This window comes from Streptomyces malachitofuscus, assembly GCF_055571035.1.
This window is the reverse complement of sequence record NZ_JBVIGA010000034.1, coordinates 1-56,255: the sequence shown is the minus strand read 5'-3', so window position 1 is coordinate 56,255 and position 56,255 is coordinate 1. Positions and strand designations below refer to the sequence as shown.

The following is a 56,255-nucleotide window of genomic DNA, read 5'->3' as shown; positions in this document are numbered from 1 at the left end:
GCGCACCGAGGCGGTCGCTGATCATGTCGACACAGCGGTGGAACTCGGCACCGGTACGGTCGAGCTTGTTGACGAAGCAGATACGCGGAACGCCGTAGCGGTCCGCCTGACGCCACACCGTCTCGGACTGGGGCTCGACGCCGGCGACGCCGTCGAACACCGTCACGGCACCGTCGAGTACGCGCAGGGAACGCTCCACCTCGACGGTGAAGTCGACGTGGCCCGGCGTGTCGATGATGTTGATGGTGTGGTCGACGTCTTCCAGCGGCCAGTGGCAGGTGGTGGCAGCAGAGGTGATCGTGATGCCACGCTCCTGCTCCTGCTCCATCCAGTCCATGGTGGCAGCGCCGTCGTGGACCTCACCGATCTTGTACGAGACGCCGGTGTAGAACAGGATCCGCTCGGTGGTGGTCGTCTTGCCCGCGTCGATGTGGGCCATGATCCCGATGTTGCGGACCCTGGCCAGGTCAAGCGAAGTGGTAGCCATAAGGCTTCAGTCTTCTCTCGGTCTCGATGTGGACTGCGACTACCAGCGGTAGTGCGCGAAGGCCTTGTTGGACTCGGCCATCTTGTGCGTGTCCTCGCGCTTCTTCACAGCGGCACCGAGGCCGTTGCTGGCGTCGAGGAGCTCGTTGAGCAGACGCTCGGTCATGGTCTTCTCGCGACGGGCGCGGGAGTAACCGACCAGCCAGCGCAGCGCCAGGGTGTTGGCGCGGCCGGGCTTGACCTCGACCGGCACCTGGTAGGTGGCGCCACCGACACGGCGGGACTTGACCTCGAGGGTCGGCTTGATGTTCTCGAGAGCGCGCTTCAGCGTGATGACCGGGTCGTTGCCGGTCTTCTCGCGCAGGCCCTCCATGGCGCCGTAGACGATGCGCTCGGCGGTGGAGCGCTTGCCGTTCAGCAGCACCTTGTTGATCAGGGAGGTCACCAGAGGAGAACCGTAGACCGGGTCGATGATGACCGGGCGCTTCGGGGCGGGGCCCTTACGAGGCATTCTTACTTCTCCTTCTTGGCGCCGTAACGGCTGCGAGCCTGCTTGCGGTTCTTGACACCCTGGGTGTCGAGCGAGCCACGGATGATCTTGTAACGAACACCCGGCAGGTCCTTCACACGGCCGCCGCGCACGAGCACGATGGAGTGCTCCTGCAGGTTGTGTCCCTCACCCGGAATGTAGGCGGTGACCTCGATCCCGCTGGTCAGACGCACACGCGCGACCTTACGCAGGGCCGAGTTCGGCTTCTTCGGGGTGGTCGTGAACACACGCGTGCAGACGCCACGGCGCTGAGGGGAACCCTCGAGTGCGGGCGTCTTGTTCTTCTCGACCTTGTCCTGCCGGCCCTTGCGGACCAGCTGCTGGATCGTAGGCACTACTTCTCCGGTTTCTGTGTGCCGATGGGTACAGCTAACCTGGAACATCTCCGACCCACGCGGTCGGGTGTGTCGCATCCGGCGGACTCCCACCGCGAGGCAGAAGAGGGCGCTGAATGGCGGTGGCCGTTTCTCAGCCCCCGGTGCGGTGTGATGGCACGCACGAAGGCCAGGGCACACCCCAGGCACAAGGTCTGAGCGTACCTAGCTCACGGACTCCGGTCAAAACAAATGGAGCGCGGCCCGACACGCCGGACTTCTCCCGCTTCGCCCCACCACCCTCACGATCCCCTCCGTACGGGCCCCCTCGCCGTGCGTAGCCGCTCCCCGGCCGGTCCGTGGCCGATCCGTGGCCGATATCCCATGTTGGCCGGATCGCGCCCTTTACACGGTCGGCGGTCAGTACTTTGATCCGTCCGCCGCAGACGAACGGGGGGTTCAGCCTGATGACATCGGCGTCGCACGGACCGGAGGACGTCGGTCTGGAGGACCGGGTGCCGTTCCTGGCCCGCCTGGAGAGCCAGGAACGGACCGCGCTGCTCGCGCTCGGCCGCGAATTGCGCTTCGCTCCCCGGGTCGTCCTGCTGCACCAGCGCGAGCCCTCCTCGCACGTCCTGTTCCTGGTGCAGGGCTGGACGAAGGTCACGGCCGCGGCGGCCAACGGCTACGAGGCGCTGCTCGCCCTACGCGGTGCCGGGGACGTCGTCGGCGAGTCGGCGGCGCTGACCGGGCGTCCCCGGTCGGCGACGGTGACCGCGCTGGAGCCGGTGCGGGCGGTGGCCGTGGAGCACGGGCGCTTCAAGGACTTCCTGGGCCACTCCCCCGCGGTGTCCTTCGCCCTCCTCGGCCTCACGGCCGACCGCACCCGGGCGGCCGACCGGCGGCGCCTGGAGTTCGCGTCGATGAGCGTCCGCCAGCGCTTCGCGGTGCTCCTGCTGGATCTGGCCCGCAGCCACGGCCGCCGTACCGCCGAGGGCATCGAGCTCGCCGTTCCGCTCAGCAAGCAGGAACTCGCGGGCTCGGTCGGCGCGTCGCGGGAGATGGTCCAGCGTCTGCTGCGCGAACTGCGCGAGAAGGAGGCCGTCTCGACCGGCCGCCGCACCCTGCTGATCCTCCGCCCCGGCATCCTCCGCCGCATCGCCGCCGACCAGCCGACCCCCGGCATCCCGTCCCCACGCACGCGATAACCACGGGCAGTCGCGCCTCCCCCAGTGCCCTAAAGGCCTGGGAGGCACCCCCAGGGCGGCGCGGGTGGGCGATGGGGGTCCCCCCGCTCATGGGGGCACCTCCCGCTCGAGCGGAGCCGAGAGTGGGGGAGAAGCCGAGAGTGGGGGAGGCACCCCGCAATCGCCGGGCTGCGCGCCCACCCCCGCCCAGCACCGGCACCCGCACCAGCACCCCCGTTCTGTGCACACGTTCACACTTCCAATGGGTCATACGCCCTCACGCCCCACGCCCCGCTCCCGCCACTCTGCTGCCCTGCACGGCCACCCCACCGTCTCGAAGGGCGACCATGACCGACCCCGTGAGCCGCACGATCCTGTTGCTGGACATCGAGAGGTTCAGCGACCGGGACGACGTCGAACAGGCGTACCTGCGGCGCATGCTCTACGACGTCACCGACCGCGCACTGGAGACCGCCGGCATCGACGAGACCCTGCGCATGCGGGCCGACCGCGGGGACTCCGTGATGGAGCTGATCGACGCCAACGCCCCGGTCACGGCGCTGCTGCGGGCCCTGCTCACCGGCGTGCCCGAGCAGTTGCGGGCCGTCAACCGCATGGCGTCCCGCTCCGCGCAGATCCGGCTCCGCGGTGTCGTCGCCGGCGGATACGTGGCCGTCGACCGCCACGACGGCTGGGTCGGCACCGACCTGAACCACGCCTGCCGGCTGCTGGACGCCGCCCTGCTGCGCGCGGCCCTGCGCGAGCGCGCCGACGACTTCGCCCTGTGCGTCTCGGACTCCGTCTACACCGGTGTCGTACGGCACGACCACCCGGGCGTCCCGGCCGCCGAGTTCCACCGCGTGACGGTGGACAGCAAGAACGGCCCGCTGACGGCGTGGCTGCACGGCCCCGTACCGGCGGGCTCCGCCGACCGGAGCGGGGATTCCCAGGACCGCGGTGACCGGGGGGCGGGGGAGGCGCCGGGCGGGTCGGGGGACCGCCCGGCGCCGGCCGCGTCCGCCCCGGAGGACGGTCCTCACCCAAGCCGCCCGGCGCCGGCCGGACATCGGGGAGCCCCGGCGCCGGGCCCAGTTCTCGACATCAGTGGCGGCACGGTGAGCTTCGGCGGCGGTTACGTCGCCGGCGACCAGCACGGCGTCTCCGGAGGCCAGGTCACCGGCGACGTCGTCATGGGCACCAAGACGGAGCGGGGCGAGCGGCCGTGAGCGGACAGGAACCCCCGGCCGCCGGCGGCGGCGACGCCGCTCCCCCACCGGGCGGGACCGCCCCCGACGAGGCTTCCGGAGACGGCTCCGCCGAGGAGTCGCAGGAACGCGACCAGCCGCAGACCGCGTGGTCGGCCCGGCGCGACCTGGTGGACCACAGCCCGCGCACCATGAAGGTCGGCACGCACTCCCGGTTCGGGGGCGGCTACACCGAAGGCGACCAGCACGGCGTCTCCGGCGGCCGGGTCACCGGCGACGTCGTCATGGGCACCAAGACGGTCCACCACTGGTCGTTCCCCGGGCTGTCCACGGCCGCCTCCGCCTCGGGCGAGATACCACGCGGCACCCTGGAACGGCTCGCCGCCTCCTTCGTCACCGCCGGCGACACCTTCGACGACCTCGTGGACCGGCTGCGGCGCGACCGCGTCCTGGTGCTGTCCGGCGCCCGCTTCACCGGCCGCCGCACGGCCGCCCTGATGCTGCTGCACCGGCTCGGCGCCGACCCCGTGGTCGCCCTCGACCGCGAGACCGGCCCCGGCTCCCTCGCCGACCGCTTCACCGCACGCGACGACACGGCCGGCGGCACGGACACCGTCACCGCCCGCGGCTATGTGCTGTGCGACCTGGAGACCCGCCGCGGCAACGCCCTGCGCGAGACCCATCTGCTCGGCGCCGCGGACCGGCTCGCCGAGAAGAACGCGTACGCGGTGATCACCGTCGGACCCACCGCCGTCCTGGAGGACGACGTGTCCGCGGCCGACTGGCGGCCGCCCGCCAACGGGGACGTGCTCGCCGCTCACCTGCGCGTCCGCGCCGGTGAGGACGTCGTGGCACGCCTGCTGGACATGCCGGCGGTCAAGGAGTTCCTCGGCCACGGCCACCAGCTGCGCGAGGTCGCCGCGTTCGCCCAGCTCCTCGGCCGGTACGCCGCGGGCGAGGCCACCGAGCGGGAGATCGCCGACTTCTCGCTCGTATCGCTGGAGAACCAGGTCCAGGAGTGGTTCGAGGAGGACGAGAACACCGTCCACCTGCGCGACAAGGCGTTCCTCATCGCGCTCGCCGCCTTCGACGACGGCCCGTACGCGCTCACCGCCGAACTCGGCGACCTGCTCTACGGCTTCCTCCAGCAGACCCAGAACCGGTCACTGGCCGCCGAGATCCCCGTCTTCGGCACCCACATCGGCAAGCGCCTCCAGCTCGCCCGCGCCCGCCGCTACGAGGACGAGGAGCACACCGAGTGGGGCCCGGTGACCCAGACGAAGGCAGCGTTCCACGACGAGCGGGCCTCGCTGGTGCTGCTGCGGGAGGTGTGGACGGGCCACCCGTCGGCCCGGCCGGCTCTGATCGCCTGGCTGCGCCACCTCGCCGACGACGGCCGGCCCCTCGTACGCACCCGCGCCGCGTCCACCGTCGCCGTCCTCGCCCGTACCGACCTGCCGTCCGCGATGGCGCTGGTCATCGAGCCGTGGGCGATGTCCAACCGGTTCCGCCACCGGCTCGTCGCGGTCAACTCGCTCACCCTGGCCCACCACATCGGCACCCCCAACGTCCCGCGCATCCTCGACGCCTGGTCCTCGGCCGAGGACCGCCGGCTGCGCTGGGTGGCGGTCCGGGCATACGCGCTGATCGGGCCGGAACGGCCGGCGCAGGCGCTCGCCGCGCTGCGCGACGCCACCCGCGAGCTGTACAAGCGATTCGGCGACCCGGACGACTTCGACGTGGAGATGGCGCGGGAACTCGCCGAGGCCGTGGAACTGCTGCTGCTCTCCCCCGCCTCCTCGGAGGTCCTCGCCGACCTGCTCTCCCGCCTCGACGACGAACGGGCCGTGCGCGACCTCTCCCTCGGCGGCTTCGTCAACGCCTGCCGCCGGACCGAGGGCGACGAGCGGTACGGCACCCCGCTGGTCCTGCAGTGGTACGCCGGCTCCGCCACCGACGACGACCGGACCGTGGCCGAGGGCATCGCGCGCCTGTGGCGGGAAGCCCTCGGGGACCCCGGGTACACCCGCCTCGCCCTCGACTCACTGCGTGACTGGGTGCTCGCGGCGAGCCGCTCCACGACCACCGAGTGGGCCCTCGCCTCGCTGCTGCCGAGGCTCGTCACCACCCAAACCGAGTACCAGCGGCTGAGCCATCTGCTGCGCACCATGCCCGGCGAGGACGGCAACCCTCCACCGGAGGTGGCAGCCCGTCTGCTGAGCACGCTCCCACCCCGCTGACGAAAGACGTCCCATGCCTTCCTTCCACCGCCCGCCCGAGTGGCAGCAGCCCGCCGACCGGCACACGCGGCTGATCGACCCGGTGCTCACCGTGCGGCAGCTCTCCCGCTTCGAGCTGTCCCTGAAGCACGTGGTCCGCATCGACCACGCGCTGGTCTTCTCCACCCCGAAGGGCGGGTACGAGGCCTATCCCCCGCCGACCCGGCCGAGCCGCAGCGAGATCGCGGCCCGCCGGTACACCGCGGTGTACGAGGTGGACATGGGTGTCCATCCCTTCACCGACACCCTCGCCCTGCCGAGTGACAACGACGCGTTCGAGTTCACGGCGGAGGTGGACGTCTCCTGGCAGGTGCTGGACGCGGCGCGGTTCGTGGCGAGCGGCATCAGGGACGTGCCGGCGCTGCTGATCGGCGAGCTGCAGCAGGCGGCCCGGCCGGTCACCCGCGGCTTCGCCGTCGCCGACAGCGGGGCGGCCGAGCGGGAGCTGCTGCGCGCGGTCATGCTCGTCGGACCGCTCGGCGCCACGGCGGGGCTCCAGGTCACCTGGACGCTGCGACTGCGCCGTGACCAGGCGAACATCGACCACCAGCAACGGCTCCAGGCCATCGACCACTCGGCGGCCGAGCAGATCCGCACGGCACAGCAGGGCATGCAGGTCGACGTCGAGATGGACCAGCGCCACCGGCAGCAGGACGAACTGCAGCTCGAACGGGCCATGGAGTACGGGCGACGGCAGCAGGAACTGGCGCTGCAGCAGCAGCGCTGGCAGCACGAGCAGGCGATGCTGCAGGGGCAGCAGATGCTGGAGCTGCAGCAGATCGAGGCCCAGAAGATCGAGTTCTACCAGTGGCACCTGTCGCAGGGCGGTGTGCAGTCCTGGGCGCTCCACCTGGCACAGCACCCGGAGGACTCGCACCTGGTGATGAGCAGCATGCGCGAGGACCAACTCCGCATGATCCAGGCGCAGATGGATCTGGTGAAGGAACTGCTGAGCGGGGAGGGCGCGGAGAAGTTCGAGCTGGAGGGCCCCAAACAGCTGGCGTTGCGCACCGTCAGCGACATCCTCAACCAGCGCCTCCCGGGCGTTCCCCAGAACCCGCCCCTGCTCCCTCCGGCCGGCCACCCCGGCCCCGCCCCGGCACCCGGCGCGGGCCCGAGCGCCCCGCCTCCACCGGAAACACCGCCGACGGCCCCGCCGTACACGCCCCCGGTCCCCACGACGCCGTACCCGCCGGAAGCGTCACCCGCCACGCCCGCGGGCCGTCCACCGGCACCGCCCCACGCCCCTCCGGCCCCACCGCCCGCCATGCCGTACGCCCCTCCTGCGGCGCCCCCGCCCCCCGCGCCCGCCTGGCAGCCGCCGCCCGGGTACGGCACGACACCCACCGCGCCCGTGGATGCCGCACCGCCCGCCCCGCCCACCGGCCGCCCCGGAACCGCCGACGGCCCCGCAGGGCCGGCGGAGGACGACACCGGCCAGGGGGAGGGCCGATGACGGCCGACCCGGTGCCCGCCCCGGCGACGGCGGCCGCGGACACCCCCGACCCCGCTCCGGCTCCCCCGCGCCTCCCCTCACCGCCCGCCGCGTCCCGTACGCAGCTGTGCGAACGGCTGTTGGCGGACCTGCGTACCGAGATCGCCCGCGCCGACAGCAAGGCGGCCGTCCTGGTCGCCGCCCTCGGCATCACCGCGGGCGTGTTCAGCGGCCTGCTCGCCGGACGGGACTGGTCGCCGGACGCCCTGTCGGGGGCCGGGGCGGCGGTGTGGTGGACCGGGGCCTCCTCCCTCGCCCTCTCCCTGTTCGCGCTGCTCCTGGCCGTACTGCCCCGCTATCGCAGCGGGGCGTGGGTCCTCGGGCAGCCGCTGTCGTACTTCGGGGACATCCAGCGGGCCGTGCAGGCGGGCCGGCTGGATGCCGCGCTCGCCGACACGGAGGCCGACCCGGTGGCCGGGCTGACGGCGGCACTCACGGAGACGAGCCGGATCGCCTGGCGCAAGCACCAGTGGATCCGCACCGGCCTGATCGCCTTCTGCACCGGGACGCTTCTGCTGCCCGCCTCCCTGCTGATCGGCTGACCCACGGGCCGGCCACCGCTCACGTCACGCGAAGGAACCACCATGACCCAGCCCCCGCCGACCCCACCGGAGTACCCCGAGCCGACCGGCCGGCCCCACCAGCCGGGGGCCGCGCAGGTCCCGCCGCAGTATCCGCCGCCGTATCCCCAGCAGCCCGCGCCGCAGACCCCGCCCGGGCCCCTGTCCGCCGTCCCCCCGCAGTATGCGCAGCCACCCCAGTACCCGCAGGCGCCGCAGTACCCGGAGACTCCCCAGTACCCCCAGGCACCCCAGCACCCGGAGACTCCCCAGTACCCGCAGGCACCCCAGCACCCGACCCCGGGATTCCAGCAGTACCCGTCACAGCCCCCGCCCGCGCCGGCGCCCCCGCCCCACATCCCTCCGCAGGCCGCTCCCCCTCCGGCGCCCGACTCCCCGCTGCACCCGCACCACATCAGCACCGACCGGGGCCGGGTCCACATCTCCGGCCAGCAGCGCCACACCGATGCCACCGCCTTCGGCAACCTGCTCCTCCACCTGCCGAACTTCCTGTGCAGCCTGGTCGTCGTCGGCCTGGTCTCGCTCCTCTTCGGAGGTCTCGGCATCCTGGTCGTCCTCGCCTGGCTCGCCAGCGGCGCACTCGTGTTCCACCGCCCGACCGAAAGCGCCCTCGCGCGCCATCTGCTCCGTCTGCGCTACCCCACGCCGCAGGAAAGAGCCAAAATCGAGCCGGTCTGGCGCGAGGTGACCGCCCGTGCGGGCGTGGAGGGCCGGAACTACGAGCTGTGGGTCGAGGACAGCGACAGCCTGAACGCGGTCGCCGCGGCCGGACACATCGTCGGCGTCACCCGGTTCGCCATGAACCAGCTGCCCAACGGGGAGCTGGCCGCCGTCATGGCCCACGAGCTGGGCCACCACGTCGGCGGCCACGCCTGGTCCGGGCTGCTCGGCTACTGGTACGCGCTGCCCGGCCGGATCGCCTGGCGGGTACTGCGCGCCGTCACCGGATTCATGTTCCGGGTGTCGCGGGTGTTCTCCTGCTTCGGCGTCCTGTTCTTCGGGCTGTTCGTCGGCGCCGTCGCGCTCGCCACGATCAGCACCCTGTACGGCCTGCCGCTGCTGATCCTCGCCATGCCGTACGCGCTCGCCGCCGTCGGGCGCCGCTCCGAGCTGCGCGCGGACCAGCATGCCGCCGCGCTCGGCTTCGCCCCGATGCTGGCCGCCGTCCTGGAGAAGCTGCACCACCAGGAGCAGCAGCAGGTCGCGGCCCTGACCGCCGCCAACGGCGGTGCGCCGGTCGCCGAGACCCCGGTGAGCAAGCTGCTGTCCTCGCACCCGGACTACTACACCCGGCTGCACCACCTGCAGCCGTACCTCCAGCCGAGCCGCTGAGCCCCGGCCCGTCGGTCAGGAGGAACCCGCCAGCACGGCCAGCAGGGCGAACAGGCTCAGGAACACCGCCCAGCCGGCGACCGACAGCCAGCCGAGCACCAGCCCCGTCAGGGCGAAGCCGTCACCGCCCTCGCCGGTGCGGCGTATCTCCGACTGCGCCATGTGGCCGAGGATCACGGCCGGTAGGCCGGTGAGCCCACCGGTGGCCACGCACAGGACGCCGCAGATCATCGAGGCGATCGCCTTGCCGTTGGTCCTCGGCTGCGGCCGGGGCAGGAAGGTCGCCGGGACCGGCCCGGCGGCCGCCACCGGCTGCGGCAGCGGGCCCTGCGGCAGATCGGCGACCAGCAGCGACAGCTCCGCCACGGTGCGGGCCGCGTAGGCCCGGGAGACGCGCTTCTCGAACTCGGGGTGGTCCAGCCTGCCCTCGCCGTATCCGGCCCGCAGGACGTCCACCGCGCGCTCACGGTCGGCGTGCGAAGCCAGCATCGGTGGAGCGCCGGGTCCCTGCAACGGGTTGCCCTGCCACGGAGTCGGGTACGACACGGCTGCCTCCCGGGGGCGGGACAGATGTCCCTGCTTTTCTGTTTCACCCACTTGAACGCACCGTACCGGGAGATTGGTTCCACCGACCCTCCCGTGCCGGGCGGCCACCCCGCCCCGGCATGCCGAAGGGCGGCCACCCCGTACGGGGTGGCCGCCCTTCGTATCAAGCGACCCGCTTACTGGTTGTACGGACCGTAGTCGTAGTCCTCCAGCGGAACGGCCTGGCCGGAGCCGGTACCGAACGGCGAGTAGTCGATGTCGTCGTAGCCGACGGCCGAGTACATCGCGGCCTTGGCCTCCTCGGTCGGCTCGACCCGGATGTTGCGGTAGCGGGAGAGACCCGTACCGGCCGGGATGAGCTTACCGATGATGACGTTCTCCTTGAGGCCGATGAGGCTGTCGGACTTGGCGTTGATCGCCGCGTCCGTCAGGACTCGGGTCGTCTCCTGGAAGGAGGCGGCCGACAGCCAGGACTCCGTCGCCAGCGAGGCCTTGGTGATACCCATCAGCTGCGGACGGCCGGAGGCCGGGTGACCGCCCTCCTGGACCACACGACGGTTCTCGGTCTCGAACTTCGAGCGCTCGACCAGCTCGCCGGGCAGCAGCTCGGCGTCGCCCGACTCGATGATCGTCACACGGCGCAGCATCTGCCGGATGATGATCTCGATGTGCTTGTCGTGGATCGACACACCCTGCGAGTTGTAGACCTTCTGGACCTCGCCGACCAGGTGGACCTGGACGGCACGCTGCCCCAGGATGCGCAGCACGTCGTGCGGGTTGGTGGCACCCATGGTGAGCTGCTGGCCCACCTCGACGTGGTCGCCCTCGCCGACCAGGACCTTGGCACGCTTCGAGATCGGGTACGCCGTCTCGTCGCTGCCGTCGTCCGGGGTGACGACGAGCTTCTTGGTCTTCTCGGTCTCCTCGATCCGCACGCGGCCGGAGGCCTCGGAGATCGGGGCGACACCCTTCGGGGTACGGGCCTCGAAGAGCTCGACGACACGGGGCAGACCCTGGGTGATGTCGTCACCGGCCACACCACCGGTGTGGAAGGTACGCATCGTCAGCTGGGTGCCGGGCTCACCGATGGACTGGGCGGCGATGATGCCGACCGCCTCACCGATGTCGACCAGCTTGCCCGTGGCCAGCGAACGGCCGTAGCACATCGCGCAGGTGCCGACGGCGGACTCGCAGGTCAGGACCGAGCGGGTCTTGACCTCCTCGACGCCGCGCGAGACGAGCTCCTCGATGAGGACGTCGCCCAGGTCGGTGCCGGCCGGGGCCAGCACCTGCCCGTCGACGACGATGTCCTCGGCGAGGCAGCGCGCGTACACGGACGTCTCGACGTCGCCCTCCTTGCGGAGCACGCCCTCCGCGTCCCGGCTCGCGATCTTGAGACGCAGACCGCGGTCGGTGCCGCAGTCCTCCTCGCGGATGATGACGTCCTGGGAGACGTCGACCAGGCGACGGGTGAGGTAACCCGAGTCGGCGGTACGCAGAGCGGTGTCCGCCAGACCCTTACGGGCACCGTGCGTGGAGATGAAGTACTCCAGCACGGACAGACCCTCACGGAACGACGCCTTGATCGGACGCGGGATCGTCTCGTTCTTCGCGTTCGACACCAGACCACGCATACCGGCGATCTGACGCATCTGCATCATGTTGCCTCGTGCGCCCGAGTTCACCATCATGAAGATCGGGTTGGTCTTCGGGAAGTTGTCGTTCATCGCCTCGGCGACCTCGTTGGTCGCCTTGGTCCAGATGTTGATGAGCTCCTGCGTGCGCTCGTCCTTGGTGATCAGACCGCGCTCGTACTGCTTCTGGACCTTCTCGTCCTGCGCCTCGTAGCCGCGGACGATCTCCTTCTTCGCCTCGGGAACGACGACGTCGGAGATGGCGACGGTGACACCGGAACGGGTGGCCCAGTAGAAGCCGGACGCCTTCAGGTTGTCGAGCGTCGCCGCCACGATGACCTTCGGGTAGCGCTCGGCGAGGTCGTTGACGATCTCGGAGAGCTGCTTCTTGCCGACCTCGTAGTCGACGAACGGGTAGTCCTCGGGCAGCAGCTCGTTGAAGAGCGCACGGCCCAGGGTGGTGTTCAGCCGGAAGCTGTCACCCTGCTGCCACTCGGGCTCGCCCTCCTCGCGCGCCGGCGGGGTCCAGCCGCGCGGCGGGATGGTGCCGACCGGGAAGCGGACGTCGATCTTCGACTGGAGCGACAGCTCGCCCGCGTCGAAGGCCATGATCGCCTCGGCGACCGAGGCGAAGGAACGGCCCTCGCCCTTGAGGTCGCGCATCTCGCCGTCGGTGGTGAGGAAGAACAGACCGAGGACCATGTCCTGGGTCGGCATCGTCACCGGACGGCCGTCGGCCGGCTTGAGGATGTTGTTCGAGGACAGCATCAGGATGCGGGCCTCGGCCTGCGCCTCCGCGGACAGCGGCAGGTGCACGGCCATCTGGTCACCGTCGAAGTCCGCGTTGAACGCGGTGCAGACGAGCGGGTGGATCTGAATGGCCTTGCCCTCGACCAGCTGCGGCTCGAAGGCCTGGATGCCGAGGCGGTGCAGCGTGGGCGCACGGTTCAGCAGCACCGGGTGCTCGGCGATGACCTCTTCGAGGACGTCGTACACCACGGTGCGGCCGCGCTCGACCATGCGCTTGGCCGACTTGATGTTCTGCGCGTGGTTCAGGTCGACCAGGCGCTTCATCACGAACGGCTTGAACAGCTCCAGCGCCATGGCCTTCGGCAGACCGCACTGGTGCAGCTTCAGCTGCGGGCCGACGACGATCACGGAACGCGCCGAGTAGTCGACTCGCTTGCCGAGCAGGTTCTGACGGAAGCGACCCTGCTTGCCCTTGAGCATGTCGGACAGCGACTTCAGCGGACGGTTGCCGGGGCCCGTCACCGGGCGGCCGCGGCGGCCGTTGTCGAAGAGCGCGTCCACGGCCTCCTGGAGCATGCGCTTCTCGTTGTTCACGATGATCTCGGGCGCGCCGAGGTCGAGAAGCCGCTTCAGTCGGTTGTTGCGGTTGATGACACGGCGGTACAGGTCGTTCAGGTCGGAGGTCGCGAAGCGGCCACCGTCCAGCTGCACCATCGGACGCAGGTCCGGCGGGATGACCGGCACGCAGTCGAGCACCATGCCCTTGGGGCTGTTGGACGTCTGCAGGAACGCGGAGACGACCTTGAGGCGCTTGAGCGCACGGGTCTTCTTCTGGCCCTTGCCGGTGCGGATGATCTCGCGGAGCTTCTCGGCCTCCTCCTCGAGGTCGAAGGACTCCAGGCGCTTCTGCAGCGCCGCGGCACCCATCGAGCCGTCGAAGTACGTGCCGAAGCGGTCGCGCAGCTCGCGGTAGAGCAGCTCGTCGCCCTCGAGGTCCTGGACCTTGAGGTTCTTGAACCGGTTCCACACCTCGTCGAGACGGTCGATCTCGCGCTGCGCACGGTCGCGCAGCTGCTTCATCTCACGCTCGGCACCCTCGCGCACCTTGCGGCGCACGTCGGCCTTGGCGCCCTCGGCCTCGAGCTCGGCGAGGTCGGTCTCGAGCTTCTTGGCGCGGGCCTCGAGGTCGGCGTCGCGGCGGTTCTCGACCTGCTGGCGCTCGACGGAGACGTGGGCCTCCAGCGAGGGCAGGTCACGGGTGCGGCGCTCCTCGTCGACGTACGTGATCATGTACGCCGCGAAGTAGATGACCTTCTCGAGGTCCTTGGGAGCCAGGTCGAGCAGGTAGCCCAGACGGCTCGGGACACCCTTGAAGTACCAGATGTGCGTGACGGGAGCGGCCAGCTCGATGTGGCCCATCCGCTCACGGCGCACCTTGGCGCGCGTGACCTCGACGCCGCAGCGCTCGCAGATGATGCCCTTGAAGCGGACGCGCTTGTACTTGCCGCAGTAGCACTCCCAGTCCCGGGTCGGACCGAAGATCTTCTCGCAGAAGAGTCCGTCCTTCTCGGGCTTGAGGGTGCGGTAGTTGATGGTCTCGGGCTTCTTGACCTCGCCGTGGCTCCACTGACGGATGTCGTCAGCGGTGGCCAGGCCGATCCGGAGCTCGTCGAAGAAGTTGACGTCGAGCACTATGCGTCAATCCCTCTCAGGGTCGTAAGTCTTGGGGTCTGATACGGGGGTCCTGGGGAGGGCGGCCCGGAGTTCACCGGGCCGCCCCACTCCCGTCAGACCTCTTCGACGCTGCTCGGCTCGCGCCGGGACAGGTCGATGCCGAGCTCCTCCGCAGCGCGGAAGACGTCCTCGTCGGTGTCACGCATCTCGATGGACATACCGTCGCTGGACAGCACCTCCACGTTCAGGCACAGGGACTGCATCTCCTTGATGAGGACCTTGAAGGACTCGGGGATGCCGGGCTCGGGGATGTTCTCGCCCTTGACGATGGCCTCGTAGACCTTCACGCGGCCGGTGACGTCGTCGGACTTGATGGTCAGCAGCTCCTGGAGCGCGTAGGCGGCGCCGTACGCCTCGAGTGCCCACACCTCCATCTCGCCGAACCGCTGGCCACCGAACTGAGCCTTACCGCCCAGCGGCTGCTGGGTGATCATGGAGTACGGGCCGGTCGAACGCGCGTGCAGCTTGTCGTCGACCAGGTGGTGCAGCTTCAGGATGTACATGTAGCCGACCGAGATCGGGTCCGGGAACGGCTCACCGCTACGGCCGTCGAACAGCCGCGCCTTACCGGTCGGGAGCACCATGCGCTCGCCGTCGCGGTTCGGGATGGTGTGCTGGAGCAGACCCGCGAGCTCGTCCTCACGCGCACCGTCGAACACCGGGGTGGCGACGTTGGTGCCGGGCTCCACCTTGTCGGCGCCGATGGCCTGCAGCCGCTCGGCCCACTCCTCGGCGAGACCGGAGACGTCCCAGCCGCGGCTGGCGAGCCAGCCGAGGTGGATCTCCAGGACCTGTCCCGGGTTCATTCGGGACGGCACACCCAGCGGGTTGAGGATGATGTCGACCGGGGTCCCGTCCTCGAGGAACGGCATGTCCTCGATGGGAAGGATCTTGGAGATGACGCCCTTGTTGCCGTGCCGGCCGGCGAGCTTGTCACCGTCGGTGATCTTGCGCTTCTGCGCGACGTAGACGCGCACCAGCTGGTTCACACCGGGGGGAAGCTCGTCGCCCTCCTCGCGGTCGAAGACGCGCACACCGATGACCTTGCCGGTCTCGCCGTGCGGCACCTTCAGCGAGGTGTCACGGACCTCACGGGCCTTCTCACCGAAGATCGCGCGCAGCAGGCGCTCCTCGGGGGTCAGCTCGGTCTCGCCCTTCGGGGTCACCTTGCCGACGAGGATGTCACCGGCGATGACCTCGGCACCGATACGGATGATGCCGCGCTCGTCGAGGTCGGCGAGGACCTCCTCGGAGACGTTCGGAATGTCCCGGGTGATCTCCTCGGGGCCGAGCTTGGTGTCACGGGCGTCGACCTCGTGCTCCTCGATGTGGATCGAGGAGAGGACGTCGTCCTGCACGAGGCGCTGCGACAGGATGATCGCGTCCTCGTAGTTGTGACCCTCCCACGGCATGAACGCGACCAGCAGGTTCTTGCCGAGCGCCATCTCACCGTTCTCGGTGGCCGGACCGTCGGCGAGGACCTGGCCCTCGATGATCCGGTCGCCCTCGGCGACGATGACCTTCTGGTTGACCGAGGTGCCCTGGTTGGACCGGGAGAACTTGGCGAGGCGGTACGTGATGTACGTGCCGTCGTCGTTGGCGGTGGTGATGTAGTCCGCGGAGACCTCCTGGACCACACCCGCCTTCTCGGCCTTGACCACGTCGCCGGCGTCGACGGCGGAGCGGTACTCCATGCCGGTGCCGACGAGCGGGGCCTCGCTCTTGATCAGCGGCACGGCCTGACGCATCATGTTCGCGCCCATGAGGGCACGGTTGGCGTCGTCGTGCTCGAGGAACGGGATCATGGCGGTCGCGACCGACACCATCTGGCGCGGCGAGACGTCCATGTAGTCGACCTCGTCACCGGGGACGTAGTCGACCTCGCCGCCGCGGCGGCGGACCAGGATGCGGTTCTCGACGAAGCGCATGTCGTCGTTGAGCGGCGCGTTGGCCTGCGCGATGACGAAGCGGTCCTCCTCGTCGGCGGTCAGGTAGTCCACCTCGTCGGTGACCTGGCCGTCGACGACCTTGCGGTACGGCGTCTCGATGAAGCCGAACGGGTTGATCCGCCCGTAGGAGGCGAGCGAACCGATCAGACCGATGTTCGGGCCTTCCGGCGTCTCGATCGGGCACATGCGGCCGTAGTGCGACGGGTGGACGTCACGGACCTCGAAGCCGGCCCGCTCACGGGAGAGACCACCCGGGCCGAGGGCGTTCAGACGACGCTTGTGCGTCAGCCCCGACAGCGGGTTGTTCTGGTCCATGAACTGCGACAGCTGGCTGGTGCCGAAGAACTCCTTGATGGAGGCGACGACCGGCCGGATGTTGATCAGGGTCTGGGGCGTGATCGCCTCGACGTCCTGGGTGGTCATGCGCTCGCGCACGACGCGCTCCATACGGGCGAGACCCGTACGGACCTGGTTCTGGATCAGCTCGCCGACGTTGCGGATACGGCGGTTGCCGAAGTGGTCGATGTCGTCGGTCTCGACGATGATCGAGCGGCCCGACTCGCCGACCGTCTCGGTCTCACCGGCGTGCAGCTTCACCAGGTACTTGATGGTGGCGATGATGTCGTCGGTGGTGAGCACGCCGGCGTCCAGCGGCTCGTCCCCGCCGAGCTTCTTGTTCACCTTGTAGCGGCCGACCTTGGCGAGGTCGTAGCGCTTGGGGTTGAAGTACAGGTTCTCGAGCAGCGTCTGCGCGGCCTCACGCGTGGGGGGCTCACCCGGACGCAGCTTGCGGTAGATGTCGAGCAGCGCGTCGTCCTGGCCCTGGGTGTGGTCCTTCTCCAGGGTGGCGCGCATGGACTCGTACTCGCCGAACTCCTCGAGGATCTGCTCGGTGGTCCAGCCGAGCGCCTTCAGCAGGACGGTGACGGACTGCTTGCGCTTGCGGTCGATGCGCACACCGACCATGTCGCGCTTGTCGATCTCCATCTCCAGCCAGGCACCCCGGGAGGGGATGATCTTGGCGGAGAAGATGTCCTTGTCGGACGTCTTGTCGATGGAGGAGTCGAAGTAGACGCCGGGCGAGCGGACCAGCTGGGACACCACGACACGCTCGGTGCCGTTGATGACGAAGGTGCCCTTGTTCGTCATGAGCGGGAAGTCGCCCATGAAGACCGTCTGGGACTTGATCTCGCCGGTCTCGTTGTTGGTGAATTCGGCGGTGACGAAGAGCGGGGCGGCGTACGTGAAGTCGCGCTCCTTGCACTCGTCGATGGAGTTCTTCGGCGGCTCGAAGCGGTGGTCGCGGAAGGTCAGCGACATCGACCCGGAGAAGTCCTCGATCGGGGAGATCTCTTCGAAGATCTCCTCCAGACCGGACTTGGTGGGGACGTCCTGCCCGTTCTCGAGAGCCTCCTCGACGCGAGCCTTCCAGGCGTCGTTCCCGAGCAGCCAGTCAAAGCTCTCGGTCTGCAGCGCGAGAAGGTTCGGAACCTCGAGGGGCTCCTTGATCTTTGCAAAGGAGATGCGCAGCGGGGCGGTGCTGGCGCCGTTGTTCGTATTCGCGGTCGAGGCGTTGCGCGAGGCGGCCAAGAGGGGGTCCTTCCGAGGGCTCGGACTCACTACGCGCGTACCGGCCCCCCACCGTGCACAGGGACAGAATCCTCCGATGGGGAGAAAACCCCAGGTCAGAGATCATTTGTCGTCGGTGCTCGAGCGAGGGCATGCCCCTGGTGACGGGCAGGGGACAGCTAACAGGCAGCGCAAAGGGTCAGTGTAGCCACTTGGCACACTGATGTCCAGTGCGGTGTACGAGACCGGGTAGAGGCCCTCGTTGTTCTCAACTCCTGCGACAAGGCGCTGCCCTCAACGCACCGTGATACTGCCCTCTTTGCCGTCGATCCATGCCTCGGATTCGGATCCTTGTGACGACGCGTCCTGAGAATTGCGCGCTGCGTGCGGTTCGTCAAGGCCCCCTTGCCCCGACCGCCTGCCTCGAGGCGATTCTCCGCGGGCCCCTGGAGGCACAACGAAGATCACCATACCCCCCGCCGTCCCGGGTGCAAGGCAGCCGCCGCCGGACCCCCGGTACGCCGAAGAGCGACCACCCGGATGGATGATCGCTCCTCAGCGCTTGAGCGTTACACGTCCCGTGGAACGTGCCTACGGATCCTGCCGGACCCGCGGGGTCTTACTTGACCTCGACGGAGGCGCCGGCGCCCTTGAGGGACTCGGCGGCCTTCTCGGCCTGCTCCTTGTTGACCTTCTCGAGGACCGGCTTCGGGGTGCCGTCGACGAGGTCCTTGGCCTCCTTCAGACCCAGGGAGGTCAGCTCACGCACGACCTTGATGACCTGGATCTTCTTGTCGCCGGCGCCGGTGAGGATGACGTCGAACTCGTCCTTCTCCTCGGCGGCCTCGACCGGGGCGGCCGGGCCGGCCGTGCCGGCGACGGCGACCGCGGCGGCGGCGGTGACGTCGAACTTCTCCTCGAACGCCTTCACGAACTCGGAGAGCTCGATGAGGGTCATCTCCTCGAACTGCGCGAGCAGGTCTTCCTGGCTGAGCTTCGCCATGATGGCGGTCCTTCCACTAAATCGGCAGGTGCCGGATGTACGGGGTGAGGCGGGCGTACGTCGGGCCCGCGTCGACCCTCACCTCATGCGGTTCATGCGGCGAGGATCGGAAAGCGAGCCGAATTACTCGGCACCGCCCTGCTCGTCCTGCTTGGCACGGAGCGCGTCCACGGTGCGGACGAGCTTCGAGGGGAGCGCCTGGAAGAGCTGAGCAGTCTGCGTCTGCTTGCCCTTGAAGGCACCCGCCAGCTTGGCGAGCAGAACCTCGCGGGACTCGAGGTCCGCAAGCTTCTTGATCTCGTCGGCGGACATCGCCTTGCCGTCAAGGACACCGCCCTTGATGACGAGATTCGGGTTCTCCTTGGCGAAATCGCGCAGACCCTTCGCCGCCTCGACCGGGTCACCGGTCACGAAGGCGACCGCCGACGAACCCGCGAACAGGTCGTCGAGCGTGGTGATCCCGGCCTCCTGGGCCGCAATCTTGGTCAGCGTGTTCTTCACCACACGGTACTGAGCGTTCTCACCGAGTGAACGACGCAGCTGCTTGAGCTGCGCCACGGTGAGACCGGTGTACGCGGTAACGACAGCAGCGTTGGAGTTGCGGAACTTGTCCCGCATCTCCTCGACGGCATCGACCTTGTCAGGCCTCGCCATGAGCCTCGGCCTCCTTCCGGGTGATTCGGACCGCGCGGACCCGAAGGAGGACTGGGGAAAACGAAACGCCCCGGGCGCAGGCGCACGGGGCGTAGCTCAACCGGTCACTCGCGGCCTCGCGGCGGCGAACTCCGGGAACTCTTCCACTGACACCTGCGCGGGTCGTCCGCAGTTCAGCGGATCCTTCGGCCACCGCGCCCTCTGACGAGCGCACGGCAACGACCAGCGGTCTTTGGCTTCAGTAGGAGAGTACGGGAACGGATTACCGGGAAGCAAATCCGCCCCCGACCGATCAGCTCTCCTCGAGCCCCTGGAGCATCTCGGCGAAGTCGACGGTCTCCAGGGCCGGCGGGGCCTCGACCGTCACCGGCTTGTTCACGTCGAGGAACTTGATGGTCGTGTCCACCGGGCCCTTGGTGGCGTCGCCTCGCATCCGGAACTGCTTGGTGCGGTCATCGCCGTCGATCCAGGCGTCCATCTTGAGCGTCTCGACGCCCATCTTCTCGTACTGCTGGATGCTCTTCTCGCCGCGCTCGGCGGACTTGGCGTCCTTCTTCTTGAGCTCGGCACGCAGGTCGTCGAGGGTGATGGTGCCCGAGTAGTGGGTGGTCTCGACGCCGTCGATCTTCTCGGTGCCGACCTTCTTGACGTCATCGGCGCCGGTGAGGAACGTGGACTCGGTCGCCGGGTTCTTCTGGGCCTGGTCGGCGGCACCCATCCCGCCGTTCATCTCCTGGTCGGCGCCGAGCGCGCCCAGGTCGAACTTCAGCCAGCGCTTGCCTTCCATCTGCTTGGCCGCCTCGGCGCCGCCACCGATGTACATGGCCTTGTCGACGAGGCGGATCTCGGCGGTTCCCTCATCGCCCTTCTCGAGCGCGGTGACCTTCATGCTCATGGCGACGTCGGGCTCGGTCCGCATCGACGCCTCGGCCTTGATCCGGCCCTGCTCGGGCACCGTGCCGGTCATGACGTACCGGAAGGAGGTGATCTCCTCGGAGTTCTTCGCGGCCTTGGCCACGGCCGCGGCCGGCGTCATGGCGGGCGTCTCGGCTGCCTTGGAGCCCCCGGAGCCCTCCGAGCCCTTGGAGCCCGAGTCGCTCGAACAGCCGACCGCGCCCGCGGCGAGCAGCAGAGCGGCGAGTCCGGCGGCAGGTACGGACGTTCGCATGGAATCCCCCCAAGTCATTGGTTCCCCCCAAGGAACACAGCTGATGCACAGTGAATCGGAAGACTATCCCACTGGTATGACAGAGGCGTTCGAATACTCCTGGGGCAGTGGTGACACCGGAGACGCGGGAAAGGGACGGGCCCCGCACCTGAGCAGGTGCGGGGCCCGTGACCGGTGAGGTGAGCCGTGGGCTCAGACCGCGGCCGGGTCCTCCTCGACGAGGAGGTTGCGGGTGCGGTTCGGGTCGAGCGGGATGCCGGGGCCCATCGTGGTGCTGATGGCGGCCTTCTTGATGTAGCGACCCTTGGCGGCGGACGGCTTCAGACGGAGGATCTCCTCCAGCGCGGCGCCGTAGTTCTCCACCAGCTTGGTGTCGTCGAAGGACGACTTGCCGATGATGAAGTGCAGGTTCGCGTGCTTGTCGACACGGAACTCGATCTTGCCGCCCTTGATGTCGTTGACAGCCTTGGTGACGTCGGGGGTCACGGTGCCGGTCTTGGGGTTCGGCATCAGACCACGGGGACCGAGCACACGGCCGAGGCGGCCGACCTTGCCCATGAGGTCCGGGGTGGCGACGACGGCGTCGAAGTCCAGACGGCCCTTCGACACCTCGTCGATCAGCTCGTCGGCGCCGACGATGTCGGCGCCCGCGGCACGCGCGGCCTCGGCACGGTCACCGGTCGCGAAGACCAGGACCCGGGCGGTCTTACCGGTGCCGTGCGGGAGGTTCACGGTGCCACGGACCATCTGGTCGGCCTTGCGCGGGTCGACACCCAGACGGAAGGCGACCTCGACGGTGCCGTCGAACTTGGTCGTGGACGTCTCCTTGGCGAGACGGACGGCCTCGAGCGGGGCGTACAGCTTCTCCCGGTCGATCTTGGCGTCCGCAGCGCGGAGAGACTTGCTGCGCTTGCTCACTGAAAGCTCCTGTGGAATCTGAGGAGTCGTGGTCCGGGCCGAGCAGGCCCTGCCACTACTGCTTGGCTTACGGGGGTGGAGGTCAGCCCTCGACCGTGACGCCCATGGAACGGGCGGTGCCGGCGATGATCTTCTCGGCGGCGTCCAGGTCGTTGGCGTTGAGGTCGGGCATCTTGGTGGTGGCGATCTCACGGACCTGGTCACGCGTGATCTTCGCGACCTTGGTCTTGTGCGGCTCGCCGGAGCCCTTCTCCACGCCCGCGGCCTTGAGGATCATCTTCGCGGCCGGCGGGGTCTTGGTGATGAAGGTGAAGGAACGGTCCTCGTAGACCGTGATCTCCACCGGGATGACCCAGCCGCGCTGCGACTCGGTCGCGGCGTTGTAGGCCTTGCAGAACTCCATGATGTTCACGCCGTGCTGGCCCAGCGCGGGGCCGACCGGCGGGGCCGGGTTGGCGGCACCGGCCTGGATCTGGAGCTTGATGAGCCCCGTGACCTTCTTCTTCTTGGGAGGCATGGCTCTCCGGGTCCTTTCGATTCGGGTCCTGCCCACCTCCGGGGGACAACCCGGACACAGGCATACCGCACAACGATAACGGGTATGGATGCGCGGCCAAAAACCGAGCAGGTCAGACAAACGCGCGAGCGTTCGCCTGACCTGCGCGGAAGCTGTGTATCAGCCGTTCCAGAAGGGCTAGTTCTTCTGGATCTGGTCGAAGGAGAGCTCGACCGGCGTCTCGCGGCCGAAGATCTCCACCAGGCCCTTGACCTTCTTGGAGTCGGGGTTGATCTCGTTGATGGTCGCCTGGAGCGTGGCGAACGGGCCGTCGGTGACGGTGACCGAGTCGCCGACCTCGAAGTCCAGCACCTGGACCTCGACCTTGCGCTGCGGAGCCGGCTTGCCCTCGGCCTCGGCTGCCTCGCGGGCGGCCTTCTCCTCGGCCTCCGGGGCGAGCATCTTGACGATCTCGTCCAGCGTCAGCGGGTACGGGTCGTAGGCGTTGCCCACGAAGCCGGTGACGCCGGGCGTGTTGCGGACGACGCCCCAGGACTCGTTCGTCAGGTCCATGCGGACGAGGACGTAGCCCGGGAGCTTGTTCTGCTTGATCGTCTTGCGGTCGCCGTTCTTGATCTGGACGACCTCTTCCTGCGGCACCTCGGCCTGGAAGATGTAGTCCTCGACGTTCAGCGAGACGGCGCGCTGCTCCAGGTTGGTCTTCACCCGGTTCTCGTAGCCCGCGTAGGTGTGGATGACGTACCACTCGCCGGGGAGCGTCCGCAGTTCCTCGCGGAGCTTCTCGACCGGGTCGCGGTCGTCCTCGGGCTCTTCGGCCTCCTCGGCCGCTTCCACGGCCTCGGTGGTCTCGTCCGCAGCGGTCTCGTCCGCTTCGGCGGCCTCGTCCTCGGTGGTGCCGGCAGCCTCGGCCTCGGCGGAGGCCTCGGTGTCCTCGACGTCCGCGCCCTCGACGGAGGCGAGCGCGTCCTCGGCGGACTCGGCCCCTTCGCCGTAAGGCTCGACGGCGTCGTTCACGTTCGGGTCAGACACGGTGGCTGCTTCTTCCTGGATACATAGGGGTGGAACATGCGAAAGGAGCGCCGGGTACCTCGGCGCTCTTCGCTCGGGGATCAGCCGAAGACGTACTTGGCGGCGTTGCTGAGGCCATAGTCGAACAGGGTGATCAGGCCGATCATCACCACCACGAAGATGATCACTGCGGTCGTGTACGACGTCAGCTGGTTACGGGTCGGCCAGACAACCTTGCGGAGCTCCGCAACGATCTGACGGTAGAAGAGCGCCAGGCGCTTCAGCGGACCCTTCTTGGCCCGCTTACCGCCCTTGCGGGTCTTCTTCTTGGAGTCCGGAGCCTCGTCCTGGGCATCAGGCATGTCGATGGAGCCCACGGCGTCCGTCACTCGTCCTCACCTGATTCCGGGTCGTGGCCGTGCCGCGCCCGGTCTGAGCCCGCACGGCGGTGCATTGCTGTACGTACATGCGCACACATCCTGGCGATGGTGTGTGTAGCAGGGCCGGAGGGACTTGAACCCCCAACCGCTGGTTTTGGAGACCAGTGCTCTACCAATTGAGCTACGACCCTTTGTGCGCTCCCCAACGTACCGCATCCGACCGGATGCTTGGTGTGCACCGGCTGAGCGCGGGCCGCTGAGGGCCAACGAGGTGAGAGTGTACGTGCTCCTGGGCCGGGCGTCGAACAGAAAGTCCCTGGGACGGACCGCTCCGGCGACGGAACGGCGGAAGATCGTCCTGGCCACGCGGCCACGGCACGGTGGATCCGGACTGGTGTCCAGTGGTTTGCCCGGTCATGTTCAGTCCGTGAAACCCTCGTGCCCGGCGGGATCCGGGTCTGGAACGATGGGCCCCATGAGCGCTGCAACCCCTCCCACCGAGCGCCGGGTCTCCGCCCGAGTCGGCGCGATCTCCGAGTCCGCCACCCTCGCCGTGGACGCCAAGGCCAAGGCCCTCAAGGCCGCCGGGCGACCGGTGATCGGCTTCGGCGCCGGTGAGCCCGACTTCCCGACGCCGGACTACATCGTCGAGGCCGCGATCGAAGCCTGCAAGAACCCGAAGTACCACCGCTACACGCCGGCCGGCGGCCTGCCCGAGCTGAAGTCCGCGATCGCCGCCAAGACGCTGCGCGACTCCGGCTACGAGGTGGACCCCTCCCAGATCCTCGTCACCAACGGCGGCAAGCAGGCCATCTACGAGGCCTTCGCCGCGATCCTCGACCCGGGCGACGAGGTCATCGTCCCGGCGCCGTACTGGACGACGTACCCGGAGTCGATCCGGCTCGCGGGCGGTGTCCCGGTCGAGGTCGTCGCCGACGAGACCACCGGCTACCGCGTGAGCGTGGAGCAGCTGGAGGCGGCCCGCACCGAGAAGACGAAGGTCGTCCTGTTCGTCTCCCCGTCCAACCCCACCGGCGCCGTCTACAGCGAGGCCGAGACCGAGGCGATCGGCAAGTGGGCCGTCGAGCACGGCCTGTGGGTGCTCACCGACGAGATCTACGAGCACCTGGTCTACGGCGACGCGGTGTCCGTGTCCCTGCCCGCGCTGCTGCCCGAGCTGCGCGACAAGTGCGTCGTGGTCAACGGTGTGGCGAAGACGTACGCGATGACGGGCTGGCGGGTCGGCTGGATCATCGGCCCGAAGGACGTGGTGAAGGCCGCGACCAACCTCCAGTCGCACGCCACGTCCAACGTCTCCAACGTCGCCCAGGTGGCCGCTCTCGCCGCCGTCTCCGGCGACCTGGACGCGGTCGCGACGATGCGCGAGGCCTTCGACCGGCGGCGCAGGACCATCGTGCGGATGCTCAACGAGATCGACGGCGTGGTCTGCCCCGAGCCCGAGGGCGCGTTCTACGCCTACCCCTCGGTGAAGTCGCTGATCGGCAAGGAGATCCGCGGGAAGCGGCCGCAGAACTCGGTCGAGCTGGCCGCGCTGATCCTGGAGGAGGCCGAGGTCGCGGTGGTGCCCGGTGAGGCGTTCGGCACGCCCGGCTATCTGCGTCTGTCGTACGCGCTGGGCGACGAGGACCTCGTCGAGGGCGTGAGCCGGATCCAGAAGCTGCTGGCGGAGGCGCGGGACTGACCTCCCCTTCGCCGCAGGGGCGCCCGGATGTGACTCCGGGCGCCCCTGTTCGTTTGTGCGAGCAAGACCACGAAAGGGGAAAGCGCTAGTGGGACGGGCGGGACGTGCGGCAGGATCGACCGATGGAGCGTGTACGTGATGTCTCTGAGCTGCCGAAAGCCCATCTGCACCTGCACTTCACCGGGTCCATGCGGCCCACCACCCTGCTGGAGCTGGCCGACAAGTACGGGGTGCGCCTGCCCGAGGCGCTGACCGACGCGCTGACCAGCGGGGAGCCGCCGAGACTGCGGGCCACGGACGAGCGCGGCTGGTTCCGTTTCCAGCGGCTGTACGACGCGGCGCGCTCGTGTCTGCGCGAGCCGGAGGACATCCAGCGGCTGGTGCGGGAGGCGGCGGAGGAGGACGTGCGCGACGGCTCGGGCTGGCTGGAGATCCAGGTCGACCCGACGTCGTACGCGCCCCGGCTGGGCGGGCTGATCCCGGCCCTGGAGATCATCCTGGACGCGGTGGACTCGGCGGTGCGGGACACCGGGGTGGGGATGCGCGTGCTGGTGGCCGCCAACCGGATGAAGCACCCCCTCGACGCGCGCACGCTGGCCCGGCTGGCGGTGCGCTACGCGGACCGGGGGGTGGTCGGGTTCGGCCTCTCCAACGACGAGCGTCGCGGGATGGCCCGTGACTTCGACCGGGCGTTCGCGATCGCCCGGGACGGCGGACTGCTGTCCGCGCCGCACGGCGGCGAGCTGGCGGGACCGGCGTCGGTACGGGACTGCCTGGACGACCTGGAGGCGCACCGGATCGGCCACGGGGTCCGGGCGGCGGACGACCCCCGGCTGATGCAGCGGCTCGCGGACCGCCAGGTGACGTGCGAGGTCTGCCCGGCGTCGAACGTGGCGCTGGGGGTCTACGACAAGCCCGAGGACGTACCGCTGCGGACGCTGTTCGAGGCGGGGGTGCCGCTGGCGCTGGGCGCGGACGACCCGCTGCTGTTCGGCTCCCGGCTGGCGGCGCAGTACGAGTTCGCGCGGCTGCACCACGGCTTCACGGACGCGGAGCTCGCGGAACTGGCCCGCCAGTCGGTACGCGGCTCGGCGGCCCCGGAGGGCGTGAAGGCCAAGCTCCTGGCGGGCGTGGACGACTGGCTCACGGCCCCGGTGTAGTCGCGGCGGCGCCGGTCACCCCGGCGCAGCCGCGGGCGGCGTCACCCCGGCCGCTTGAAGTGGGCGTAGGGCGGATACGGCTTGAAGCAGACGAGGATCTCCTCGGGGTGCCCGCCGCCGGGCCGCTGCACGAGCCCGGGGAGGCTCGACACCATCGCCATGCGCCCCTTGGCCACGCCCTTCTGCCGTGGCCCCCACCTCGCCGCGTGCGCGCAGCTCATGGCTGCCTCGGCGAACACGTCCCGGCTGCCGAAGAGGAACACCGTGCGCGCGTGGTGGGCGTGCCGCAGCTCGTCCCGGCAGTCCGCGCGCGCCGCGCGCCGGCGCCATACGGCGGCGTCCCGGTCCGTGCGGGCCTCGTCCGTACGGACGGTCAGGGGCGTGCCCGGACCGAGCGACCGGCGCAGCCGCGGCCAGGTGCTGGGCCGCAGGCCGTAGGAGTGGTGGACCAGGACGAGGTCCACCGGTTCTCCGGTCCCCTCGGCGGGCGGCACTCCGTCCCGCAGCGGCACGTGGACGATCGTGCGGCGCGAGTACGCGGCGAAGGAGAACAGGCCGGCGAGCCGGTTCAGTCCGTCGTGGTCACCGATGAGCAGCCCGATGGGTTCGGGAGCCCGCAGCGAGGTGTGGCGCAGCGGGTGCAGGGGCTGGACCACCCGATGCTCACGGGGGCCGGTGCGGGGACGGAACCGACGCAGTCTCAGACGCATGCGGTCGGCCTCACGGACCCATGATCGCGGGCGCGTGTGCCGGGCGGCAACGGAGATTGCGGGGCTACAGGCTCACGCCCACCGTGACCGGTTCGTTGACCAGCGTGACGCCGAAGGCCTCGTGCACCCCGGCGACCACCTCGCGGGCGAGCGCCAGGAGGTCCTCGGTGGTCGCGTCACCGCGGTTGGTGAGGGCGAGGGTGTGCTTGGTGGAGATGCGGGCGGGGCCGCTGCCGTATCCCTTGGTGAAACCGGCCTTGTCGATCAGCCAGGCCGCGGAGGTCTTGGTGTGGCCCGGGCCGGCCGGGTAGGCCGGGGCCTCGACGCCCTCACCGAGCCGCTCTCGCACGCGGGTGCGGAATGCGGCGAACGCCACGTCATCGAGGATCGGGTTGGTGAAGAAGGAGCCCGCCGACCAGGTGTCGTGGTCCTCGGGGTCCAGGACCATGCCCTTGCCCGAGCGGAGCTTCAGAACCGTCTCGCGGGCGGTGGCCAGCGGTACCCGCTCCCCCGGCGCGACACCGAGGACGCGGGCCGTCTCGGCGTACCGGACGGGGCCGGAGAGGCCGCCGGCGTCCTCCAGCGCGAAGCGCACGCGCAGGACGACGTAGCGCTCCGGGTCGGACTTGAAGCGGCTGTGGCGGTACGAGAAGGCGCAATCCTCGTTGCTCAGCGTGACGGTCTGCCGTGCCCGGCGGTCGTAGGCGACGACCTCGGTGATGGTGGAGGAGACCTCCTGGCCGTAGGCGCCGACGTTCTGGATCGGGGTGGCGCCCGCCGAGCCGGGGATGCCGGCCAGGCACTCGACACCGGCCAGGTTCGCCTCCACGGTGCGGGCGACGGCGTCGGTCCACACCTCTCCGGCCGCCAGCTCCAGGCGCGTACCGTCCAGGGCGAAGCCGCGGGTGGCGATGACGAGGGCGGTGCCGTCGAAGCCCTTGTCGCCGATGACCAGGTTGGATCCGCCGCCGATGATCAGCAGCGGGGTGCCGCTGTCGTCGGCGTCGCGGACGACGGCGATCACTTCGTCGTCGGTCGTCGCGGTGACCAGCCGGGTCGCGGGGCCGCCCAGCCGGAAGGTGGTCAGCGGGGCGAGGGGGGCGTCATGGAGTTCCTGCACGGGCTCAAGACTACGAGACGGCACCGCGGGCCCCGCTTCCCCGACCGGTCCGGGTCAGCCCAGGCGGACGACCGCGCGCGACATGCCGAGGACCTTCTGTCCGTCGTGCGTCGCGGTGAGGTCCACGCGGACCGTGTTGTCGTCGAGCTTGGCGGCGACCTTGCCGCTGACCTCGATGGTGGCGCCCGCATCGTCGTTGGGGACGACGACCGGACGGGTGAAGCGGACGCCGTACTCGACGACCGCGCCCGGGTCGCCCACCCAGTCGGTCACCACGCGGATCGCCTCGGCCATGGTGAACATGCCGTGCGCGATGACGTCGGGCAGCCCGACCTCCTTGGCGAACTTCTCGTTCCAGTGAATGGGGTTGAAGTCGCCGGAGGCGCCCGCGTACTGGACGAGGGTGGCGCGGGTCACGGGGAACGTCCGGGCGGGCAGCTCGGTGCCGACCTCGACGTCGGCGTAGGAGATCTTCGCCGTCATGATGTGTCTCACGCCTCCTCGGCCGCGCGGGCCACCAGCTTGGTCCAGGCGGTCACGACGTGCTCGCCGGCCTGGTCGTGGACCTCGCCACGGATGTCCAGCACCTCGTTGCCGGCCATCGACCTGATCTTCTCGATGGTCGAGGTCACGGTCAGCCGGTCACCGGCGCGCACCGGGCGGTTGTACGCGAACTTCTGGTCGCCGTGCACGACGCGGTTGTAGTCGAGACCGAGCCGGGGGTCGGCGACGACCTGCCCCGCGGCCTTGAAGGTGATCGCGAACACGAAGGTCGGCGGGGCGATCACATCGGGGTGGCCGAGCGCCTTGGCGGCCTCCGCGTCCGTGTACGCAGGGTTGGCGTCCCCCACGGCCTCGGCGAACTCACGGATCTTCTCGCGGCCCACCTCGTAGGGCTCGGTGGGCGGGTAGCTCCGCCCCACGAAGGACTGGTCGAGCGCCATGCGCGCGGCACCTCCTGTATCTGAAACGAGCCAGTACCGAAACGACACGAGGCCGCCCCCCGAGTGGGGGGACGGCCTCGTGTACGAGCCTGTTTTATCGCGTTTCGCGGTGCGCGGTGTGCGCGTTGCAACGCGGGCAGTGCTTCTTCATCTCAAGACGGTCCGGGTTGTTACGCCGGTTCTTCTTGGTGATGTAGTTCCGCTCCTTGCACTCCACGCAGGCCAGCGTGATCTTCGGGCGGACGTCGGTGGCAGCCACGTGAGTGCTCCTTGACGAACGGATTGACTGTATTTACGCAAGAAGAGTAGCCGATCGAAGGACCGACCCCGCAATCGGCTACTGTCTGTAGCGGTGACCGGACTTGAACCGGTGACACAGCGATTATGAGCCGCTTGCTCTACCGACTGAGCTACACCGCTTTGATGCGATCGGGCCCCGCCTCGCGGCGGGAACCTCACACACCAGAGCCCCAAAACGGAATCGAACCGTTGACCTTCTCCTTACCATGGAGACGCTCTGCCGACTGAGCTATTGGGGCGAGCGATGAAGACATTACACGGTCCGCCGCCGTTCGCCCAAATCCGTTTCGGGCCCCCTGTCCCCTCATGGAGGGACCGCCCGTACTCCCCCCGGGAAGGGGGACCACGCCTGCCCTGCCGGGGGACCACGCCTGCACTCCCGGGGGACCACGTTGGTACGACTATTGCGCTCCTCCCGGCGAGCGGCGGGCGGCCATCCTAGGCTCGACTCACTCTGCGTGATCTTGTCCCGGCGTGATCTTGTCTCAGCGTGACGTGCGTCCTCGTGCGCAGCCCGAGCCCCAGGAGCGCGATGCCCGAAAGCCAGCCGCAGCCACCGTCCGACCCCTGGCCGTCGCTCCCGGGCCCGGGTGCGCCCGACCCGGGCCCGGTCCTTCTGCGCGGTGCACGGCTCACCGACGGACGCACCGTGGACGTACGGCTGGGCGGCGGGCGCATCGAGGCGGTCGGTACGGCCGGCAGCCTGGCGGCGGCGGACGGCACGCGCGCGTGCGTCACCCGCGTCGACCTCACCGGCTATCTCCTCCTGCCGGCCCCCGCCGAACCCCACGCCCACGCGGACACCGCCCTGTCCGCCGGCGGTGAGGGCCCCGTCCCGGACGACCCCCAGGACGTCCAGCGCCGTGCGACGGAGGCGGCCCTGCTCCAGCTCGGGCACGGCGCCACGGCGCTGCGGGCCCATGTACGCGTGGGCGATCTGGCCGGACTCCGGGCACTGACCGCCGTACTGCGGGCGGGGCGCTCGCTGCGCGGGCTGACCGAGCTGACAACGGTGGCGATGCCCCGGGTGCTGACCGGGGTGGCCGGGGCGAACGGGCTCGCGGTGCTGCGGGACGCGCTGAAGATGGGAGCGTCCGTGGTGGGCGGCTGTCCGGACCTCGACCCGGATCCCACGGGCTATGTGGAGGCGGTGCTGGAGGTCGCCTCCGAGCACGGCTGCCCCGTCGACCTGCACACGGACGCCACCGACCCCACCCGGCTGGCCCGGTTCGCGGCCATGGCGGGCGGGCTGCGGCCGGGGGTCGCGCTCGGCCCGTGCGGCGGTCTCGCCGGGCTGCCGGACGAGCTCGCCGCCCGGACCGCGGACCGGCTCGCGGCGGCCGGGGTGACGGTGGTGTGCCTGCCGCAGGGCGGCTGCGCGGCCGCGGACGGCCGGGGCTCGGCGCCGGTACGGCTGTTGCGCTCGGCGGGGGTACGGGTGGCCGCCGGGAGCGGCGCCCTGCGGGACGTGTCGAACCCGGTGGGCCGCGGCGACCCGCTGGAGGCCGCCTATCTGCTGGCCTCGCACCAGGGCCTGCCCGCCGAGGACGCCTATGCCGCGGTGAGCACGGCGGCGCGGGCCGCTCTGGGGCTGCCCGAGGTGCGGGTGGAGGCGGGCTTCCCGGCCGAGCTGCTGGCCGTGCGCGGGGAAGGGCTGCCGGGCGCGCTGTCACTGGCGTACAGCCGCGTCGTGGTGCACGGAGGGCGGGTGGTGGCGCGGACGAGCGCGGTGCGCGAGTACTGCGATTCGACGGGGACGGCGGGGCCCGGACTGCCCCGGCAGGGGCGGGGGTCCGCGTAGGTGCGTCGCGGCGTCGCGCGGCGGACGGGGTCGCCCCGGCGTACGGTCGGAAGCATGCGCATTGTCATCGCTGGTGGTCATGGTCAGATCGCGCTGCGGCTGGAGCGGCTGCTCGCCGCGCGCGGGGACGAGGCGGCGGGCATCATCCGCAAACCCGAACAGGCCGACGAGCTGCGGCAGCTGGGCGCGGAACCGGTGGTCCTGGACCTGGAGTCCGCGTCGGTGGAGGAGGTCGCGGAGTGCCTGGAGGGCGCGGACGCCGCGGTGTTCGCGGCGGGCGCCGGCCCGGGCAGCGGGGTGGACCGCAAGGAGACGGTGGACAGGGCGGCGGCGGTCCTCTTCGCCGATGCGGCCGTCCGCGCGGGCGTACGGCGTTTTGTGATCGTGTCGTCCATGGGCGCGGACCCGGCGCACGAGGGCGACGAGGTCTTCGACGTGTACCTGCGCGCCAAGGGCGAGGCGGACGCGTACATCCGCGGCCTGGACGCCCTGGACTGGACGGTCCTGCGTCCCGGTCAGCTCACCGACGACGCCGGCACCGGCCTGGTCCGTCTGGAGGCGCACACGGGCCGCGGCCCGGTCCCGCGCGACGACGTGGCCGCCGTGCTGGCGGAACTGGTGGACACGCCGGCCACGGCGGGACTGACCCTGGAACTCATCAGCGGGTCCGCTCCGGTGTCGGTGGCCGTCAAGTCGGTGGCGGGCAACTGAGCACCGCCGGGCGCTAGAAGAGCGGCATCTGCCCCGGGAACTGAGGCACCACGTGACCGTCCAGCGACGGCTGCTCCGCACCGAGCGGGGCCCGCCTGCGCGATCCGGGGCACGAGGTCAGCTCCCCGCTCCCCCGGGCGCCGGGCGGGTCGTGCCGCGCATACCGTCCGGCGACCACGGCGATCTCACGACGGCACTCGGGACAGGCACGGCGACGGGGCGACATGCAGCCAGTGTGCCCCGGCGCCTGACCCCACGAACACGAAGAGACCCCCTCCGGACCGCGTTTCCGCAGTCCGGAGGGGGTCTTCCCCAGTGTGGCGGCGCCAGGATTCGAACCTGGGAAGGCTGAGCCGGCAGATTTACAGTCTGCTCCCTTTGGCCGCTCGGGCACACCGCCGGGGTCGCTGCCTTCGTACCGCCTTTCGGCGGTGCTCCGTGGCAACGACGTAAACAATACCCGATGGGAAGGGGTGCTTCGCCACCCGATTGATCGCCACCGGCGGGGCGGCGGGTGACTAGGCTGGTCCGGATGCGGTCCGGGGCCGATGCCGTGCTCGGGGGCCGCCGCATGTACGCCAGTACGCATTCGGTGCACAGCCCGATACGCACCCCGATCCAAGGAGCCACAGGACATGGCCGACTCCAGTTTCGACATCGTCTCGAAGGTCGAGCGGCAGGAGGTCGACAACGCCCTCAACCAGACCGCCAAGGAGATCTCGCAGCGCTACGACTTCAAGGGCGTGGGTGCCTCGATCTCGTGGTCCGGGGAGAAGATCCTCATGGAGGCGAACTCCGAGGACCGGGTGAAGGCTGTCCTCGACGTCTTCCAGTCCAAGCTGATCAAGCGGGGCATCTCGCTGAAGGCCCTGGACGCGGGTGAGCCGCAGCTCTCGGGCAAGGAGTACAAGATCTTCGCGTCGATCGAGGAGGGCATCTCCCAGGACAACGCGAAGAAGGTCGCGAAGATCATCCGGGATGAGGGCCCGAAGGGCGTGAAGGCGCAGGTGCAGGGCGACGAGCTGCGGGTGAGCTCGAAGAGCCGGGACGACCTCCAGGCCGTCATCGCCCTTCTCAAGGGCAAGGACTTCGACTTCGCGCTGCAGTTCGTGAACTACCGGTAGGTCCCCGGACGGGGACGGGAGGGGCGGGCGCCCGCGTGGCGCCCACCCCGTCTCAGTTCCGGGAGTGGCCGAACAGGATGCGGTAGGCGACCAGGAGCACCAGGGAACCGCCGATCGCGGCGAGCCAGGTGGAGCCGTCGTAGAAGTCCTTGGTGATCGGTTGGTCGAGCCAACGGGCCGATATCCAGCCGCCGATGAACGCGCCGGCCACGCCGATCAGTGTCGTGCCGATGAGCCCGCCCGGGTCACGGCCGGGGAGCAGGAACTTCGCTATCGCTCCGGCCAGCAGTCCCAGGATGATCCAACTGATGATCGTCATGCCGTGTACCTGCCCCTTTCCCGCTCTCCTTGCACCCGGAAAGACGCCACTCGTCCATGTGCCGGTTGCGTTCGGTCAGTAGGGTGCGGCCGTGACAGAGACAAAGGGCCCTCAACTCCGCCGCACGCTCGGCCTGGGTGACGCCGTGGTCATCGGTCTCGGCTCGATGGTGGGAGCCGGGATCTTCGCCGCCCTGGCACCCGCCGCGCACGCGGCCGGCACCGGGTTGCTCCTGGGCCTGGCGGTCGCCGCCGTGGTCGCCTACTGCAACGCCACCTCCTCGGCCCGCCTCGCCGCCCTGTACCCGGCCTCGGGCGGCACCTACGTGTACGGACGTGAGCGGCTCGGGGACTTCTGGGGCTACCTCGCGGGCTGGGCCTTCGTGGTCGGGAAGACGGCCTCCTGCGCGGCGATGGCGCTCACCGTGGGCGCGTACGTCTGGCCGGACCAGGCGCACGCCGTGGCGGTCGCCGCCGTGGTGCTGCTGACCGCGGTGAACTACGGCGGTGTCCAGAAGTCCGCGTGGCTGACGCGGGCGATCGTGGGTGTGGTCCTGGCGGTCCTCGCTTCCGTGGTGGTCGGGTGTCTGACATCGGCGCAGGCCGATGCCGGGCGCCTGGACATCGGCATGCCGGGCGGGGCCGGCGGGGTGCTTCAGGCCGGCGGTCTGCTGTTCTTCGCCTTCGCCGGGTACGCCCGTATCGCGACCCTCGGTGAGGAGGTCCGGGATCCGGCACGCACCATCCCCCGCGCGATCCCGCTGGCCCTCGGCATCGCGCTGGTCGTGTACGCGGCTGTCGCCGTGGCCGTCCTGTCGGTGCTGGGGGCGCGGGAGCTCGGTGACGCCGCGGCGCCGCTCACGGACGCGGTGCGGGCCGCAGGGGTTCCGGGGCTCGCCCCGGTGGTGCGGGTCGGTGCGGCGGTGGCGGCGCTGGGTTCGCTGCTCGCTCTGATCCTCGGGGTGTCGCGGACGACGCTGGCCATGGCCCGGGACCGGCATCTTCCGGGTGCCCTGGCCGCCGTGCACCCGCGGTTCCGGGTGCCGCACCGGGCGGAGCTGGCGGTGGGTGCCGTGGTCGCCGTGCTGGCCGCCACGGTGGATGTGCGGGGTGCGATCGGCTTCTCCTCCTTCGGTGTGCTGACGTACTACGCGGTGGCCAACGCGTCGGCCTGGACGCTCGATGCGAAGCCGATGACCCGGGTGGTGCCGGCGGTGGGTCTCGCCGGCTGTCTGGTGCTGGCGTTCTCGCTGCCGTGGGTCTCGGTGGCCGCGGGCGCGGGGGTACTGCTGGCGGGCGTGCTGGTGTACGGCGTGCGGCGGGCGGGCGGCGCGCGGTAGCGGAAGGGCGCGTCGGCCGGGAGGCGGAGGGCCGTACGTCGGGGAGACAAGGCCGATGCGGAGGGCGGGACTTGTGCGCCCTGTCCGCCGCCGGTGTCGGCAACTGCTCGTGCTCGGTCATGGATTCAGCATGCGGGCCGGCGCCGACGACCGTGCGGGCCTGTGGACAACCTCGGGGTTGTGGACAACGCCCGGGTCGTGACGGGGTGAAGGACAGGACCCCGGTCGCTACCAGCGCTCCGTGAACGCCCGGTCCGTCCGCACGATCTCGCGGCCCAGCGGGAACAGTGAGACCGGGATCAACTTGAAGTTGGCGAGGCCGAGCGGGATGCCGATGATCGTCACGCACAGGGCGATGCCGGTGAGGATATGACCGAGCGCCAGCCACCAGCCGGCCAGGATCAGCCACAGCACGTTGACGAGGAAGGAGGGGGCACCCGCGTCCCGGCGTTCGACCGTCGTGTACCCGAAGGGCCACAGGGCGTAGACACCGATGCGGAAGGCGGCGACACCGAACGGGATGCCGATGATCGTGATGCACAGCAGCACGCCCGCGAACAGGTAGCCGAGGAACAGCCACAGCCCGCTGAAGACGAGCCATATGAGATTCAGGATGGTCTTCATTGGTGGTGACCTGCCATCTTCTCGAGCCGGGCGATACGTTCCGCCATCGGCGGGTGGGTGGAGAACATCTTCGACATACCCTGCCCCGGTCGGAACGGGTTGGCGATCATCATGTGACTGGCCGTCTCGATGCGGGGCTCGGGGGGCAGCGGAAGCTGCTTGGTGCCGTGCTCCAGTTTGCGCAGGGCGGAGGCGAGGGCGAGCGGATCGCCGGTGAGCTGGGCGCCGGACGCGTCGGCCTCGTACTCCCGGGAGCGGCTGATGGCCAGTTGGATCAGGGACGCGGCGAGCGGTCCGAGGATCATGATCAGCAGCATGCCGAGCAGACCCGGGCCGTCGTCGTCGTCCGAGCGGCCGATGGGGATGAGCCAGGCGAAGTTGACCAGGAACATGATCACGGAGGCGAGGGCGCCGGCGACGGATGAGATCAGGATGTCGCGGTTGTAGACATGGCTGAGCTCGTGACCGATGACGCCGCGCAGCTCCCGCTCGTCGAGCAGGCGCAGGATGCCTTCGGTGCAGCACACCGCGGCGTTGCGCGGGTTGCGGCCGGTGGCGAAGGCGTTGGGGGCCTCCGTCGGGGAGATGTACAGGCGCGGCATGGGCTGGCGGGCCTGGGTGGAGAGTTCTCGGACCATGCGGTACAGCCCCGGGGCCTCGAACTCGCTCACCGGGCGGGCGCGCATCGCCCGCAGGGCGAGTTTGTCGCTGTTCCAGTACGCGTACGCGTTGGTGCCCAGCGCGATCAGGACGGCGACGACGAGCCCCATGCGGCCGAAGAAGCTGCCGATGACGATGATGAGCGCGGACAGTCCCCCGAGGAGGACTGCGGTCCTGAGCCCGTTGTGCCGGCGGTGCACGGTACGCCCTCCAAGTCGTACGGCAGGGGAACCCTTGCTTGCTGATCTCTCTTCCGACCTGCGCTGCCCACTGGTCCGGTGGTGTCACGTCCAGTGGACCCTCCCGTACCGGTCAACGCCAGGCGAAGGGCACTAGTTCCCTTGTGCGCGCGGTGGCGCGTGTCAACCGTCCGGGTGACGGCCGCGCCGGATTCCGGTCGGCGTGCTCCGGTGTGCTCAGAAGAGTCCGGTGTCGGTGAAGCGGAGGACCAGCTGGGGTGCGCCGGACAGGGCGATGCCGACGACGCCGGTCAGGGCGATCGCGGCGGTGAGGGGCGCGGGCAGGCGGTGACGGACCGGCTCGCCCGCGGGGGCGCGGAACAGCAGGGCCGTCCAGTGGAGGTAGTAGACCAGCGCGATGACGACGTTGACGGCCATGACGACGGCGAGCCAGCCCAGGCCGGCGTCGACGGCGGCGGCGAACACCGTGACCTTGGCGAAGAGGCCGATGATGCCCGGCGGGAGTCCGGCGAGGCAGAGCAGGAAGAAGCCCAGGAGGAGGGCGGTGAGCGGGCTGGAGGCGTACAGGCCGCGGTAGTCGGCGACGCGGTTGAGACGGTGCGTACGGCCGACGAGGGCGGCCACCGCGAATGCGCCCAGGTTCACGGCGCCGTACATGAGGGCGTAGGCGAGCGTGGAGCCGATCGACTTCTCGGCGTCGTCGGAGTACGCGGCGGCGGCGATCGGCACCAGGAGGTAGCCGGCCTGGCCGACGGACGACCAGGCGAGGAGGCGTACCGCGCTGTGCGCGCGCGTGGCCTGCTGCCTGAGGGCGCCGACGTTGCCGACGGTCATGGTGAGGGCGGCCAGTGCGGCGAGGGCGGGTCCCCACACGTCGGCGTAGGACGGCAGGGCGACGACGGTGACGAGGATCAGGCCTGAGAAGCCGACCGCCTTGCCGATGACCGACAGGTAGGCGGCGATCGGCAGGGGGGCGCCCACGTACGTGTCGGGAACCCAGAAGTGGAAGGGGACGGCGGCCGTCTTGAAGGCGAAGCCGACGAGGGTGAGGACGACGCCGGTCTGCGCGAGCGTGTGGAGCTGGCCGTCGACGGTCTGGATCCGCTCGGCGACGAGGGTGAGGTGGAGGGTTCCGGTGGCGGCGTAGACGAAGCTGATGCCGAGCAGGCTGACCGCGGTGGCGGTGACGGAGGACAGGAAGAACTTCAGGGCCGCTTCGGACGACTTCCGGTCGCCGTGCCGGAGGCCGACGAGGGCGAACGCGGGCAGGGAGGCGACCTCGAGGGCGACGACGAGGGTCGCGAGGTCGCGGGAGGCGGGCAGCAGGGCGGCGCCGGCCGCCGAGGAGAGGAAGAGGAACCAGTACTCGCCCTCGGGGAGCCGCTTGTTCTCGTCCTTGAGGGCGGTGACCGACAGGAGGGCGGCGAGGAGGGCGCCGCCGAGCACCAGGAACTGGATGACGAGGGTGAAGCGGTCCGCGGTGTAGCTGCACACGCCGTCGTCGCCGACCAGGCAGAAGGTGCTGCGGTCGGCGTCGAGGAGGGGCAGCAGCATCAGCGTGGCCGCTGCGAGGCCGGCCACCGAGGCCAGGCCGAGCAGGGGCTTCCTCTTCTCGCTCACGAAGAGGTCGGCGACGAGGACGACGAGTCCGACGACCGCCGTGATGGTCGGCGGCGCGATGGCCAGCCAGTCGACGGACTGGACGAGGGAGCTCATCGGGTGCCTCCTGCGAGGAGCTGCTGCACGGCCGGATCGGTCAGTCCGAGGAGGGCCTTCGGCCACAGTCCCGCGGCGACGGTGAGGACGACGAGCGGGGTCCAGGCCGCGAACTCGTAGGAGCGCACGTCGGTGAGGGCCGGGGCGTCCTGGGGGACGGCGCCCATGCAGACCCGGCGGACCACGACCAGCAGGTAGGCGGCGGTCAGCAGGGTGCCGAACGCGCCGATCGTCATGAAGGTGAGGAAGGCGGGGCGGCTGAGTCCTGCGGCGGGGTCGAAGGCGCCGAACAGGGCGAGCATCTCGCCCCAGAACCCGGCGAGGCCCGGCAGGCCGAGGGAGGCGACGGCGGCGAAGGCGAGCAGGCCGCCGAGGCGCGGGGCCTTGCCGTAGAGGGCGGCGCCGGTCTCCTGCGCGAGGGCGTCGAGGTCGGTGCTGCCGGTGCGCTCCTTGAGCCCGCCGACCAGGAAGAACAGCAGGCCGGTGATGAGGCCGTGGGCGACGTTGGCGAAGAGGGCGCCGTTGACGCCGGTCGGGGTCATGGTCGCGATGCCGAGGAGCACGAAGCCCATATGGCCGACGGAGGAGTAGGCGATGAGGCGTTTGAGGTCGCCCTTCGCCCCTCGTCTGGCGAGGGCCAGGCAGGCGAGGGATCCGTAGATGATGCCGACGACGGCGAACGCCGCGAGGTACGGCGCGAAGGTGCGGAAACCGTCGGGCGCGGCGGGCAGCAGGATCCGGACGAAGCCGTACGTGCCCATCTTCAGCAGGACGCCGGCGAGCAGCACCGAGCCGACCGTCGGCGCGGCGGTGTGGGCGTCGGGCAGCCAGCTGTGCAGGGGCCACATCGGTGTCTTGACCGCGAGTCCGACACCGATCGCGAGAACCGCGGTGACCTGCACGGACGCGGTCAGGGTCCGGCTGTTGTCAGTGGCGAGTGCCACCATGTCGAATGTGCCCGCCGTGATGCCGATCAGGAGCAGGCCGAGCAGCATGACCACGGAGCCGAGCAGCGTGTAGAGGATGAACTTCCAGGCGGCCTCGGCCCGGCCCTCGCCGCCCCAGCGGGCGATGAGGAAGTACATCGGGATCAGGACCATTTCGAAGGCGAGGAAGAACAGGATCAGGTCGAGGACGGCGAAGGTGGCGAGGGTGCCGGACTCGAGGACGAGCAGCAGGGCGACGAAGGCCCTGGGGGCCGGGCCCGCGGGTGGTTTGAAGTACGAGTAGAGGGCGCTGAGGAAGGTCAGCAGCGCGGTCAGGACCAGAAGGGGGAGGGAGATGCCGTCGGTGCCGAGGTGGATGCGCACGTCGAGTGCGGGGATCCAGCTGATGTCGGTCGTGGCCTGCATCTTCGACGGCTGGTCGTGGTCGAAGCCGAGCGCGAGGACGATCGCCGCGATGAGGACCGCGCCGGTGACGGTCACGCCGTGGCGGAGCACGGCTTGCTCGGGTGACTTCCCCTTCAGTCCGGGCGGGGCCGGCAGGAGGGCGGCGGCGGCGCCGAGGAGCGGGCCGACGACGAGAAATGCCAGAAGGAACTGCATCACGGACTCGTTGATATCGATCACGCCTGCTCACGCTCCCGTGGCGACGAGTACGGCGGCGACCGCGAGGACCACGGTGCCGGCGAGCAGCGCGCTCACATAGGTCTGCAGATTGCCGGTCTGGGCCCGTCGCACGGCGGCGCCGAGCCAGCGGGGCAGGGTTCCCGCGCCGCGTACGTAGGTGTCGACGACCTCCCGGTCGAGGAACCGTACGAGGCTCGCGCCGGCCCGGACCGGGCGGACGAAGAGGGCCGAGTACACGGCGTCCAGGTGGAAGCCGGCGGCCGCGTGCCGGTGCAGTGGTCCGAGCAGCAGGCGTCCGGGGTCCGACGGGTCGGGTGCGTACGCGATGTCCCCGTAGGCCGGTTCGTGGCTGGCGATGGCCTCCGCCTCGACCCGTCCGGCGTCGCCCCCGGGATGGGCGGCGACGGCGCCGAGGGGGACGCGGGCTGCCGCGTGGGCGGTGGTGTGCCGCCAGGTGGCGTAGGTGATGATGCCGCCGACCAGGGCCACGCCGGTGCCGAGCACGGAGGTGGTGAGCGTCGGGGTCAGGCCGCGGCCGTCGAACCAGTCGGGCAGCACGCGGAAGGCGAGGCCGCCGAGCGCGAGGGACGGTACGGCGAGCACCCACAGCACGACGGTCATGGGCAGCGGCTGCCTGCCGTGGTCGGGGGCCTCGGTGCCGTGTCCGCGGAAGGCCAGCAGCCACAGGCGCATCGCGTACGCCGCGGTGAGCAGGGCGGTGACGAGACCGGCGAGGAGCACGATCCAGCCCGCCGCGGAGGGGGCGTGTTCGGTGTGGCCGGTGACGACGTGCTCGGCGGCCCCGAGGACGGCCTCCTTGGAGAAGAAGCCGCTGAACGGCGGGATCGCGGCGAGCGCGAGGAGTGCCACGGTCATCGTCCAGTAGGCGTCGGGGACGCGGTCGCGCAGGTGGCCCATGCGGGACATGGCGGCCAGCGAGTTGGTGCCGGCGGCGTGGATGATCACGCCGGCGGCGAGGAACAGCAGCGCCTTGAAGGCGCCGTGGGACAGGAGGTGGAAGACGGCGGCGCCGCGGTCGGCGACGGCGAGGGCGCCGGTCATGTAGCCGAGCTGGCCGATCGTCGAGTAGGCGAGAACCCGCTTGATGTCGTCCTGGGCGAGGGCGGCGAGCGCCGAGCCGGCCATGGTGACGGCGGCCATGACGGCGAGGACGGTCATCGCGGCCTGTGAGGCCTCGAAGAGCGGAAGGAGACGGGCGACGAAGTAGACACCGGCGGCCACCATGGTCGCGGCGTGGATCAGCGCGGAGACGGGGGTCGGGCCCGCCATCGCGTCGGGGAGCCAGGTGTGCAGCGGGAACTGCGCCGACTTGCCGGCCACGCCCGCCAGGAGCAGCAGGGCGATCAGGGTGGGGTGTTCGATGCCGCCGTTCGCGACGGCGCCGAGGATCCGGGTGATGCGGAAGGACCCGGCTTCGGTGGCCAGGGCGAACAGGCCGATGAGGAAGGGGACGTCGCCGAGCTTGGTGACCAGGAAGGCCTTGAGGGAGGCGGCGCGGGCCTCGGGGGTCTCCCAGTAGTGGCCGACGAGGAAGTAGGAGCAGATGCCCATCACTTCCCAGCCGACCAGCAGCACCATCAGGTCGCCGGAGTAGACGACCAGGAGCATCGCGGAGGTGAACAGCGAGACCAGGGCGGCGTAGGAGGGGTAGCGCGGGTCGTCGCGCAGATAGCCCGTCGAGTAGATCTGCACACAGCCGGCGACGACGGTCACCAGGACGGCGGTCAGCGCGGCGAAGCCGTCGATGTGCAGAGCGAGTTCGACGGGAACCGAGCCGGTCGGGGTGAGTTCGGTGGCGGCGTCGACCGCCCCGTCGCCACCTTGGCGCGCGGCGACCAGGACGGCCGACGCGAGCGACACGAGGGTCGGCAGGACGGCGAGGGGGCGGACGAAGCCGGGGGCGGCGCGCCCCAGGAGCAGCCCGGCGATCGCGCCGAGGAACGGAAGGAGGGGGACGAGGACGGCGAGGGTGGTCGTGGTCACGCGGTGGCCTCAGCCTTCTCGCCGGCAGCCCGGGGCGCGGGTGCTTCGCGGCCGGTGGCGTCGCTGTCGGGGTCGTCGGGCTCGTGGCCCTCGGCGGTGTCGCGGAGCTTGTCGATGTCCGAGGTGCCGCGGTTGCGGTACACGGCGAGGACGATCGCCAGGCCGATGCCGATCTCGGCGGCGGCGATGGCGATGGTGAACAGGGCCAGCGCCTGGCCGGAATGCAGGGTTTCCTCGGCGGCCCGGCTGAGCCAGACGTCGAAGGCGACCAGGTTGAGGTTGACGGCGTTGAGCATCAGCTCGACCGACATCAGGACCAGGATCGCGTTGCGGCGGGCCAGGACGCCGTAAAGGCCGGTGCAGAAGAGGAGGGCGGACAGCACGGCGGGATAGGCGAGGTGCATCAGCGGTCCCCTTCCGTCCCGGGCCGGGTGGCGTCCGCGCGGGTCGCGGTGTCGGCCTTCGCCCTGCGGGACAGGACGATCGCGCCGACGAGGGCGGCGAGCAGGAGGACGGAGAGGGCCTCGAAGGGGAGGACCCAGTGCTGGAAGAGGCTCGCGCCGGTCACCTCGGTGGAGCCGGCGGGGGCACCGTCCAGGTCGATCCAGGTGGTCCGGAAGGCGTCCACGACCACCCACACCAGGGCGGCCGCGGCGGCGACGGACACGGCGAGGGCGACCCAGCGGTTGCCGGAGTCCGCGTCCGGTGAGCGGCCGATGGGGGCGCGGGTGAGCATCAGCCCGAACAGAAGGAGGACGACGACGGAGCCGACGTAGATGAGGACCTGCACCCAGGCGATGAACTCGGCGGTGAGCAGGAGGTATTCGACGGCGAGGCCGCCGAGGGCCACCACCAGCCAGAGGGCCGCGTGCACCAGCTGCCGGGTGGTGACGGTGATGACGGCGGCCCCGAGGGTGACCAGACCGACGAGGAGGAAGGCGATCTCCACCCCGGTCGGGGAGAGGAAGCCGTGCGTCTCGGCGGCGGTGGTGGTCGTGGCGTGCGCGGCCGTTCCAGCGGCTGCGGCGAGGGTCACGACTCCTCCTCCTGCGGTTCGGCCTGGGCGGCGGCGAGCTTGTCGGCGGTCTTGCGGGCGGCGGCGAGTTCCTTCGGCTCGTCGGCGCCGGGGTCGAGCGCGGGCGGGGCCGGGACGGTCCACATCCACTCGCGGAGCTTGTCCCGTTCATGGGTGAGGTCGCGGATGTCGGTCTCGGCGTACTCGAACTCCGGGGACCAGAACAGGGCGTCGAAAGGACAGACCTCGATGCAGATACCGCAGTACATGCACAGGGAGAAGTCGATGGCGAAGCGGTCGAGGACGTTGCGGCTGCGCTCGCGGCCGCCGGGGGTCGCCGCCGGGACCGTCTCCTTGTGGGAGTCGATGTAGATGCACCAGTCCGGGCACTCGCGGGCGCACAGCATGCAGACCGTGCAGTTCTCCTCGAACAGGCCGATCACTCCGCGGGTGCGGGGCGGGAGGTCGGGCTGGGTGTCGGGGTACTGGTCGGTGACGGACTTCTTCGTCATCGTCCGCAGGGTGACGGCCAGGCCCTTGGCCAGGCCGGAGCCGGGGAGGGGAGCCATGGTTACCGGATCACCACCTTGACGATGCCGGTGAGGGCGATCTGGGCGAGGGAGAGGGGGACGAGGAGGGTCCAGGAGAACTTCTGGAGCTGGTCCTCGCGCAAGCGGGGGTAGGTGACGCGGAGCCAGATGACGACGAAGGCGAGGACGGCGGTCTTCAGCAGGGTCCAGACCCAGCCGAGCCCGTCGGCGCCCCAGGGGCCGTGCCAGCCGCCCAGGAACAGGACGGTGGTCAGGCCGCACAGGACGACGATCCCGGCGTACTCGGCGAGGAGGAACAGGGCGAAGCGCAGACCGGTGTACTCGGTGTACGCGCCGAAGATGATCTCCGAGTCGGCGACCGGCATGTCGAAGGGGGGCCGCTGGAGTTCGGCGAGGCCGGCGATGAAGAAGACGAGCGCGCCGGTGATCTGCCAGGGCACCCACCACCACTCGAAGGCGTCGAGGATGCCGACGAGGGAGACGGTTCCGGCCGCCATCGCCACGGAGGCGGCGGTGAGCAGCATCGGGAGTTCGTAGGCGAGGAGCTGGGCGGCGGTGCGCAGGCCGCCCAGGAGGGAGAACTTGTTGGCGGAGGCCCAGCCGGCCATGAGCGAGCCGAGGACGCCGACGCCCATGACGGCGAGCACGAAGAACACGCCCGCGTCCAGCACCTGTCCGACCGCGCCCTCGCCCGGTCCGATCGGGATGGCGAGCAGGACGAGGAGATAGGGCAGGAGGGCGACGGCGGGGGCGAGCTGGAAGATGCGGCGGTCGGCGCCGGCCGGGACCACGTCCTCCTTCTGCGCGAACTTCACGCCGTCGGCGATGAGCTGGGCCCAGCCGTGGAAGCCGCCGGCGTACATCGGGCCGAGGCGGCCCTGCATGTGGGCCATCACCTTGTGCTCGGTCTGACCCACGATCAGCGGGAAGGTGAGGAAGACGACGAACACGACCAGGAGTCGCAGGGCGACGTCGAGCACGTCGTTCACCGCGGGCCTCCTGAGGGGTCTTCGGGGTCGGTGGTCCGGGAGTCGGGAGTCGGGGGATCAGTGGTCCGGGAGCCGTCGTCGCCGGTCTCGGGGAGTGCGTCCGCGGCCGCCCGGGATGCGCCGTCGCCCTGGCCCTCGGTCTCGGGCTCCGGCTCGGTGGCGCGCTCCGGTTCCGGCTCCGTGTAGGCCGGGCGGGCGTGGTGCCAGGGGGCGTCCGGGCTGCGCGGGGCGGCGGGTGGCTTACGGTCGGGTCGGCCCTCGGCGGGGACGGGCTCGCCGCCCGTTGCCGCGGCTTCGTCCGAGGCGGCACGTTGGCTCGCGGATCCCTCGGACGCGGTGCGCGCCCGGCGCGGGGCGGCGGGTGTGTCCGAGCGCTGCGACGCCGACCCCTCGCTCGCGCTCCGCGCCCGTCGCTGCGGACCCGCGCCCGGCTCGGGACGCGCCTCGGCCGACTGGCTCACGGAACCCTCCGCCGCCGTACGCGAGCGACGCGGCGGAGCGGCATCCCCGGTGGGCGTCTGACTCGCCGAGCCCTCCGCCGCCGTACGCGAGCGACGCGGCGGGGCGGCGGACCGGTCGGGAGCCTCCCCGGTGGGCGTCTGGCCGGCCGAGCCCTCCGCCGCCGTGCGGGTGCGGCGTGGTGGGCGGTCGCCGGCTGTGCGGGCCGCGGCGGCCGCCGGCCTGCCCGCGCCGCGGGCCGGGCGGGCCGGGCGGGCCGGGGCCGGGGGGAGCTGGCCCTTCAGGGGGCCCCATTCGTTCGGGTCGGGGACGCCCGGGGGCAGCATCTGGCGGCGCTTGGGGCCGCCGTGCTCGGACTCACCGGGTTCCTTGGCACCGGGCCAGGCCTTGGCGACCCGGGCCGCGAGGACGAAGTCCTTGCGCAGCGGGTGGCCCTCAAAGTTGTCCGGGAGGAGGAGGTGGTCCAGACCCGGGTGATCCGTGAAGCCGACGCCGAACATCTCGTGCGTCTCGCGCTCGTGCCAGGCGGCGCCCGCGTAGACCTCCACGGCGGACGGCAGCGCCGGGGCGTCGTGCGGCACCGTGGTGCGCAGCAGCAGACGCCGTACCGGAGCCAGGGCGGCGACGTGCGCCGTCACGCGGAATCCCGTGCCGGGTTCGTCGACCGCGCTCAGCCAGTCGAAGAAGGTGCAGCCGAGACGGTCACGCGCGGTCCGAAGGGCGGTGATCCAGGAGGCGGGCGGTACGTCGACGGTCAGGACGCCGTACGACTCCTCCGCCGTGGCCTCCGTGCCGAAGAGTTCCTCGGTGCCGGCGGGGAGCCAGCCGACCGCGGTCATCGGCCCTCCCCCTCACCGGCCGGGGCCGGAGGACGGACCAGTCCGCTCTGCAGCGCCGCCGCCGAGGGCCGCGCGCCACCGGACCCGTACCGCTCCCCCAGCGATTCCCTGGCGATCTTCTCCTGGAGCTTCAGGATCCCCTGGAGCAGCGCCTCGGGCCGGGGCGGGCAGCCGGGGACGTAGACGTCGACCGGGATGATCTGGTCCACGCCCTTGGTGACGGAGTACGAGTCCCAGTACGGGCCGCCGCAGTTGCTGCAGGCACCGAAGGAGATGACGTACTTGGGCTCGGGCATCTGCTCGTACAGGCGCTTCACCGCAGGCGCCATCTTGTCCGTGACCGTGCCCGAGACCACCATCAGGTCGGCCTGGCGCGGCCCCGGGGCAAAGGGGATGACGCCGAGGCGGATGAAGTCGTGCCGGGCCATCGACGCGGCGATGAACTCGATCGCGCAGCAGGCCAGGCCGAAGTTGAAGACCCAGAGCGAGTAGCGGCGGCCCCAGTTGAGGACCACCTTCATCGGCTCGGGCGCCAGCCGGGCGAGCGCGCCGAGCCTCTTCGGTTCCGGAAGCAGGACCGGCTCGGTGGCGGCAGGGTTCACGTCCATGTCAGGACGCCCTTCTTGTATGCGTACAGCAGACCCACGGCGAGGAAGCCGAGGAAGACGAACATCTCCACGAGGGTGGTGGCGCCGTAGCCGTCGGCGGCGAAGACGGTCGCCCAGGGGAACAGGAAGATCGAGTCGACGGCGAAGATCACGTAGAGGAAGGCGTAGACGTAGTAGCGGACCTGGGTGTGGGCCCAGCCCTCGCCGACGGGATCGACGCCGCACTCGTACGTCAGGAGCTTCTCGGGCGTGGGCACCACCGGACGCAGCAGGCGTCCCGCACCGAAGGCGACGGCGACGAACAGCAGGCCGACGACGGCGAGCAGTCCGACGACCGAGTAGGACTGGAAGTAGTCCGCCGCGACGACGGTCGTTTCCCGCACGTCCGCCCCTCACTTCCTCGGATCGGCGCCCGGGCCCATGTCTGTCCCGTGCCCTCGATCTCTGCCGGTGAACGCCGAACGCCCTGGTTCGACGATCTGTACGCACGGGAGTCTAGGCCCTGATAAAGGACCGGTAAGCAGCCCGTCACCGGTCGGGACGCGGGGGTGGGGTTTTCCTCAGTCTCCGTGGGCGGTCCGCATCATGGCGCCGGCCCCCGGCTGCGGGCAGGCTAGGACGCATGACCGAACCATTCGCGCCCCCGGGCCCGCCTGTGAGGGCGGTCCCGGAACCGGCCGGGCCCGGCGACGGCCCGCCGCCGGCCCGTTTCGCCTACGACGTGCACACCTGGAAGGAGATCGTGCATCTCCTGGCGAATCTGCCGGTGTCGCTCGTCGGCTTCACCTACACGGTGACCATGCTGTTCACCGGCGCCGGGCTGACCGTGACGGTGATCGGGCTCCCGCTGCTCGCCGCGGGGCTGATGGGCGCGCGACTGCTGGGCCGGCTGGAGCGGGCGCGGGCCAGGAAGCTGCTCGGGGTGCGGGTGGAGGAGCCGAGCCCGCTGCCGTGGCGGGGATCCGGGGGGTTCTGGCCGCGGCTGTGGCTGGCGCTCAAGGACCCGGTGGGCTGGCGCACGGTGCTGTACGAGCTGATGCGGCTGCCGTGGGGGATCGTCACCTTCGTCGTCACGCTGACCGGTCTGTTCGTGCTGTGGCCGGTGCTGCCGTTCGTCGTGCGGGCCCTGGCCGACGCGGACCGGGCGATGGTGCGGGGTCTGCTGTCGCCCTCCGACGAACTGGAGCGGCGCATCGCCGAGCTGGAGTCCGACCGGGGTGTGGTGGTGGACACGGCGGCTGCGGACCTGAGGCGCATCGAGCGCGATCTGCACGACGGGGCGCAGGCGCGGCTGGTCAATCTGGCGATGGGGCTGGGCCTGGCCAAGGAGAAGCTCCTGGAGGATCCCGACGCCGCCGCGTCCATGGTGGAGGAGGCGCACGGCGAGGTGAAGCTGGCCCTGCAGGAGCTGCGGGACCTGGCGCGCGGTATCCATCCCGCGGTGCTGACCGACCGTGGGCTGGACGCCGCGCTGTCCTCCGTCGCCACGCGCTGCACGGTGCCGGTGACGGTGACGGTCGACCTGGACGAGCGCCCGGCCGCGGCGATCGAGGGCATCGCCTACTTCACCGTCTCGGAGCTGCTGCAGAACGTCAGCAAGCACAGCGGTGCCCGGTCGGCATCGGTCGAGGCCTGGCGGTCGGAGGGCCGGCTCTTCCTCCAGGTCCGGGACGACGGGCACGGAGGGGCGAGCCTGGACGGCGGGACGGGCATGCGGGGCCTGGCCGACCGGCTGGACGCGGTGGACGGTCTGTTCGTCGTGGACTCGCCGGTGGGCGGTCCGACGACGGTGACGGCGGAGCTGCCGTGGCGCGACCGTTCCGGCCGGCTCGCCCCGGACGCGCGCACGGCGAAGAGGGCGTCCGTCCGCGGCCGGGGGTAGGGAAAACCCCCCGTCCAAGACTGCGACGGACTCCATGGTCCGCCGACCTGCGGCGGAGCAGTCTGGAGATACGACAGCACAGCTCCGGACGAGAAGAAGGACGACGCCGATGGCCACGGAGTACGGACAGGGTTACGGGCTCCACACGGAGCCCGGACAGCACGCCGGGGGACGGCGGCACCGACTGCCGGCCGCGCTGCGGGCGCCGGTCGAAGGACGCACGTGGCGCGAGCTCGGGTATGTGCTGCTGAGCCTGCCGATCAGCATTCTGCTGTTCACGTACGCGGTCACGATGGTGTCGCTGGGGGCGGGCCTGCTGGTGACGTTCCTCGGCGTGCCGGTGCTGGCGGCCGCGCTCGCCGGCTGCCGCGGCCTCGGGTCGGTGGAACGGGCGCGGGCACGGGGGCTGCTGGGCCTGGAGGTGGGCGAGCCGGAGCCGTTGCGGACCAAGCGGAACGGGCTCATGGCGTGGGTCGGTGCCGTGCTCAAGAGCGGCGCCTCCTGGCGGTCCCTGCTGTACGCGGTGCTGCAGCTGCCGTGGGCGGTGCTCTCCTTCACCGTCACCGTGACGTTCTGGTCGCTGGGCTGGACGCTGCTGACGTATCCGCTGTGGTTCTGGGTCTACCCCGCGTACGGCGGGCAGGACGGCATGCAGCTGTACGGCGACGAGACCCACCGGATCTATCTGGACAACCCGTTCGAGATCACGGTGACGGCGGGGGTGGGCCTGCTGTTCACGCTCGCCACGCCGTGGATCGTGCGGGCGCTGACGATGGTGGACCGTCTGATGGTGCACGGGCTGCTCGGGCCGTCCCGGCTGGCCACGCGGGTGGTGGAGCTGGAGTCGGACCGCGGGGCCGTGGTGGACACGGCGGCGGCCGACCTGCGGCGCATCGAGCGCGATCTGCACGACGGGGCGCAGGCCCGGCTGGTGGCGCTGGCCATGGACCTGGGTCTGGCGAAGGAGAAGCTGCGGGAGGACCCGCAGGTCGCGGCGCAGATGGTGGACGAGGCGCACGGTGAGGTGAAGACGGCCCTGCAGGAGCTGCGGGACCTGGCCCGCGGTATCCACCCGGCGGTGCTGACCGACCGGGGGCTGGACGCGGCGCTCTCCTCGGTGGCCTCGCGGTGCACGGTCCCGGTGCAGGTGGAGGTGGACCTCACCGAGCGGCCCGCGCCGGCCATCGAGGGCATCGCCTACTTCACGGCCTCGGAGCTGCTGCAGAACATCAGCAAGCACGCGCGGGCGACCTGGGCGGCCGTGGAGGTGTGGCGGTCGGAGAACCGGCTGATGCTCCAGGTCGTGGACAACGGGGTGGGCGGCGCCGACACCTCCCGGGGTTCCGGGCTGTCGGGGCTGGCGGAGCGGCTGGACGCGGTGGACGGGATCCTGGTGGTGGACTCCCCGGCCGGCGGTCCGACCCGGGTCACCGCCGAACTGCCGTGGCGCGCGGAGGGGACCCGATGACCGCGGGCCGGCACACGGACTGAACGCCGCCCGCCGGTTCACCGCCGGGCGGGCGGACGTCCGTACGGACGGGCAACCCTGATGACACCCCCAATCGCGTTGCCCGGGCCCGTCCCACCGGCGGATGCTGGAATGCTGGACCTGTTGACGACCGGACCCGCCAGAAGGGCGGGCCCGGCGCAGTGGTGTGGGGGGCCGAGGGACGTGGAGGACAGGGTGCGGGTGGTCATCGCCGAGGATTCGGTGCTGCTGCGGGAGGGCCTGACCCGGTTGCTGACCGACCGGGGGCACGAGGTCGTGGCGGGTGTCGGCGACGGCGAGGCGCTGCTCAAGACCGTCACCGAGCTGGACGGCCGGAACCTGCTCCCGGACGTCGTGGTGGCGGACGTACGGATGCCGCCGACGCACACGGACGAGGGGGTGCGGGCGGCGGTGCAGCTGCGCAAGACGTATCCGGGTGTCGGGGTGCTGGTGCTCTCGCAGTACGTGGAGGAGCGGTACGCCACGGAACTGCTCGCCGGTTCCAGCCGGGGCGTCGGCTATCTGCTGAAGGACCGGGTGGCCGAGGTGCGCGAGTTCGTGGACGCGGTGGTCCGCGTGGCCGAGGGGGGTACGGCGCTGGACCCGGAGGTCGTCGCGCAGCTGCTGGGGCGCAGCCGCAAGCAGGACGTGCTCGCGGGGCTCACCCCGCGCGAGCGGGAGGTCCTGGGGCTGATGGCCGAGGGGCGGACGAACTCGGCGATCGCCAGGCAGCTCGTGGTCAGCGACGGTGCGGTGGAGAAGCACGTCAGCAACATCTTCCTGAAGCTGGGGCTCTCCCCGAGCGACGGCGACCACCGGCGGGTCCTGGCCGTTCTCACCTACCTCAACTCCTGAGGACGTGCGAAAAGCCTAGTGGGACGTCTCGAAGTCGTGTCCAACATGCGAATGACCCAAGGAAGGCGACCCTTACGGTCGTAGGGTTGATCCGGGGAAGGCCTGCGGGAAGGCCGTCCCGGACAGCCGCCCTCGAGGAGGTCCAGTTCAGTGACCAGCCAGGTCAGCAGCACAGCGGAGCAGGCCGACGGAGCAGTCGTAGGAGAGCAGCGCAAAGCGGTGGGCACGAAGGACGTCCGCCGGCTCGACCGAGTGATCATCAGGTTCGCGGGGGACTCGGGTGACGGCATGCAGCTCACCGGTGACCGTTTCACCTCGGAGACCGCGTCCTTCGGCAACGATCTGTCCACGCTGCCGAACTTCCCGGCCGAGATCCGCGCGCCCGCCGGCACCCTGCCCGGTGTCTCGTCCTTCCAGCTGCATTTCGCCGACCACGACATCCTCACGCCCGGCGACGCCCCCAACGTCCTGGTCGCGATGAACCCGGCCGCGCTGAAGGCCAACATCGGCGACCTGCCGCGCGGCGCGGAGATCATCGTCAACACGGACGAGTTCACCAAGCGGGCGATGCAGAAGGTCGGCTACGACGCCTCCCCGCTGGAGGACGGCTCGCTGGACGGCTACCAGCTGCACCCGGTGCCGCTGACCACGCTGACCGTGGAGGCGCTCAAGGAGTTCGACCTGACCCGCAAGGAGGCCGAGCGCAGCAAGAACATGTTCGCGCTCGGGCTGCTGAGCTGGATGTACCACCGGCCCACCGAGGGCACGGAGAAGTTCCTGAGGTCGAAGTTCGCCAAGAAGCCCGACATCGCGGCGGCGAACATCGCGGCGTTCCGGGCGGGCTGGAACTTCGGTGAGACCACGGAGGACTTCGCGGTCTCCTACGAGGTGGCGCCGGCGGCGACGGCGTTCCCGCCGGGGGTCTACCGCAACATCTCCGGGAACCTGGCCCTGTCCTACGGGCTGGTCGCCGCGTCCCGGCAGGCGGACCTGCCGTTGTTCCTGGGCTCCTATCCGATCACTCCGGCGTCGGACATCCTGCACGAGCTGAGCCGGCACAAGAACTTCGGCGTGCGCACCTTCCAGGCGGAGGACGAGATCGCCGGCATCGGGGCGGCGCTGGGCGCGGCGTTCGGTGGGTCGCTGGCGGTGACCACGACGTCCGGCCCCGGTGTGGCGCTCAAGAGCGAGACGATCGGTCTGGCGGTGTCGCTGGAGCTGCCGCTGCTGATCGTGGACATCCAGCGCGGGGGCCCGTCCACCGGTCTGCCGACCAAGACGGAGCAGGCGGACCTGCTGCAGGCCATGTACGGCCGCAACGGCGAGGCGCCGGTCCCGGTCGTCGCGCCGCGCACTCCGGCGGACTGCTTCGACGCCGCCCTGGAGGCGGCGCGGATCGCGCTGACCTACCGCACGCCCGTCTTCCTGCTCTCCGACGGCTATCTGGCCAACGGCAGCGAGCCGTGGCGGATCCCGGACCTGGAGGAGCTGCCCGATCTGCGGGTGCGGTTCGCGCAGGGGCCCAATCACGCCCTGGACGACGGCACCGAGGTGTTCTGGCCCTACAAGCGCGACCCGCAGACCCTGGCCCGCCCCTGGGCGATCCCCGGCACGCCGGGTCTGGAGCACCGCATCGGCGGCATCGAGAAGCAGGACGGCACGGGCAACATCTCCTACGACCCGGCCAACCACGACCACATGGTCCGCACCCGCCAGGCCAAGGTCGACGGCATCGAGGTGCCGGACGTGGAGGTCGACGACCCGGACGGGACCGCGCGCGTTCTGGTGCTCGGCTGGGGTTCGACCTACGGCCCCGTCACGGCGGCCGTGCGGCGGCTGCGTGCCGCCGGGGAGTCGGTCGCCCAGGCCCACCTGCGGCATCTGAACCCCTTCCCGCGCAACCTCGGGGCGGTTCTCGAGAGATACGACAAGGTGGTGATCCCCGAGATGAACCTCGGGCAGCTGGCCACCCTCATCCGGGCGAAGTACCTGGTCGACGCTCACTCGTACAACCAGGTCAACGGCATGCCGTTCAAGGCGGAGCAGCTCGCCGCGGCGCTGAAGGAGGCCATCGATGACTGACGCCAACGCGCTGCTCCAGCTCGTCCCCAAGGCCGAGGGCAAGCAGTCCATGAAGGACTTCAAGTCCGACCAGGAGGTGCGCTGGTGCCCCGGCTGCGGCGACTACGCCGTCCTCGCCGCCGTGCAGGGCTTCATGCCCCAGCTCGGCCTGGCGAGGGAGAACATCGTCTTCGTCTCCGGCATCGGCTGCTCCTCCCGTTTCCCGTACTACATGAACACCTACGGGATGCACTCCATCCACGGCCGGGCCCCGGCCATCGCCACCGGCCTGGCCGCCTCGCGCCGTGACCTGTCGGTGTGGGTGGTCACCGGTGACGGCGACGCCCTGTCGATCGGCGGCAACCACCTCATCCACGCCCTGCGGCGGAACGTCAACCTCAAGATCCTGCTCTTCAACAACCGGATCTACGGTCTGACCAAGGGCCAGTACTCCCCCACCTCCGAGGTCGGCAAGATCACCAAGTCGACGCCGATGGGGTCCCTGGACGCGCCCTTCAACCCGGTGTCGCTGGCCCTCGGGGCCGAGGCCTCCTTCGTCGCCCGCACCGTCGACTCCGACCGCAAGCACCTCACGGAGGTGCTGCGCCAGGCGGCCGACCATCCCGGCACGGCACTGGTGGAGATCTACCAGAACTGCAACATCTTCAACGACGGCGCCTTCGAGGTCCTCAAGGACCGGCAGCAGGCCGAGGAGGCCGTGATCCGCCTGGAGCACGGCGAGCCGATCCGCTTCGGCGCCGACCGGTCCAAGGGCGTCGTGCGCGACGCGCGGACCGGCGACCTGAGGGTGGTCACGGTGACCCCGGAGAACGAGGCCGAGATCCTGGTCCACGACGCGCACTCCGCGTCCCCGACCACCGCGTTCGCCCTGTCGCGGCTCGCCGACCCCGACACCCTGCACAACACGCCCATCGGCGTCTTCCGTTCGGTCGACCGGCCCGTCTACGACACCCTCATGGCGGACCAGCTCGACGCCGCCGTGGAGCAGAACGGCAAGGGCGACCTCGGCGCCCTCCTCGCCGGCGGCGACACCTGGACCGTCGTCGGCTGAACCACGTCACGGTGCACCTCGGGCCCGGGCGCTCTACGGCGTCCGGACCTCGTCGTAGGCCTGCCGGGCCGCGAGCACGTCGGTCATGCGCTTCTCGGTCCACAGGGCCAGGTCGCGCACCTGTGCGGCGGCCTCACGGCCCAGGCCGGTGAGGGAGTAGTCGACGCGGGGCGGGATGACCGGCTTGGCGTCGCGGTGGACCATGCCGTCGCGCTCCAGGGTCTGGAGGGTCTGGGTGAGCATCTTCTCGCTGACCCTGCCGATCGCCCGGCGCAGTTCGCTGAAGCGGTACGGGCGCTCCAGGAGCTGGATCAGCACGAGGACGCCCCAGCGGCTGGTCACGTGTTCCAGGACCAGACGGTGCGGGCACATGGCCTCGCTCTCCCCGCTCCGGCCACCATCACTTACTGCCATGCCCGTACCTTACTTCAAAGTGGGTACTTTCCCATAGTTAGCGCCGCTCCTAGGGTTAGTGGCACATCCACCCCACAAGGAGTTTCGAACCATGAGCATCGTCGTCACCGGAGCCACCGGAAAGCTCGGCCGCCACGTCGTGGAGCAGCTGCTGGAGCAGGTTCCGGCCGAACAGGTCACCGCCGTCGTCCGCAGCGCCGAGAAGGCGGCGGACCTCACCGGGCGCGGGGTGCGCGTCGCGGTCGCCGACTACAACGCCCCCGAGACCTTCGACGGCGTGTTCGCCCCCGGCGACAAGGTGCTGCTGATCTCCGGCAACGAGTTCGACAAGGGAAGGGTGGGACAGCACCGGGTCGTCATCGACGCGGCGAAGGCCGCCGGTGTCGCCCTGCTCGCCTACACCAGCGCCCCCGGCGCGCTGACCGCCGCCCTCGCCGACGACCACCGCGGCACGGAGGAGGCACTGCTCGGCTCGGGCGTGCCCTACGCGCTGCTGCGCAACGGCTGGTACCACGAGAACTACACCGAGAACCTCGCTCCGGTGCTGGAGCACGGGGCGGTTCTCGCCGCCGCCGGTGAGGGCCGGGTCTCCTCCGCCTCGCGGGCCGACTACGCGGCCGCCGCCGTCACCGTGCTGACCGGTGACGGGCACGAGAACAAGACCTACGAGCTGGGCGGCGACGAAGCGTGGAGCTTCGCCGAGTACGCGGCCGAGCTGAGCCGGCAGACCGGCAGGGAAATCGTCTACAACCCGGTGACGCCCGACGCGCTCACCGGCATCCTGGCCGGCGCCGGGGTGCCCGAGCCGATGGCGGCCGTCCTCGCGGGCGTGGACCTCTCCATCGAGAAGGGCGAGCTCGCCGTGGACAGCGGCGATCTGTCCCGGCTGGCCGGCCGCCCGACCACTCCGCTCGCCGAGGCCGTGGCCGCCGCGCTGAAGGGCTGACCCGGACGCCGTCAGGAGCCCCGGGACCTCCCGCCCCCGCCCGTCATGACCGTATGCCGGTACGGACATGACACGCGGGGGTGTCCGGCGTTACCGTCGTCCGGCGAGGACCGCGCGCGTTCGGCGCGCATCGCGGAGACAGGGCACACGGCAGGCACGAGGGAGGGCCCGTGACCGGGAAGTCGGCCGCAGAGCGGCGGATAGGACTGCTGAACGGCTTCGCGGCGTACGGCATGTGGGGGCTCGTGCCGCTGTTCTGGCCCCTGCTGAAGCCCGCCGGAGCGGTGGAGATCCTGGCCCACCGGATGGTCTGGTCGCTGTTCTTCGTGGCCGCCGCCCTGCTCGTCGTCCGCCGCTGGGCCTGGCTCGGTGAGCTGGTGCGGCAGCCGCGCAGGCTGGCGCTGGTCACGGTGGCGGCGTCGGTCATCACGGTGAACTGGGGCGTCTACATCTGGTCCGTGAACTCGGGGCATGTCGTCGAGGCCTCCCTCGGCTACTTCATCAACCCGCTGGTCACCATCGCGATGGGCGTGCTGCTCCTGAAGGAGCGCCTGCGGCCCACGCAGTGGGCGGCGGTCGGGGTCGGCGCCGCGGCGGTGCTGGTCCTCACGATCGGTTACGGCCAGCCGCCGTGGATCTCGCTCTGTCTCGCCTTCTCCTTCGCCACCTACGGGCTGGTGAAGAAGAAGGTCAACCTCGGCGGTGTCGAGTCGCTGGCCGCGGAGACGGCGATCCAGTTCCTGCCCGCCCTCGGCTTCCTGCTGTGGCTGGGCGCCCGGGGCGAATCGACCTTCGCCGCCGAGGGCGCCGGACACGCGATGCTGCTCGCCGCGACCGGACTCGTCACCGCGCTCCCCCTGGTCTGCTTCGGTGCCGCGGCGATCCGCGTGCCCCTGTCCACGCTGGGGCTGCTGCAGTACCTGGCGCCCGTGTTCCAGTTCGCGCTCGGGGTCCTCTACTTCAAGGAGGCCATGCCGCCCGAGCGCTGGGCCGGTTTCGCGCTGGTGTGGCTGGCGCTCACCCTGCTGACCTGGGACGCACTGCGCACCTCCCGCCGGGCCGCGCGCGTCCTGGCCGACGCCCCCACCCCGCTGCGGACCGCCGCGGCCGCCGATCCGGTGGGCGTCGAGCGGAGCCCGGAGGGCGTGCCCGCCGCGCCCGAGGCCGACGCGCTGGGGACACGGCCGTAGGGGTTGTCCCGCCGAGCCGCCGGGCGTTGTCGGTGCCGGGATCTATAACTGGTGCCATGACGCAGACACCAACTCCGGCCACGCCCGTGCACTGGAAGGTCGTCATCGACGCGGCCGACCCGCACGCGCAGGCCGACTTCTGGGCCGCCGCCCTCCGGTACGTGGTGGAGGACAACAGCGCGCTGATCGGCAGGCTGCTCGGTGCGGGAGCCGTCCCGGCCGAGCTCGTCACCGAGTCCCACGGCCGCCACGCCTGGCGCGACCTGGCGGCGGTACGGCACCCCGACGACCCCTATGACGAGGAGAGCGGCACCGGCCGCGGGCGGCGGCTGCTCTTCCAGCGCGTGCCGGAGGAGAAGACGGTCAAGAACCGGCTGCATCTCGATCTGCATCCCGGTGAGGGGCGCCGCGAGGAGGAGCTCGCCCGGCTCGAGGGGCTCGGTGCGCGGGTGCTGCGACGGGTGGCGGAGCCTTCCGGGAGCTGGCTGGTGATGGCCGACCCGGAAGGCAACGAGTTCTGCCTGCACTAGTGTCCTGAGTCAGGAATTCGGTTCAGATATCCGGCGAGGCGTTCGAGGATGTCGTCCGCGGTCTTCGTCCAGACGAAGGGTTTCGGGTCTT

Annotated in this window: 53 protein-coding genes and 4 tRNA genes (1 of these 57 running past the window's edge); 20 read left to right on the top strand and 37 right to left on the bottom strand. The window is 70.5% G+C overall.

Annotated features, from left to right (window positions below; translation table 11 throughout):
• The 3 genes in view from fusA to rpsL are tightly spaced (at most 39 nt apart) and all read right to left on the bottom strand, a layout consistent with a single transcriptional unit that may run on beyond the window.
• Window positions 1-487: the start of an elongation factor G gene (fusA, locus tag ACZ44S_RS35245; protein WP_190166807.1), read on the bottom strand. Its footprint begins 1,640 nt before the window's first position; 487 of the gene's 2,127 nt are visible here — the first part of the coding sequence; the start codon lies at window positions 485-487; its stop codon lies beyond the left edge, outside the window.
• Window positions 488-526: 39 nt separating this feature from the next.
• Window positions 527-997 carry a 30S ribosomal protein S7 gene (rpsG, locus tag ACZ44S_RS35240; protein WP_003998848.1) on the bottom strand — a complete coding sequence of 157 codons (471 nt, stop codon included), beginning with the start codon at window positions 995-997 and terminating at the stop codon, window positions 527-529.
• 2 nt (window positions 998-999) lie between these two features.
• Window positions 1,000-1,371 (bottom strand): 30S ribosomal protein S12, encoded by a 372-nt coding sequence (rpsL, locus tag ACZ44S_RS35235; protein ID WP_003948652.1) that lies wholly within the window; start codon window positions 1,369-1,371, stop codon window positions 1,000-1,002.
• A 446-nt stretch (window positions 1,372-1,817) separates the two neighbouring features.
• Here rpsL and ACZ44S_RS35230 point away from each other — a divergent pair, with 446 nt between their 5' ends.
• The 6 genes from ACZ44S_RS35230 to ACZ44S_RS35205 all read left to right on the top strand — a co-directional run bounded on the left by ACZ44S_RS35230 (window position 1,818) and on the right by ACZ44S_RS35205 (window position 9,429).
• A complete protein-coding gene (locus ACZ44S_RS35230; protein ID WP_466936752.1) occupies window positions 1,818-2,558 on the top strand; it encodes a Crp/Fnr family transcriptional regulator in 741 nt (246 codons plus the stop codon).
• 326 nt (window positions 2,559-2,884) lie between these two features.
• Window positions 2,885-3,763, top strand: coding sequence for a hypothetical protein (locus ACZ44S_RS35225; RefSeq protein ID WP_466936750.1), 879 nt, complete (start codon window positions 2,885-2,887; stop codon window positions 3,761-3,763).
• The gene (locus ACZ44S_RS35220) at window positions 3,760-5,982 is read left to right on the top strand and encodes a hypothetical protein (RefSeq protein ID WP_466936748.1); all 2,223 of its coding nucleotides are present in this window, start codon (window positions 3,760-3,762) and stop codon (window positions 5,980-5,982) included. Before ACZ44S_RS35225 ends, ACZ44S_RS35220 begins: the two co-directional genes overlap by 4 nt.
• Before the next feature lie 13 nt (window positions 5,983-5,995).
• A complete protein-coding gene (locus tag ACZ44S_RS35215) occupies window positions 5,996-7,477 on the top strand; it encodes a hypothetical protein (RefSeq protein ID WP_466936746.1) in 1,482 nt (493 codons plus the stop codon).
• Window positions 7,474-8,058, top strand: coding sequence for a Pycsar system effector family protein (locus ACZ44S_RS35210; RefSeq protein WP_466936744.1), 585 nt, complete (start codon window positions 7,474-7,476; stop codon window positions 8,056-8,058). Before ACZ44S_RS35215 ends, ACZ44S_RS35210 begins: the two co-directional genes overlap by 4 nt.
• Window positions 8,059-8,100: 42 nt before the next feature.
• A complete protein-coding gene (locus ACZ44S_RS35205; RefSeq protein WP_466936742.1) occupies window positions 8,101-9,429 on the top strand; it encodes a M48 family metalloprotease in 1,329 nt (442 codons plus the stop codon).
• A gap of 15 nt (window positions 9,430-9,444) precedes the next feature.
• Here the strand turns inward: ACZ44S_RS35205 and ACZ44S_RS35200 are convergent, their stop codons facing one another.
• The 11 genes from ACZ44S_RS35200 to ACZ44S_RS35150 form a co-directional block, all read right to left on the bottom strand.
• Entirely contained in the window at window positions 9,445-9,918 is a 474-nt protein-coding gene (locus ACZ44S_RS35200) for a DUF1707 and DUF4190 domain-containing protein (protein WP_190166865.1), read from the bottom strand.
• A gap of 233 nt (window positions 9,919-10,151) precedes the next feature.
• On the bottom strand, window positions 10,152-14,051 hold the full coding sequence (locus ACZ44S_RS35195) for a DNA-directed RNA polymerase subunit beta' (RefSeq protein ID WP_466936740.1): 3,900 nt from the start codon (window positions 14,049-14,051) through the stop codon (window positions 10,152-10,154).
• A 95-nt stretch (window positions 14,052-14,146) separates the two neighbouring features.
• Window positions 14,147-17,632 (bottom strand): DNA-directed RNA polymerase subunit beta, encoded by a 3,486-nt coding sequence (gene rpoB / locus ACZ44S_RS35190; protein WP_466936738.1) that lies wholly within the window; start codon window positions 17,630-17,632, stop codon window positions 14,147-14,149.
• A 598-nt stretch (window positions 17,633-18,230) separates the two neighbouring features.
• Window positions 18,231-18,614 carry a 50S ribosomal protein L7/L12 gene (rplL, locus tag ACZ44S_RS35185; protein ID WP_466936736.1) on the bottom strand — a complete coding sequence of 128 codons (384 nt, stop codon included), beginning with the start codon at window positions 18,612-18,614 and terminating at the stop codon, window positions 18,231-18,233.
• 123 nt (window positions 18,615-18,737) lie between these two features.
• A complete protein-coding gene (gene rplJ, locus ACZ44S_RS35180) occupies window positions 18,738-19,268 on the bottom strand; it encodes a 50S ribosomal protein L10 (RefSeq protein WP_190166799.1) in 531 nt (176 codons plus the stop codon).
• A 292-nt stretch (window positions 19,269-19,560) separates the two neighbouring features.
• On the bottom strand, window positions 19,561-20,436 hold the full coding sequence (locus tag ACZ44S_RS35175) for an SCO4651 family lipoprotein (RefSeq protein WP_466936734.1): 876 nt from the start codon (window positions 20,434-20,436) through the stop codon (window positions 19,561-19,563).
• Window positions 20,437-20,628: 192 nt separating this feature from the next.
• The gene (rplA, locus tag ACZ44S_RS35170; RefSeq protein WP_037929493.1) at window positions 20,629-21,354 is read right to left on the bottom strand and encodes a 50S ribosomal protein L1; all 726 of its coding nucleotides are present in this window, start codon (window positions 21,352-21,354) and stop codon (window positions 20,629-20,631) included.
• Between the two features lie 82 nt (window positions 21,355-21,436).
• The gene (rplK, locus tag ACZ44S_RS35165; protein ID WP_006130605.1) at window positions 21,437-21,871 is read right to left on the bottom strand and encodes a 50S ribosomal protein L11; all 435 of its coding nucleotides are present in this window, start codon (window positions 21,869-21,871) and stop codon (window positions 21,437-21,439) included.
• 177 nt (window positions 21,872-22,048) lie between these two features.
• Window positions 22,049-22,900, bottom strand: coding sequence for a transcription termination/antitermination protein NusG (gene nusG, locus ACZ44S_RS35160; protein ID WP_466936731.1), 852 nt, complete (start codon window positions 22,898-22,900; stop codon window positions 22,049-22,051).
• A gap of 80 nt (window positions 22,901-22,980) precedes the next feature.
• Window positions 22,981-23,268 carry a preprotein translocase subunit SecE gene (gene secE / locus ACZ44S_RS35155; RefSeq protein ID WP_125504759.1) on the bottom strand — a complete coding sequence of 96 codons (288 nt, stop codon included), beginning with the start codon at window positions 23,266-23,268 and terminating at the stop codon, window positions 22,981-22,983.
• Between the two features lie 109 nt (window positions 23,269-23,377).
• Window positions 23,378-23,450 (bottom strand) — tRNA-Trp (locus ACZ44S_RS35150).
• Between the two features lie 284 nt (window positions 23,451-23,734).
• Between ACZ44S_RS35150 and ACZ44S_RS35145 the strand changes: the two genes are divergently transcribed.
• Both ACZ44S_RS35145 and ACZ44S_RS35140 read left to right on the top strand, forming a co-directional pair.
• A complete protein-coding gene (locus ACZ44S_RS35145; protein WP_466936729.1) occupies window positions 23,735-24,961 on the top strand; it encodes a pyridoxal phosphate-dependent aminotransferase in 1,227 nt (408 codons plus the stop codon).
• Between the two features lie 122 nt (window positions 24,962-25,083).
• On the top strand, window positions 25,084-26,121 hold the full coding sequence (locus ACZ44S_RS35140; RefSeq protein WP_466936727.1) for an adenosine deaminase: 1,038 nt from the start codon (window positions 25,084-25,086) through the stop codon (window positions 26,119-26,121).
• A 41-nt stretch (window positions 26,122-26,162) separates the two neighbouring features.
• Here the strand turns inward: ACZ44S_RS35140 and ACZ44S_RS35135 are convergent, their stop codons facing one another.
• From ACZ44S_RS35135 to ACZ44S_RS35105, 7 genes are all read right to left on the bottom strand, one after another.
• Entirely contained in the window at window positions 26,163-26,831 is a 669-nt protein-coding gene (locus tag ACZ44S_RS35135; protein ID WP_466936725.1) for a hypothetical protein, read from the bottom strand.
• 64 nt (window positions 26,832-26,895) lie between these two features.
• Window positions 26,896-27,951, bottom strand: a complete 1,056-nt coding sequence (locus ACZ44S_RS35130; protein ID WP_466936723.1) for a UDP-N-acetylmuramate dehydrogenase — start codon at window positions 27,949-27,951, stop codon at window positions 26,896-26,898.
• 54 nt (window positions 27,952-28,005) lie between these two features.
• Window positions 28,006-28,434 carry a MaoC family dehydratase gene (locus ACZ44S_RS35125; RefSeq protein ID WP_466936785.1) on the bottom strand — a complete coding sequence of 143 codons (429 nt, stop codon included), beginning with the start codon at window positions 28,432-28,434 and terminating at the stop codon, window positions 28,006-28,008.
• Between the two features lie 8 nt (window positions 28,435-28,442).
• A complete protein-coding gene (locus ACZ44S_RS35120) occupies window positions 28,443-28,895 on the bottom strand; it encodes a MaoC family dehydratase N-terminal domain-containing protein (RefSeq protein WP_190166792.1) in 453 nt (150 codons plus the stop codon).
• A gap of 94 nt (window positions 28,896-28,989) precedes the next feature.
• Complete coding sequence (rpmG, locus tag ACZ44S_RS35115; protein ID WP_003948671.1) at window positions 28,990-29,154, bottom strand: 50S ribosomal protein L33; 165 nt, start codon at window positions 29,152-29,154, stop codon at window positions 28,990-28,992.
• Window positions 29,155-29,242: 88 nt separating this feature from the next.
• Window positions 29,243-29,315 (bottom strand) — tRNA-Met (locus tag ACZ44S_RS35110).
• A 46-nt stretch (window positions 29,316-29,361) separates the two neighbouring features.
• Window positions 29,362-29,434 (bottom strand) — tRNA-Thr (locus ACZ44S_RS35105).
• A gap of 293 nt (window positions 29,435-29,727) precedes the next feature.
• On the opposite strand from ACZ44S_RS35105, the gene ACZ44S_RS35100 reads away from it, so the two are divergent.
• Together ACZ44S_RS35100 and ACZ44S_RS35095 are read left to right on the top strand one after the other, a co-directional pair.
• Window positions 29,728-30,996 (top strand): amidohydrolase family protein, encoded by a 1,269-nt coding sequence (locus tag ACZ44S_RS35100; RefSeq protein WP_466936721.1) that lies wholly within the window; start codon window positions 29,728-29,730, stop codon window positions 30,994-30,996.
• Between the two features lie 54 nt (window positions 30,997-31,050).
• Window positions 31,051-31,707 (top strand): NAD(P)H-binding protein, encoded by a 657-nt coding sequence (locus ACZ44S_RS35095; protein WP_466936719.1) that lies wholly within the window; start codon window positions 31,051-31,053, stop codon window positions 31,705-31,707.
• A gap of 13 nt (window positions 31,708-31,720) precedes the next feature.
• Here ACZ44S_RS35095 and ACZ44S_RS35090 read toward each other — a convergent pair whose 3' ends face one another.
• Together ACZ44S_RS35090 and ACZ44S_RS35085 are read right to left on the bottom strand one after the other, a co-directional pair.
• Window positions 31,721-31,933: a hypothetical protein gene (locus ACZ44S_RS35090; RefSeq protein WP_466936717.1), complete on the bottom strand. Its 213-nt coding sequence runs from the start codon at window positions 31,931-31,933 to the stop codon at window positions 31,721-31,723.
• A gap of 92 nt (window positions 31,934-32,025) precedes the next feature.
• Window positions 32,026-32,107: transfer RNA gene (locus ACZ44S_RS35085), tRNA-Tyr, on the bottom strand.
• Window positions 32,108-32,342: 235 nt separating this feature from the next.
• Between ACZ44S_RS35085 and ACZ44S_RS35080 the strand changes: the two genes are divergently transcribed.
• Entirely contained in the window at window positions 32,343-32,831 is a 489-nt protein-coding gene (locus ACZ44S_RS35080) for a YajQ family cyclic di-GMP-binding protein (RefSeq protein ID WP_024883143.1), read from the top strand.
• 52 nt (window positions 32,832-32,883) lie between these two features.
• Here the strand turns inward: ACZ44S_RS35080 and ACZ44S_RS35075 are convergent, their stop codons facing one another.
• The gene (locus ACZ44S_RS35075) at window positions 32,884-33,150 is read right to left on the bottom strand and encodes a GlsB/YeaQ/YmgE family stress response membrane protein (protein ID WP_466936714.1); all 267 of its coding nucleotides are present in this window, start codon (window positions 33,148-33,150) and stop codon (window positions 32,884-32,886) included.
• A gap of 91 nt (window positions 33,151-33,241) precedes the next feature.
• Between ACZ44S_RS35075 and ACZ44S_RS35070 the strand changes: the two genes are divergently transcribed.
• Window positions 33,242-34,489, top strand: coding sequence for an APC family permease (locus ACZ44S_RS35070; RefSeq protein WP_466936712.1), 1,248 nt, complete (start codon window positions 33,242-33,244; stop codon window positions 34,487-34,489).
• Between the two features lie 228 nt (window positions 34,490-34,717).
• On the opposite strand, the gene ACZ44S_RS35065 is transcribed toward ACZ44S_RS35070, so the two are convergent.
• The 12 genes from ACZ44S_RS35065 to ACZ44S_RS35010 all read right to left on the bottom strand — a co-directional run bounded on the left by ACZ44S_RS35065 (window position 34,718) and on the right by ACZ44S_RS35010 (window position 46,108).
• Complete coding sequence (locus tag ACZ44S_RS35065) at window positions 34,718-35,113, bottom strand: YccF domain-containing protein (RefSeq protein ID WP_466936710.1); 396 nt, start codon at window positions 35,111-35,113, stop codon at window positions 34,718-34,720.
• The gene (htpX, locus tag ACZ44S_RS35060) at window positions 35,110-35,973 is read right to left on the bottom strand and encodes a zinc metalloprotease HtpX (RefSeq protein ID WP_190166786.1); all 864 of its coding nucleotides are present in this window, start codon (window positions 35,971-35,973) and stop codon (window positions 35,110-35,112) included. The genes ACZ44S_RS35065 and htpX overlap by 4 nt, the downstream gene beginning before the upstream one ends.
• Window positions 35,974-36,189: 216 nt before the next feature.
• Entirely contained in the window at window positions 36,190-37,689 is a 1,500-nt protein-coding gene (locus tag ACZ44S_RS35055) for an NADH-quinone oxidoreductase subunit N (RefSeq protein ID WP_466936708.1), read from the bottom strand.
• Window positions 37,686-39,260, bottom strand: a complete 1,575-nt coding sequence (locus tag ACZ44S_RS35050; protein ID WP_466936706.1) for a complex I subunit 4 family protein — start codon at window positions 39,258-39,260, stop codon at window positions 37,686-37,688. Before ACZ44S_RS35050 ends, ACZ44S_RS35055 begins: the two co-directional genes overlap by 4 nt.
• Before the next feature lie 6 nt (window positions 39,261-39,266).
• On the bottom strand, window positions 39,267-41,264 hold the full coding sequence (locus ACZ44S_RS35045) for an NADH-quinone oxidoreductase subunit 5 family protein (protein WP_466936704.1): 1,998 nt from the start codon (window positions 41,262-41,264) through the stop codon (window positions 39,267-39,269).
• A complete protein-coding gene (gene nuoK / locus ACZ44S_RS35040) occupies window positions 41,261-41,668 on the bottom strand; it encodes an NADH-quinone oxidoreductase subunit NuoK (RefSeq protein ID WP_466936702.1) in 408 nt (135 codons plus the stop codon). The genes ACZ44S_RS35045 and nuoK overlap by 4 nt, the downstream gene beginning before the upstream one ends.
• The gene (locus tag ACZ44S_RS35035; protein ID WP_466936700.1) at window positions 41,668-42,300 is read right to left on the bottom strand and encodes an NADH-quinone oxidoreductase subunit J family protein; all 633 of its coding nucleotides are present in this window, start codon (window positions 42,298-42,300) and stop codon (window positions 41,668-41,670) included. The genes nuoK and ACZ44S_RS35035 overlap by 1 nt, the downstream gene beginning before the upstream one ends.
• Entirely contained in the window at window positions 42,297-42,848 is a 552-nt protein-coding gene (locus tag ACZ44S_RS35030; protein WP_466936698.1) for a NuoI/complex I 23 kDa subunit family protein, read from the bottom strand. Before ACZ44S_RS35030 ends, ACZ44S_RS35035 begins: the two co-directional genes overlap by 4 nt.
• A gap of 2 nt (window positions 42,849-42,850) precedes the next feature.
• Entirely contained in the window at window positions 42,851-43,819 is a 969-nt protein-coding gene (locus ACZ44S_RS35025) for a complex I subunit 1/NuoH family protein (protein ID WP_190166779.1), read from the bottom strand.
• Window positions 43,816-45,117, bottom strand: a complete 1,302-nt coding sequence (locus ACZ44S_RS35020) for an NADH-quinone oxidoreductase subunit C (RefSeq protein ID WP_466936696.1) — start codon at window positions 45,115-45,117, stop codon at window positions 43,816-43,818. Before ACZ44S_RS35020 ends, ACZ44S_RS35025 begins: the two co-directional genes overlap by 4 nt.
• Complete coding sequence (locus tag ACZ44S_RS35015; protein WP_466936694.1) at window positions 45,114-45,725, bottom strand: NADH-quinone oxidoreductase subunit B; 612 nt, start codon at window positions 45,723-45,725, stop codon at window positions 45,114-45,116. The genes ACZ44S_RS35020 and ACZ44S_RS35015 overlap by 4 nt, the downstream gene beginning before the upstream one ends.
• Complete coding sequence (locus ACZ44S_RS35010; protein WP_030823404.1) at window positions 45,716-46,108, bottom strand: NADH-quinone oxidoreductase subunit A; 393 nt, start codon at window positions 46,106-46,108, stop codon at window positions 45,716-45,718. The genes ACZ44S_RS35015 and ACZ44S_RS35010 overlap by 10 nt, the downstream gene beginning before the upstream one ends.
• Window positions 46,109-46,347: 239 nt before the next feature.
• Here ACZ44S_RS35010 and ACZ44S_RS35005 point away from each other — a divergent pair, with 239 nt between their 5' ends.
• From ACZ44S_RS35005 to ACZ44S_RS34985, 5 genes are all read left to right on the top strand, one after another.
• A complete protein-coding gene (locus ACZ44S_RS35005; RefSeq protein ID WP_466936691.1) occupies window positions 46,348-47,607 on the top strand; it encodes a sensor histidine kinase in 1,260 nt (419 codons plus the stop codon).
• Window positions 47,608-47,716: 109 nt separating this feature from the next.
• Window positions 47,717-49,075, top strand: coding sequence for a sensor histidine kinase (locus ACZ44S_RS35000; RefSeq protein WP_466936689.1), 1,359 nt, complete (start codon window positions 47,717-47,719; stop codon window positions 49,073-49,075).
• Between the two features lie 216 nt (window positions 49,076-49,291).
• A complete protein-coding gene (locus tag ACZ44S_RS34995) occupies window positions 49,292-49,951 on the top strand; it encodes a LuxR C-terminal-related transcriptional regulator (protein ID WP_466936783.1) in 660 nt (219 codons plus the stop codon).
• A gap of 150 nt (window positions 49,952-50,101) precedes the next feature.
• Window positions 50,102-52,033, top strand: a complete 1,932-nt coding sequence (locus tag ACZ44S_RS34990) for a 2-oxoacid:acceptor oxidoreductase subunit alpha (RefSeq protein WP_466936687.1) — start codon at window positions 50,102-50,104, stop codon at window positions 52,031-52,033.
• Window positions 52,026-53,084, top strand: a complete 1,059-nt coding sequence (locus ACZ44S_RS34985; protein ID WP_466936685.1) for a 2-oxoacid:ferredoxin oxidoreductase subunit beta — start codon at window positions 52,026-52,028, stop codon at window positions 53,082-53,084. The genes ACZ44S_RS34990 and ACZ44S_RS34985 overlap by 8 nt, the downstream gene beginning before the upstream one ends.
• Window positions 53,085-53,117: 33 nt before the next feature.
• On the opposite strand, the gene ACZ44S_RS34980 is transcribed toward ACZ44S_RS34985, so the two are convergent.
• Window positions 53,118-53,498 (bottom strand): winged helix-turn-helix transcriptional regulator, encoded by a 381-nt coding sequence (locus tag ACZ44S_RS34980; protein ID WP_466936683.1) that lies wholly within the window; start codon window positions 53,496-53,498, stop codon window positions 53,118-53,120.
• A 91-nt stretch (window positions 53,499-53,589) separates the two neighbouring features.
• On the opposite strand from ACZ44S_RS34980, the gene ACZ44S_RS34975 reads away from it, so the two are divergent.
• The 3 genes from ACZ44S_RS34975 (at window position 53,590) to ACZ44S_RS34965 (ending at window position 56,164) form a co-directional block, all read left to right on the top strand.
• Window positions 53,590-54,444, top strand: a complete 855-nt coding sequence (locus ACZ44S_RS34975) for an SDR family oxidoreductase (RefSeq protein ID WP_466936681.1) — start codon at window positions 53,590-53,592, stop codon at window positions 54,442-54,444.
• Between the two features lie 170 nt (window positions 54,445-54,614).
• Window positions 54,615-55,634, top strand: a complete 1,020-nt coding sequence (gene rarD, locus ACZ44S_RS34970; protein WP_466936679.1) for an EamA family transporter RarD — start codon at window positions 54,615-54,617, stop codon at window positions 55,632-55,634.
• Between the two features lie 56 nt (window positions 55,635-55,690).
• On the top strand, window positions 55,691-56,164 hold the full coding sequence (locus tag ACZ44S_RS34965) for a VOC family protein (RefSeq protein WP_466936677.1): 474 nt from the start codon (window positions 55,691-55,693) through the stop codon (window positions 56,162-56,164).
• Window positions 56,165-56,255: the final 91 nt, after the last annotated feature.

Bases quoted from the DNA above. Each gene is read 5' to 3' on its own strand.
- ACZ44S_RS35095 (WP_466936719.1), top strand. From the start codon at position 31,051: ATGCGCATTGTCATCGCTGGTGGTCATGGTCAGATCGCGCTGCGGCTG.
- ACZ44S_RS35175 (WP_466936734.1), bottom strand. From the start codon at position 20,436: ATGCGAACGTCCGTACCTGCCGCCGGACTCGCCGCTCTGCTGCTCGCC.
- ACZ44S_RS35200 (WP_190166865.1), bottom strand. From the start codon at position 9,918: ATGCTGGCTTCGCACGCCGACCGTGAGCGCGCGGTGGACGTCCTGCGG.
- ACZ44S_RS35065 (WP_466936710.1), bottom strand. From the start codon at position 35,113: ATGAAGACCATCCTGAATCTCATATGGCTCGTCTTCAGCGGGCTGTGG.
- ACZ44S_RS34980 (WP_466936683.1), bottom strand. From the start codon at position 53,498: ATGGCAGTAAGTGATGGTGGCCGGAGCGGGGAGAGCGAGGCCATGTGC.
- ACZ44S_RS35015 (WP_466936694.1), bottom strand. From the start codon at position 45,725: ATGGACGTGAACCCTGCCGCCACCGAGCCGGTCCTGCTTCCGGAACCG.
- rplJ (WP_190166799.1), bottom strand. From the start codon at position 19,268: ATGGCGAGGCCTGACAAGGTCGATGCCGTCGAGGAGATGCGGGACAAG.
- ACZ44S_RS35215 (WP_466936746.1), top strand. From the start codon at position 5,996: ATGCCTTCCTTCCACCGCCCGCCCGAGTGGCAGCAGCCCGCCGACCGG.
- ACZ44S_RS35145 (WP_466936729.1), top strand. From the start codon at position 23,735: ATGAGCGCTGCAACCCCTCCCACCGAGCGCCGGGTCTCCGCCCGAGTC.
- rpsG (WP_003998848.1), bottom strand. From the start codon at position 997: ATGCCTCGTAAGGGCCCCGCCCCGAAGCGCCCGGTCATCATCGACCCG.
- ACZ44S_RS34965 (WP_466936677.1), top strand. From the start codon at position 55,691: ATGACGCAGACACCAACTCCGGCCACGCCCGTGCACTGGAAGGTCGTC.
- ACZ44S_RS35225 (WP_466936750.1), top strand. From the start codon at position 2,885: ATGACCGACCCCGTGAGCCGCACGATCCTGTTGCTGGACATCGAGAGG.
- rplL (WP_466936736.1), bottom strand. From the start codon at position 18,614: ATGGCGAAGCTCAGCCAGGAAGACCTGCTCGCGCAGTTCGAGGAGATG.
- ACZ44S_RS35000 (WP_466936689.1), top strand. From the start codon at position 47,717: ATGGCCACGGAGTACGGACAGGGTTACGGGCTCCACACGGAGCCCGGA.
- ACZ44S_RS34985 (WP_466936685.1), top strand. From the start codon at position 52,026: ATGACTGACGCCAACGCGCTGCTCCAGCTCGTCCCCAAGGCCGAGGGC.
- ACZ44S_RS35075 (WP_466936714.1), bottom strand. From the start codon at position 33,150: ATGACGATCATCAGTTGGATCATCCTGGGACTGCTGGCCGGAGCGATA.
- ACZ44S_RS35135 (WP_466936725.1), bottom strand. From the start codon at position 26,831: ATGCGTCTGAGACTGCGTCGGTTCCGTCCCCGCACCGGCCCCCGTGAG.
- ACZ44S_RS35055 (WP_466936708.1), bottom strand. From the start codon at position 37,689: ATGAGCTCCCTCGTCCAGTCCGTCGACTGGCTGGCCATCGCGCCGCCG.
- ACZ44S_RS35030 (WP_466936698.1), bottom strand. From the start codon at position 42,848: ATGGCTCCCCTCCCCGGCTCCGGCCTGGCCAAGGGCCTGGCCGTCACC.
- ACZ44S_RS35080 (WP_024883143.1), top strand. From the start codon at position 32,343: ATGGCCGACTCCAGTTTCGACATCGTCTCGAAGGTCGAGCGGCAGGAG.
- ACZ44S_RS35020 (WP_466936696.1), bottom strand. From the start codon at position 45,117: ATGACCGCGGTCGGCTGGCTCCCCGCCGGCACCGAGGAACTCTTCGGC.
- ACZ44S_RS35230 (WP_466936752.1), top strand. From the start codon at position 1,818: ATGACATCGGCGTCGCACGGACCGGAGGACGTCGGTCTGGAGGACCGG.
- ACZ44S_RS35205 (WP_466936742.1), top strand. From the start codon at position 8,101: ATGACCCAGCCCCCGCCGACCCCACCGGAGTACCCCGAGCCGACCGGC.
- ACZ44S_RS35120 (WP_190166792.1), bottom strand. From the start codon at position 28,895: ATGGCGCTCGACCAGTCCTTCGTGGGGCGGAGCTACCCGCCCACCGAG.
- nuoK (WP_466936702.1), bottom strand. From the start codon at position 41,668: ATGCACCTCGCCTATCCCGCCGTGCTGTCCGCCCTCCTCTTCTGCACC.
- ACZ44S_RS34975 (WP_466936681.1), top strand. From the start codon at position 53,590: ATGAGCATCGTCGTCACCGGAGCCACCGGAAAGCTCGGCCGCCACGTC.
- ACZ44S_RS35210 (WP_466936744.1), top strand. From the start codon at position 7,474: ATGACGGCCGACCCGGTGCCCGCCCCGGCGACGGCGGCCGCGGACACC.
- ACZ44S_RS35090 (WP_466936717.1), bottom strand. From the start codon at position 31,933: ATGTCGCCCCGTCGCCGTGCCTGTCCCGAGTGCCGTCGTGAGATCGCC.
- rplK (WP_006130605.1), bottom strand. From the start codon at position 21,871: ATGCCTCCCAAGAAGAAGAAGGTCACGGGGCTCATCAAGCTCCAGATC.
- ACZ44S_RS35100 (WP_466936721.1), top strand. From the start codon at position 29,728: ATGCCCGAAAGCCAGCCGCAGCCACCGTCCGACCCCTGGCCGTCGCTC.
- ACZ44S_RS35140 (WP_466936727.1), top strand. From the start codon at position 25,084: ATGGAGCGTGTACGTGATGTCTCTGAGCTGCCGAAAGCCCATCTGCAC.
- ACZ44S_RS35005 (WP_466936691.1), top strand. From the start codon at position 46,348: ATGACCGAACCATTCGCGCCCCCGGGCCCGCCTGTGAGGGCGGTCCCG.
- ACZ44S_RS35125 (WP_466936785.1), bottom strand. From the start codon at position 28,434: ATGACGGCGAAGATCTCCTACGCCGACGTCGAGGTCGGCACCGAGCTG.